The sequence below is a fragment of the Qipengyuania qiaonensis genome (assembly GCF_019711515.1).
Lineage (GTDB): Bacteria > Pseudomonadota > Alphaproteobacteria > Sphingomonadales > Sphingomonadaceae > Qipengyuania > Qipengyuania qiaonensis.
The window spans coordinates 1-57,671 of sequence record NZ_JAIGNO010000011.1 but is presented as its reverse complement, the minus strand read 5'-3'; the positions used below and the strand labels follow the sequence as shown (position 1 = coordinate 57,671).

48 protein-coding genes (1 of these 48 running past the window's edge) are annotated in these 57,671 nt (G+C 62.5%); 20 read left to right on the top strand and 28 right to left on the bottom strand.

Annotated elements, in window-relative coordinates:
- From K3174_RS13970 to K3174_RS13955, 4 genes are all read left to right on the top strand, one after another.
- Positions 1 to 542, top strand: the 3' portion of a protein-coding gene (locus K3174_RS13970; protein WP_221559649.1) for a hypothetical protein. It extends 25 nt beyond the left edge of the window; the window shows 542 of its 567 coding nt (coding positions 26-567); its start codon lies off the left edge, out of view; the stop codon is at positions 540 to 542.
- A gap of 90 nt (positions 543 to 632) precedes the next feature.
- The gene (locus K3174_RS13965; protein ID WP_221559647.1) at positions 633 to 1,094 is read left to right on the top strand and encodes a Dps family protein; all 462 of its coding nucleotides are present in this window, start codon (positions 633 to 635) and stop codon (positions 1,092 to 1,094) included.
- Between the two features lie 75 nt (positions 1,095 to 1,169).
- Positions 1,170 to 1,790 (top strand): 6-phosphogluconolactonase, encoded by a 621-nt coding sequence (locus tag K3174_RS13960; RefSeq protein WP_221559645.1) that lies wholly within the window; start codon positions 1,170 to 1,172, stop codon positions 1,788 to 1,790.
- A complete protein-coding gene (locus K3174_RS13955) occupies positions 1,778 to 2,248 on the top strand; it encodes an NUDIX domain-containing protein (RefSeq protein WP_221559642.1) in 471 nt (156 codons plus the stop codon). The genes K3174_RS13960 and K3174_RS13955 overlap by 13 nt, the downstream gene beginning before the upstream one ends.
- Positions 2,249 to 2,268: 20 nt before the next feature.
- Here the strand turns inward: K3174_RS13955 and dinB are convergent, their stop codons facing one another.
- Positions 2,269 to 3,393, bottom strand: a complete 1,125-nt coding sequence (dinB, locus tag K3174_RS13950) for a DNA polymerase IV (protein ID WP_221559641.1) — start codon at positions 3,391 to 3,393, stop codon at positions 2,269 to 2,271.
- Positions 3,394 to 3,458: 65 nt separating this feature from the next.
- Here dinB and K3174_RS13945 point away from each other — a divergent pair, with 65 nt between their 5' ends.
- On the top strand, positions 3,459 to 4,724 hold the full coding sequence (locus K3174_RS13945) for a multidrug effflux MFS transporter (protein WP_221559727.1): 1,266 nt from the start codon (positions 3,459 to 3,461) through the stop codon (positions 4,722 to 4,724).
- Positions 4,725 to 4,731: 7 nt separating this feature from the next.
- Here the strand turns inward: K3174_RS13945 and K3174_RS13940 are convergent, their stop codons facing one another.
- The 8 genes from K3174_RS13940 to K3174_RS13905 all read right to left on the bottom strand — a co-directional run bounded on the left by K3174_RS13940 (position 4,732) and on the right by K3174_RS13905 (position 15,235).
- Positions 4,732 to 6,342, bottom strand: coding sequence for an MFS transporter (locus K3174_RS13940; protein WP_221559633.1), 1,611 nt, complete (start codon positions 6,340 to 6,342; stop codon positions 4,732 to 4,734).
- Between the two features lie 18 nt (positions 6,343 to 6,360).
- The gene (locus tag K3174_RS13935; RefSeq protein ID WP_221559631.1) at positions 6,361 to 7,908 is read right to left on the bottom strand and encodes an acyl-CoA carboxylase subunit beta; all 1,548 of its coding nucleotides are present in this window, start codon (positions 7,906 to 7,908) and stop codon (positions 6,361 to 6,363) included.
- Positions 7,909 to 8,050: 142 nt separating this feature from the next.
- On the bottom strand, positions 8,051 to 9,940 hold the full coding sequence (locus tag K3174_RS13930) for an acetyl/propionyl/methylcrotonyl-CoA carboxylase subunit alpha (protein ID WP_221559629.1): 1,890 nt from the start codon (positions 9,938 to 9,940) through the stop codon (positions 8,051 to 8,053).
- A 145-nt stretch (positions 9,941 to 10,085) separates the two neighbouring features.
- On the bottom strand, positions 10,086 to 11,000 hold the full coding sequence (locus K3174_RS13925) for a phytoene/squalene synthase family protein (protein WP_345719665.1): 915 nt from the start codon (positions 10,998 to 11,000) through the stop codon (positions 10,086 to 10,088).
- Between the two features lie 101 nt (positions 11,001 to 11,101).
- On the bottom strand, positions 11,102 to 11,683 hold the full coding sequence (locus K3174_RS13920) for an LOG family protein (protein WP_221559627.1): 582 nt from the start codon (positions 11,681 to 11,683) through the stop codon (positions 11,102 to 11,104).
- The gene (locus K3174_RS13915; protein ID WP_221559625.1) at positions 11,680 to 13,230 is read right to left on the bottom strand and encodes a phytoene desaturase; all 1,551 of its coding nucleotides are present in this window, start codon (positions 13,228 to 13,230) and stop codon (positions 11,680 to 11,682) included. Before K3174_RS13915 ends, K3174_RS13920 begins: the two co-directional genes overlap by 4 nt.
- Positions 13,227 to 14,414 carry a lycopene beta-cyclase CrtY gene (crtY, locus tag K3174_RS13910; protein WP_221559623.1) on the bottom strand — a complete coding sequence of 396 codons (1,188 nt, stop codon included), beginning with the start codon at positions 14,412 to 14,414 and terminating at the stop codon, positions 13,227 to 13,229. The genes K3174_RS13915 and crtY overlap by 4 nt, the downstream gene beginning before the upstream one ends.
- Positions 14,415 to 14,461: 47 nt before the next feature.
- Positions 14,462 to 15,235 (bottom strand): hypothetical protein, encoded by a 774-nt coding sequence (locus K3174_RS13905; protein ID WP_221559621.1) that lies wholly within the window; start codon positions 15,233 to 15,235, stop codon positions 14,462 to 14,464.
- Between K3174_RS13905 and K3174_RS13900 the strand changes: the two genes are divergently transcribed.
- The 5 genes from K3174_RS13900 to K3174_RS13880 all read left to right on the top strand — a co-directional run bounded on the left by K3174_RS13900 (position 15,236) and on the right by K3174_RS13880 (position 20,836).
- A complete protein-coding gene (locus K3174_RS13900) occupies positions 15,236 to 16,087 on the top strand; it encodes a MipA/OmpV family protein (RefSeq protein WP_221559619.1) in 852 nt (283 codons plus the stop codon). It abuts the gene before it with no gap.
- Between the two features lie 64 nt (positions 16,088 to 16,151).
- The gene (locus K3174_RS13895) at positions 16,152 to 17,420 is read left to right on the top strand and encodes a metal-dependent hydrolase family protein (RefSeq protein WP_221559617.1); all 1,269 of its coding nucleotides are present in this window, start codon (positions 16,152 to 16,154) and stop codon (positions 17,418 to 17,420) included.
- Between the two features lie 134 nt (positions 17,421 to 17,554).
- Positions 17,555 to 19,378: a DUF885 domain-containing protein gene (locus K3174_RS13890; RefSeq protein WP_221559616.1), complete on the top strand. Its 1,824-nt coding sequence runs from the start codon at positions 17,555 to 17,557 to the stop codon at positions 19,376 to 19,378.
- A 100-nt stretch (positions 19,379 to 19,478) separates the two neighbouring features.
- A complete protein-coding gene (locus tag K3174_RS13885; RefSeq protein ID WP_221559613.1) occupies positions 19,479 to 20,639 on the top strand; it encodes a glycosyltransferase family 87 protein in 1,161 nt (386 codons plus the stop codon).
- Positions 20,640 to 20,686: 47 nt separating this feature from the next.
- Positions 20,687 to 20,836 (top strand): hypothetical protein, encoded by a 150-nt coding sequence (locus K3174_RS13880; protein WP_221559611.1) that lies wholly within the window; start codon positions 20,687 to 20,689, stop codon positions 20,834 to 20,836.
- Between the two features lie 74 nt (positions 20,837 to 20,910).
- Here the strand turns inward: K3174_RS13880 and K3174_RS13875 are convergent, their stop codons facing one another.
- A complete protein-coding gene (locus K3174_RS13875; RefSeq protein WP_221559610.1) occupies positions 20,911 to 22,434 on the bottom strand; it encodes an alanine/glycine:cation symporter family protein in 1,524 nt (507 codons plus the stop codon).
- Positions 22,435 to 22,686: 252 nt separating this feature from the next.
- On the opposite strand from K3174_RS13875, the gene secE reads away from it, so the two are divergent.
- Both secE and nusG read left to right on the top strand, forming a co-directional pair.
- On the top strand, positions 22,687 to 22,890 hold the full coding sequence (secE, locus tag K3174_RS13870; protein WP_221559715.1) for a preprotein translocase subunit SecE: 204 nt from the start codon (positions 22,687 to 22,689) through the stop codon (positions 22,888 to 22,890).
- Positions 22,891 to 22,920: 30 nt separating this feature from the next.
- Entirely contained in the window at positions 22,921 to 23,457 is a 537-nt protein-coding gene (gene nusG / locus K3174_RS13865) for a transcription termination/antitermination protein NusG (RefSeq protein WP_221559609.1), read from the top strand.
- 87 nt (positions 23,458 to 23,544) lie between these two features.
- On the opposite strand, the gene K3174_RS13860 is transcribed toward nusG, so the two are convergent.
- Positions 23,545 to 24,549 (bottom strand): retroviral-like aspartic protease family protein, encoded by a 1,005-nt coding sequence (locus K3174_RS13860; RefSeq protein ID WP_221559607.1) that lies wholly within the window; start codon positions 24,547 to 24,549, stop codon positions 23,545 to 23,547.
- A gap of 238 nt (positions 24,550 to 24,787) precedes the next feature.
- Here K3174_RS13860 and rplK point away from each other — a divergent pair, with 238 nt between their 5' ends.
- Entirely contained in the window at positions 24,788 to 25,219 is a 432-nt protein-coding gene (gene rplK / locus K3174_RS13855) for a 50S ribosomal protein L11 (RefSeq protein ID WP_221559604.1), read from the top strand.
- 4 nt (positions 25,220 to 25,223) lie between these two features.
- Positions 25,224 to 25,916: a 50S ribosomal protein L1 gene (gene rplA / locus K3174_RS13850; RefSeq protein WP_221559603.1), complete on the top strand. Its 693-nt coding sequence runs from the start codon at positions 25,224 to 25,226 to the stop codon at positions 25,914 to 25,916.
- Between the two features lie 102 nt (positions 25,917 to 26,018).
- Here the strand turns inward: rplA and K3174_RS13845 are convergent, their stop codons facing one another.
- The 4 genes from K3174_RS13845 to K3174_RS13830 form a co-directional block, all read right to left on the bottom strand.
- Positions 26,019 to 28,964: a DUF2339 domain-containing protein gene (locus K3174_RS13845; RefSeq protein ID WP_221559600.1), complete on the bottom strand. Its 2,946-nt coding sequence runs from the start codon at positions 28,962 to 28,964 to the stop codon at positions 26,019 to 26,021.
- A 59-nt stretch (positions 28,965 to 29,023) separates the two neighbouring features.
- On the bottom strand, positions 29,024 to 29,782 hold the full coding sequence (locus K3174_RS13840; RefSeq protein WP_221559599.1) for a competence/damage-inducible protein A: 759 nt from the start codon (positions 29,780 to 29,782) through the stop codon (positions 29,024 to 29,026).
- A gap of 33 nt (positions 29,783 to 29,815) precedes the next feature.
- Complete coding sequence (locus K3174_RS13835; RefSeq protein WP_221559598.1) at positions 29,816 to 31,324, bottom strand: flavin-containing monooxygenase; 1,509 nt, start codon at positions 31,322 to 31,324, stop codon at positions 29,816 to 29,818.
- A gap of 108 nt (positions 31,325 to 31,432) precedes the next feature.
- Positions 31,433 to 31,732 (bottom strand): hypothetical protein, encoded by a 300-nt coding sequence (locus K3174_RS13830; RefSeq protein ID WP_221559596.1) that lies wholly within the window; start codon positions 31,730 to 31,732, stop codon positions 31,433 to 31,435.
- 135 nt (positions 31,733 to 31,867) lie between these two features.
- Between K3174_RS13830 and K3174_RS13825 the strand changes: the two genes are divergently transcribed.
- Together K3174_RS13825 and K3174_RS13820 are read left to right on the top strand one after the other, a co-directional pair.
- Positions 31,868 to 32,896 (top strand): LacI family DNA-binding transcriptional regulator, encoded by a 1,029-nt coding sequence (locus tag K3174_RS13825; RefSeq protein ID WP_221559593.1) that lies wholly within the window; start codon positions 31,868 to 31,870, stop codon positions 32,894 to 32,896.
- Between the two features lie 22 nt (positions 32,897 to 32,918).
- The gene (locus K3174_RS13820) at positions 32,919 to 36,245 is read left to right on the top strand and encodes an amidohydrolase family protein (RefSeq protein ID WP_425594438.1); all 3,327 of its coding nucleotides are present in this window, start codon (positions 32,919 to 32,921) and stop codon (positions 36,243 to 36,245) included.
- Between the two features lie 62 nt (positions 36,246 to 36,307).
- On the opposite strand, the gene K3174_RS13815 is transcribed toward K3174_RS13820, so the two are convergent.
- From K3174_RS13815 to K3174_RS13775, 9 genes are all read right to left on the bottom strand, one after another.
- A complete protein-coding gene (locus tag K3174_RS13815; RefSeq protein ID WP_247712196.1) occupies positions 36,308 to 37,630 on the bottom strand; it encodes a methyl-accepting chemotaxis protein in 1,323 nt (440 codons plus the stop codon).
- A gap of 79 nt (positions 37,631 to 37,709) precedes the next feature.
- Positions 37,710 to 39,512 carry a methyl-accepting chemotaxis protein gene (locus tag K3174_RS13810; protein WP_247712195.1) on the bottom strand — a complete coding sequence of 601 codons (1,803 nt, stop codon included), beginning with the start codon at positions 39,510 to 39,512 and terminating at the stop codon, positions 37,710 to 37,712.
- Entirely contained in the window at positions 39,509 to 41,047 is a 1,539-nt protein-coding gene (locus K3174_RS13805; protein WP_221559589.1) for a putative bifunctional diguanylate cyclase/phosphodiesterase, read from the bottom strand. The genes K3174_RS13810 and K3174_RS13805 overlap by 4 nt, the downstream gene beginning before the upstream one ends.
- Before the next feature lie 108 nt (positions 41,048 to 41,155).
- Entirely contained in the window at positions 41,156 to 42,019 is an 864-nt protein-coding gene (locus K3174_RS13800) for a CheR family methyltransferase (protein WP_221559587.1), read from the bottom strand.
- Entirely contained in the window at positions 42,010 to 43,107 is a 1,098-nt protein-coding gene (gene cheB, locus K3174_RS13795) for a chemotaxis-specific protein-glutamate methyltransferase CheB (RefSeq protein ID WP_247712194.1), read from the bottom strand. Before cheB ends, K3174_RS13800 begins: the two co-directional genes overlap by 10 nt.
- Before the next feature lie 11 nt (positions 43,108 to 43,118).
- A complete protein-coding gene (locus tag K3174_RS13790; RefSeq protein WP_221559585.1) occupies positions 43,119 to 43,484 on the bottom strand; it encodes a response regulator in 366 nt (121 codons plus the stop codon).
- A gap of 56 nt (positions 43,485 to 43,540) precedes the next feature.
- Entirely contained in the window at positions 43,541 to 43,975 is a 435-nt protein-coding gene (locus K3174_RS13785) for a chemotaxis protein CheW (RefSeq protein ID WP_221559583.1), read from the bottom strand.
- Positions 43,972 to 46,359: a chemotaxis protein CheA gene (locus K3174_RS13780; protein WP_221559581.1), complete on the bottom strand. Its 2,388-nt coding sequence runs from the start codon at positions 46,357 to 46,359 to the stop codon at positions 43,972 to 43,974. Before K3174_RS13780 ends, K3174_RS13785 begins: the two co-directional genes overlap by 4 nt.
- Positions 46,360 to 46,410: 51 nt before the next feature.
- Entirely contained in the window at positions 46,411 to 47,775 is a 1,365-nt protein-coding gene (locus K3174_RS13775) for an MATE family efflux transporter (RefSeq protein WP_221559571.1), read from the bottom strand.
- A 122-nt stretch (positions 47,776 to 47,897) separates the two neighbouring features.
- On the opposite strand from K3174_RS13775, the gene K3174_RS13770 reads away from it, so the two are divergent.
- Together K3174_RS13770 and K3174_RS13765 are read left to right on the top strand one after the other, a co-directional pair.
- On the top strand, positions 47,898 to 48,665 hold the full coding sequence (locus K3174_RS13770; protein WP_221559569.1) for a class II aldolase/adducin family protein: 768 nt from the start codon (positions 47,898 to 47,900) through the stop codon (positions 48,663 to 48,665).
- 23 nt (positions 48,666 to 48,688) lie between these two features.
- Positions 48,689 to 49,234 (top strand): (2Fe-2S)-binding protein, encoded by a 546-nt coding sequence (locus K3174_RS13765; RefSeq protein ID WP_221559567.1) that lies wholly within the window; start codon positions 48,689 to 48,691, stop codon positions 49,232 to 49,234.
- Positions 49,235 to 49,389: 155 nt separating this feature from the next.
- On the opposite strand, the gene K3174_RS13760 is transcribed toward K3174_RS13765, so the two are convergent.
- The 3 genes from K3174_RS13760 to K3174_RS13750 all read right to left on the bottom strand — a co-directional run bounded on the left by K3174_RS13760 (position 49,390) and on the right by K3174_RS13750 (position 55,007).
- On the bottom strand, positions 49,390 to 51,504 hold the full coding sequence (locus K3174_RS13760; protein WP_221559565.1) for a TonB-dependent receptor: 2,115 nt from the start codon (positions 51,502 to 51,504) through the stop codon (positions 49,390 to 49,392).
- Positions 51,505 to 51,647: 143 nt separating this feature from the next.
- On the bottom strand, positions 51,648 to 52,682 hold the full coding sequence (locus tag K3174_RS13755) for a DUF6607 family protein (protein ID WP_221559563.1): 1,035 nt from the start codon (positions 52,680 to 52,682) through the stop codon (positions 51,648 to 51,650).
- 12 nt (positions 52,683 to 52,694) lie between these two features.
- A complete protein-coding gene (locus K3174_RS13750; protein WP_221559560.1) occupies positions 52,695 to 55,007 on the bottom strand; it encodes a TonB-dependent hemoglobin/transferrin/lactoferrin family receptor in 2,313 nt (770 codons plus the stop codon).
- Between the two features lie 144 nt (positions 55,008 to 55,151).
- Between K3174_RS13750 and K3174_RS13745 the strand changes: the two genes are divergently transcribed.
- Positions 55,152 to 55,496, top strand: a complete 345-nt coding sequence (locus K3174_RS13745; protein WP_221559558.1) for an arsenate reductase family protein — start codon at positions 55,152 to 55,154, stop codon at positions 55,494 to 55,496.
- On the opposite strand, the gene K3174_RS13740 is transcribed toward K3174_RS13745, so the two are convergent.
- Positions 55,493 to 56,869 (bottom strand): MFS transporter, encoded by a 1,377-nt coding sequence (locus tag K3174_RS13740; protein ID WP_221559556.1) that lies wholly within the window; start codon positions 56,867 to 56,869, stop codon positions 55,493 to 55,495. The genes K3174_RS13745 and K3174_RS13740 overlap by 4 nt on opposite strands.
- A 94-nt stretch (positions 56,870 to 56,963) precedes the next feature.
- Between K3174_RS13740 and K3174_RS13735 the strand changes: the two genes are divergently transcribed.
- Complete coding sequence (locus K3174_RS13735; protein WP_221559554.1) at positions 56,964 to 57,599, top strand: class I SAM-dependent methyltransferase; 636 nt, start codon at positions 56,964 to 56,966, stop codon at positions 57,597 to 57,599.
- Positions 57,600 to 57,671: the final 72 nt, after the last annotated feature.

Sequence of the window (57,671 nt, the reverse complement as noted above, 5' to 3'; positions counted from 1 at the left end):
TTGCCAGTTTCCTCGTCGCCACCGGCGCGCCGCGCGACCAGTTGCTCGTCGCGCGAATGGCGAGCCTGCTAGGCGCATCGAACGGATTGCTTGTCGTCGCATTGGCCAGCTCTGTGGCGACCGCCGGTATTGCCGCGTGGTTCGGAGCTTTGCTGGCGCAGACGATGTCCGAAAACGCGACGACCATGTTCGTGGCCATCGCCCTGTTGCTCGCCGCCTTCGAATGCGCGTGGCCCAACCGCGAAAAGGTACCCAAAGAGCCGACACGCTCCCTCGGCGCCATCTTCATCGTGCTTTTTGCGCGCCAGCTCACCGACGCGTCGCGTTTTCTCGTAGCCGCTTTCGCGGTCGTTTTCGCATCCTGGCCGCTGGCGGGTCTCGGGGGGGCGATCGGGGGAGGGGCGGCGGTAGCCGTGGGCTGGGGCGCGGGCGCGGCACTGGAGCGAAAGTTGCCATTGCGCGCCCTGCGGATAGCGCTCGCCCTCCTGCTTTTCGCGCTGGCGATTATGACCGGATTGACGGCGCGCGGTATCATCGCCTGAGCCGATTACCGCAACCAACCATCTCCTAGAAACCAGAAACGGTGTTCGCCGTTGGTCGGGTGAACATGCAGCACGAAAGGGGCGATTCTCATGGCAGAACTCGGCAACAATTCCAAAGCGGGCCTTGTGACCGCACTGAACGGCGCTCTCGCCGATACGGTAGCGCTCTACTTCAAGACCAAGAATTTTCACTGGCATGTCGCAGGGCCGAGGTTTCGCGATCTCCACTTGCTGTTCGACGAACAGGCTGCCCAGCTTGTGGGCACGGTCGATGCGATCGGCGAGCGTGTGCGCAAGAACGACGAGTTCACGCTGACCTCGATCGGCAGCGTTGCGAAGCAGACCAACATCGCCGATCAGGACGACGTGACTATCACGGCCGACGCGATGGTGACCGAACTGCGCGACGACAATCGCAAGCTGCATACGCGGCTCGGCGAAGTCAAAGACGCCGCCGAGGGTGTGGGTGACAACGCCACCAGCGGTATCGTCGACGACTGGATCGACCAGTGCGAGGAACGGATCTGGTTCCTCAACCAGACGAGCAAATAAGCGCATAGCTAAGCGAAAGTGCCTGCAGGTCGCCTTTCCCCTTGGGGGAAGGCGGCCTTGGTGTATCAGGGATGCATGGACAACGTAACGATCATAGAAAGTCGCAGCGACGCGGCCATTGCGGACTGGCTGTCTGCACAACTCGCCGAGGCCCTGGACGAGCGCGAAGGGCCGGTCACGATCACCGTGCCGGGAGGCTCCACCCCCTTTCCGATCATGGAAAAGCTGCTCGATCATGATCTCGATTGGACGCGACTTGTCGTCTGGCCGGGTGACGACCGCGTGGTTCCGGAGGCCCACAAAGCCTCGAATACGGGGAAGCTGCGCGATCTGTTCGAACCCGCGGGAGCCGAGGTTGTCACGTTAAGCGAAATGGAAGCCGTGCCACGATTTACCCTGGCCTGGCTCGGCATGGGCGCCGACGGCCATATCGCCTCGCTCTTCCCCAACACCGATCCAAAGCCCGACGAGCCGCGCAGCGTGGTTCGTCTCACTCCCGATCCGCTACCGCCCGAGGCGCCGTTCGATCGGATCAGCCTGACTATGCCTTCGCTGCTGGCAAGCGATCGACTGGTTTTCGTCATTCGCGGCGATGAGAAACGTACCGTTCTGGATCAGGCGATTGCCGGCGAGCACGATCTTCCGGTTGCGCGGCTGCTGGCTGCGGCTAAACAACCGGTGACATGCTTCACCTGATCCCCAAGCCGCTCTACCGGCTGGCGCTGCAGGCCGGTCATCGCGCACGTCACAACTGGCGCAAGTTTCGCGGGGTCAAGGTCGAAGGGGTCAGCGTGGTCGGTCGCGATCTCAAGGGCCAGATCCTGCTCGTGCGGCACAGCTATGGGCCGAAAGGGTGGTATTTTCCGGGCGGCGGAATCGGCAGAAAGGAGACGCCCGAGGAAGCCGCTCGGCGCGAGATGCGCGAAGAAACCGGGTGCCAGGTCGAAGGCTTGACGCTGGTCGGCGTAATCGAGGAAGAAATCTCGGGCGCGCCGCACACCGCGCATGTCTTCGATGGAATGGTGGACGCGATGCCGCGTGCCGATGGTCGCGAGGTCATCGAAGCGCGCTTCTTCCCCACCCATTCGCTGCCCGAGCCGCTTAGCCCGCTGACAACGGCAAGGCTCAAGTTATGGCAAGCGAGAAAGAGCTGACCTTTCACAGCGCGGCGATACTATAACAATGATAGTTGCGCATCGGGACGCTCTACCTCGTCCTTGCTGTCCTGTTCGAGTTTCGACAGCGTAAGCCCCATCAGCCGGATTGGCATCGGTAAGGGCAGAATGTCCTCCAGCAATGCGCGGCCGATGGCAGCGAATTCGCCTTTGGTGGCAATCGGATGGTCGACCGTTCTGGCGCGGCTGAAAATCTGGAAATCGGTATATTTCATCTTCAGGGTAACCGTCCTTCCCCGTGCCTCTGCGCGCTCGATATAACCCCAGACGATATCGATGATGTCTTCCATCGTTTCTCGCAACTCGGTGCCCGAAGAGAGGTCGCGGCTGAACGTTCGCTCTCCGCCGACCGATTTGCGGATACGGCTCGAACGCACTGGCCTCAGGTCGATCCCGCGAGCGGCGCGATAAAGATAATCGGCGAAGCTTCCGAAATGGGCGCGCAGCCATTCGATATCCTTTGTGGCTAGGTCGCCGCCAGTCTCGATGCCGAGCCTGGACATCTTCTCGGCCCCCTTCGGCCCGACACCGTGAAACCGCCTGATCGGCAGCCGGGCCACGAATTCTACGCCTTCGCCCGGTCGGATGACACACATCCCGTCGGGCTTGTTCTGGTCGCTGGCGATCTTGGCGAGGAACTTGTTGTAGCTCACCCCGGCGCTCGCGGTGAGCTTGGTCTTGGCTCTGATTTCCTGCCGGATGAGTTCGGCGATCCGCGTCGCACTGCCGATCCCCAGCTTGTCTTCCGTCACGTCGAGATAAGCTTCGTCGAGGCTCAGGGGTTCGACGAGATCGGTGTGGTGGCGGAATATCGCACGGATTTGCTGGCTGACCTCGCGGTAGACATCGAAGCGGCTCTTGCAAAAGACGAGGTCCGGACACAGCCGTTTGGCCGTCACCGACGGCATGGCACTCCGCACGCCGAACTTCCTTGCTTCGTAGCTCGCTGCCGCGACTACGCCGCGCCCGCTGGCGCCGCCGACAGCCACCGGCTTGCCGCGCAGATCCGGATTGTCGCGCTGTTCGACACTGGCGAAGAAAGCATCCATATCGACATGGATGATCTTGCGCAGGCCGTCCGCTTCGCCCTCATCGTCATCCTTGCGCTTGTCGCAATCGTTCATGCAGGAATAGATAGCGCCATGGGTTGCAAACCGGAACCTTGTCCGCCACCTGACGTCTTGTGCAGATGCGTACCGAACAACTTGCCGGCGGCGAGCGCCCGATAGCCAGCGCCGCCCAGGGCAAGCGCATCGGTGAGCGCGAGCTGATATGGATGATGGCGATGCTGATGGCGTGCAACGCTTTCGGCATCGATGCGATTCTGCCTGCTCTCGACGCGCTTGCGGGCGATCTTGGCGTGCAGGGGAACAATCGACAGTTCGTGGTCGGGGCCTACCTGCTCGCCGCGGGTATCGGCACTCTGATACCCGGCGCCTTTGCGGACAGGTTCGGTCGGCGACCGGTTCTGTTTATTGCGCTGTTCTTCTATATCGTGCTGTCGATCGCGTGCGCGCTGGCGACCAGTTACGACGTATTGGTGGCGCTGCGCGCGGCACAGGGTTTCTTTGCTGCGGGCATAATCGCCTTGCCGCCAGCCATAATCCGCGACCGTGTGGGCGGCGACAAGATGGCCCGCATGATGAGCCTGATCTTCGTGATCTTCCTGCTGGTTCCCGCCGTTGCGCCCAGTATCGGACAGGGCGTGCTGGTGCTGATGGGCGACTGGCGGTGGATCTTTGCCGCAATGGCGCTGGCGGGCGTGGCGATGACGGCCTGGGTGTATTTCCGCCTTCCAGAAACGCTTCACGAGCAGGACAAACAGGATATCCACCTGCCTACGATTACCCGCAATATGGCGAGTGCGGTGACCCTGCGCGAAACCATCGGCTACACGCTCGGCAGCGCGCTGGTATTCGGCGGCCTGTTCGGCTTCATCAATTCCAGCCAGCAGTTGATCGGGGAGGCATTCGGCGCGGGCGACATGTTCCCGATGATCTTCGCCATCTGCGCAGGATGCATGGCGCTATCGAACTGGTCGAACAGCCGCATCGTGGAGCGGTTCGGTGCACGGCGCGTGAGCCATGTCGCCCTGTTCGCATTCATTGCGGTCGCCGCGGCGCAATACTGGTTCGCCAGCCAGCCGGATGAGAGCCTGTGGACCTTCGTGCCGCTAATGGCTGCCAATATGAGCCTGCTCGGCTTCATCGGTGCCAATTTCGGGTCGATCGCCCTGCAGCCGTTCAAGCACATCGCCGGAGCCGCGAGCAGCGCGCAAGGTTTCCTGCGCATGACCAGCGGGGCTGCGCTGGGAGCCTATATCGGCTATCTTTACGATGGCACGGCGCGACCGCTCGCTATCGCGTTGCTGGGCACGGCGGTGCTGAGTCTCATCTTCGTGCTCTTTAGCGAACGCGGCACGCTGTTCGGTCCGCCAGAGCCGGAAGACGCCTGACCTTTTGCTAGTCGCGATGCCCGATGGAACGTCGGAAGGTTTCGGGCAAGAACAACAAGCCGACCACTAGGGTCAGCACGGCCACCCCGATGGGATACCACAACCCGGCATAGATATCGCCTGTCGCTGCCACCATGGCGAAGGCGATGGTCGGCAGGAACCCGCCGAACCAGCCATTGCCGATATGATAGGGCAGGCTCATCGCGGTATAGCGGATGCGCGCGGAAAACAGCTCGACCAGCAGCGCTGCGATGGGGCCGTAAACCATGGTCACCAGCAGCACGAGCGCAGTGAGGATGGCGACGACCAGCGGCTTGTTGATCCGGGTCGGGTCGGCTTTGGCTGGATAGCCCGCATCGGCCGTAGCTGCGGCCAGGTCGGTCGCGCTTCCGGGCTCGATGGGAATGCGTCGATCGCCAATCGCGATAACCGCTGCGATCCCGTAATCGCCGCTTTCATTCGTGTAGGGGACACCGGCCTTGGCCAATGCGGATTTCGCGATGTCGCAACCGGTCTTGTCGAACTGGGTCTTGCCGATGGGATCGAACTGTACGGAACAGCTGCCGGGGTCGGCAAAGACCGTTACCGGCGCACGCGCCTGCGCCTGAGCCAGCGCGGGATTGGCGGCTGTCGTGAGTGCTCCAAACAGCGGGAAATAGGTGAGTGCCGCTAGTGCAAGGCCAGCCATGATGATCGGCTTCCTGCCGATGCGGTCGCTCAGCCAACCGAAGAACAGGAAGAAGGGCGTGCCGATGGCGAGCGCGATGGCGATCAGAATGTTCGCCGTTCCGCCATCCACCTTGAGCACCTTTTCCAGATAGAACAAAGCGTAGAACTGGCCTGTGTACCAGACTACGGCCTGCCCGGCGACGGCACCCAGCAGCGCCACCAGCACCCATTTGAGATTGCTCCAGCGTCCGAAAGCTTCGGACAGCGGCGCCTTGGAAGTCTCGCCTTCCTCTTTCATCGCCTGGTAAACCGGACTTTCGGCGAGTTGCAGTCGGATCCACAAGGACACGCCGAGAAGGATCGCCGAAAGCAGGAAGGGCACACGCCAGCCCCAATCGGCGAAGGCCTCCTCGCCCATCCATGTGCGCAGGCCGATCACTACGAGCAAGGCGGCGAAGAGACCCAGCGTGGCGGTGGTCTGGATGAAGCTGGTATAGAAGCCGCGTTTGCCCTCGGGAGCATGTTCGGCGACATAGATCGCCGCGCCGCCATATTCGCCCCCGAGCGCCAGACCTTGCAGCAGGCGCAAACCGACCAGCAGCAGCGGGGCCGCCACGCCGATGCTGGCATAGCTCGGCAGCAGGCCGACTGCGAAGGTCGACAGGCCCATCAGGCCCATGGTTACGAGGAAGGTGTATTTGCGCCCCACGAGGTCGCCGACGCGGCCGAATACCAGTGCGCCGAAGGGCCGCACGGCGAAGCCCGCAGCGAACGCGCCTAGTGCGAGGATGAAGGCGGTGGTGTCGTTGACGCCGGAGAAGAACTGCGCCGAAATGATCGTGGCGAGCAGGCCGTAGAGGTAGAAATCGTACCACTCGAACACCGTGCCGAGCGACGATGCGATGATGACCTTGCGATGCGATTGCGCGGCGATTGCGGTGTCGGCCATGAATTCCCCTCTGCCGCTCTATTCGCTTGCCAGCCGTCTCCATGCAAGTCCTGCGAATTCGCACAGGAGCGGGCGGGTGTCGCGCGGGTCGATGATATCCTCGACATTGAACCGCTCGGCGCTGCGGAAAGGGCTGGTTACCTTGTCCAACCTTGCGCGTATGGCCTCCAGTTCCGCCGCGGGATCGGCGGCGGCTTCGAGGTCGGACTTGTATGCGACCTCCAGTCCGCCCGCGATGGGCAGGCTGCCCCAGTCGCCCGAGGGCCAGCAATAGCGGTACTGATACGTTTCGGCATTGCTCATCGCGCTGCCGGCGATGCCGTAGGCACGGCGCAGTACGACGCTGGCGAGTGGGACGCTGGCTTTGTAAATCGCGTTCATGGCTTGCACGCCGTAACGGATCGTGCCGGCCATTTCGGCTTCGCGCCCGATCATGAAGCCGGGATTGTCGACCAGGTGGACGATGGGCAGGCGGAACCGGTCGGCGAGCTTGACGAAGCGCTCCACCTTCTCGCTGGTCTTCGCTTCCCACGAGCCGCCGAGGTAGCTGGGGTCGCTCGCCAGCACCGCCACCGGCCAGCCGTCGAGCCGGGCGAGGGCGGTGATGCAGGCGCGGCCCCACATGCGGCCGATTTCGAAGACCGTGCCCTTATCGAAGACCATGTCGAGGCACCGGCGCATCGAATAGACCTGCTTCGGGTCGCGCGGGACGAGTGAATCTAGCGTATGATCCCGGCGCCGAACAGGGTCCGAACACTCTGCGCGTCGAGCCAACTGGCCGACATGTTCGGGCATGAATGACAGGAAGTGCCGCGCGCGGGCGAAGGCTTCGGCCTCGCTCGTTACCTCGTCGTCGACGACGCCGTTCCGGGTGTGGATGCCGCTGCCGCCAAGATCCTCCTTCGCCTGCTGGTGATCGGTGGAGCCGCGATAGCTTTCGCCCAGACCGTCGACGACTGCGGGCCCGGCGGCGAAAAGCTGGCTGAGGCCCTTGACCATGACCGAATAATGGCTGGCGACGGTGCGCGCCGCGCCGAGACCGGCGGTGGGGCCGAGCGCCAGCGCGACCACCGGCACCGTCTCGAGGTTCTTCACCACATCCGACCAGCCGGGCACGGCGGGAATATAGGTCGCGCCGATCTGCTCCAGCGTCTTGACGCTGCCGCCGCCGCCCGTGCCGTCGATCATGCGGATGATGGGGAGCTTTAGCTCGTGCGCCATCTTCTCCGCCTGCACCATCTTGCGGCTGATCCCGGCATCGGCCGCGCCGCCGCGAATGGTGAAGTCGTCCGCCGTGGCGACTACGGGACGGCCGTTGATCGTGGCCTTGCCGAAGAGGAAGGGGGCGGGGAGGACGGCTTCGAGATTGCCGTCCTCGTCATACGAGCCGCGCCCGGCGATCTTGCCGATTTCGCGGAAAGTTCCGGGATCGACCAGCGCGGCGAGCCGGGCGCGGGCATCCATCTTGCCACGACCGTGCTGGCGCGAGACTTTTTCCTCGCCGCCCATCTGCTCGGCCAGCGCCTCGCGGTGGCGCAGTTCCTCGAGTTCCTTTTCCCAGCTCACCAATCCTCCCCCGGCGGGGGAGGGGAACCATGCGCAGCATGGTGGAGGGGCACCGTCGGCGGCTTACAATCTGTATTGTCCGGATCGGCGGCGGGTGCCCCTCCACCGTCTTCGACGGTCCCCCTCCCCGTGCCGGGGAGGATCACTCACTCGGCTCCACCACCGCCAGCACCGCCTCGACCTGCACCTGCCCGCCTTTGGCGGCGTTGAGTTCGGTTACGGTCCCGTCGAAGGGCGCGGTGAGCGCGTGTTCCATTTTCATCGCCTCGAGCACCAGCAGCCGCTGGCCCGCGGTGACCGTATCGCCCTCGGCCACATCTACCGCGATGACCTTGCCCGGCATCGGCGCGAGGATCGCGCCATCGGCGGCGGAGTGAGTGCCGCCAAGTGTCCGGTCACTAAGAGTAAAACTGTGAAGCTGGCCATCGTCGTCCGAAACGAGAACATCCGAACCGTGGTGAATGATCTGCCAGAAGGTCGCTCCACGATCGCTCAAAGCAACTTGTCTGACTTGGCCGTTGACCAGCACTGCATAATCGGCCTTGGTTTGCGCGTTGAGCCGGAAGCCTTCTGGTGCGCGCTTAGTCGGAGCGAGTGAGCGTCGGCGCTGACGGGGCGCGATCAATTCCTTCAAGCCAGCAGCCAGCGTCTTCTCCTGCGGCGCTGTTCTCTCGACAAGGCGATCCTGTCGTTCGGCAATGAACGAAGTGTCTATCCTGCCCGCCTGAAAATCAGGATCGTATGCCAAACGGCTGAGGAAGTAATTGTTGGTCTTGACCGGCCAAACAGCAGCGCAAGCGCTGGCACCGCCGAGCATCTCCGCCGCTTCCTCTCGGGTATCTGCCTTGATCACGAGTTTCGCGATCATAGGATCGTAGAAAGGCGAAACGGTGTCGTCAGCTTCGTAACCTGTTTCGACACGACAGTCGTAATCCGTCAGCTGAAAAACTTCGAGCTTCCCGATGCTCGGCAAGAACCCAGTCGCCGGATCCTCCGCGTAAAGCCGCGCTTCCATCGCCCAGCCGTTTATGCTCAGCTCCTCCTGCTTCAGCGGGATCGGCTCGCCGCTCGCCACGCGCAGTTGCCACTCCACGAGGTCTACCCCAGTGATTTCCTCGGTCACAGGATGTTCGACCTGCAGGCGGGTGTTCATCTCCATAAAGAAAATGCGATCCGCCCGCAGGCCTGCGCTGGCGTCGGCGATGAATTCGATCGTGCCTGCTCCCTCGTAATCGACCGCCTTGGCGGCGCGCACGGCGGCGGCGCAGATGTCTTCGCGGGTTGCCTCGTCCATGCCGGGGGCGGGGGCTTCCTCGATCACCTTCTGGTGGCGGCGCTGCAATGAGCAGTCGCGTTCGAACAGGTGGACGACATTGCCGTGGCTGTCGCCGAACACCTGCACCTCGATGTGGCGGGGCGAAGTGATCCACTTTTCCAGCAGCACCTCGTCATTGGAGAAGCTGGCCTTGGCCTCGCGCCGGCAGCTTTCCAGCGCGGCCTCGAAATCCGCCGCCGCATCGACCTTGCGCATCCCCTTGCCGCCGCCGCCCGCGACCGCCTTGATCAGCACGGGATAGCCGATGGCGTCGGCCTCCTTTTTCAGCCGCTCGACCGACTGGTCCTCGCCCTCGTAGCCGGGCGTCACCGGCACGCCCGCCGCGCGCATCAACTTCTTGGCCGCGTCCTTCAGGCCCATCGCCTCGATGCTGCTCGGCTTGGGCCCGACCCAGATAAGGCCCGCGTCGATCACCGCTTGGGCAAACCCGGCATTCTCCGACAGGAAGCCGTAACCCGGATGAATCGCCTCGGCCCCGGTCTGCTTGGCTGCGGCGATGATCTTCTCGCCGACGAGGTAGCTCTCGGCCGCAGGCGAGGGTCCGATATGCACCGCCTCGTCAGCCTGCCGCACATGCAGCGCCTTGGCATCGGCATCCGAATAGACCGCCACGGTGGCGATACCCATTTCGCGGGCGGTGCGGATGATGCGGCAGGCGATCTCGCCGCGATTGGCGATAAGGAGCTTCTGGATCATGGGCGGGGCGCTAACCCATTTTCCCGGTCATTGCGAGCCGCAGGCGCAGCAATCCATTTTCGAGCCTTGCGGCACGGAGCGAGGGCGCGCCATGGATGGCCGCGTCGGCCCCCGATGGCCTCCTCGCGATGACAGGAACGGGTAGCTACCACCCCGCCACGGGGCGGAAATCGTGGCGGGTCCACAGGATCGGTTCGGCAGGTTGCGCTGGACGGTTCCACAGTGCCTCGAACAGGGCCGCGATAACATGCCACAGCTTTTCCGGCCCGCCGACCCGCACGCGCGCGTCCCATGCAAGCTGGCCGCGCGACAGGACCTTGCGGCCGATCGCGCCATAGATGCGCGCAGCCGCCAGGACCGCCCAGCGCTGCCGGAACCGCAGCCGCGCTGCGCCGAGTTTCGATGCCTCTTCGTGTTTTTCCATCAGCGCAATCAGCCGCGGCATCATGCTCGCGAGCCGGAAGCGATTGTCGGGATGCGCATGCTCGCCCGCTGTCCAGCCCATTTCGTCGAGCCAGTTCGTCGGCAGGTAACAGCGCCCGGCCTCGGCATCCTCCACGATGTCGCGCGCGATATTGGCGATCTGGAAGGCCAGGCCGAGATCACAGGCCCGGTCGAGCGTTTCGCCATCGTCCTTGCTCACGCCCATCACTACCGCCATCATCACGCCGACCGATCCGGCGACGTGATAGCAATAGCGCATCATGTCGCGTTCCGTCTTCGGCTGCCACCGCGTGGCGTCGAGCGCAAAGCCGCCGATCATGTCCTTCGCCATGTCCCAGTCCAGCCCGGTCTCGTCCGCGACCAGCCCGAAGGCGTCGAACGCGAAATCCGCCGTCGGCTGTTCGTCGAGCGCGCGCTTGGTCAGCACGCGGATCGCTTGCACCCGGTCTTCGGCGCTCTTGAGATCGCCCTGATCGCCGAGCGGGCCGCCCTTGTCCTGATTGTCGGCAATATCGTCGCAGCGGCGGCACCAGGCATAGAGCAGCCAAGCGCGTTCGCGGGTATCGCGATCGAACAGTTTGGAGGCAGCGGCGAAGCTGTGCGAGCCTTCCGCAATGGCTTCGCGGGCTTTCTGGACGAGGAAGCGCCGTTCGCGCCCCCCGCCGGCCCGCGCCGGGGTTGCCCGGATCTTGCTGGTCGTCAGGGGGCGGGGTGTGCTCAGAGGTCGTCGGCCTTCATCCGGAAGATCGGCGTATGCGGCCGATAGGCTTCCATTTTGCTTAACAGGCCACCGAGATCGTCGTCCGCGATCAGTATGTTCCGGTGGGCGGGCCGCACGAAGCCGACTTCGGCCATGCGGCGGTTGAAGGCGATGAGATCGTCGTAGAAGCCGAAGGCATTGAGCAGGCCGACAGGCTTCTGGTGATAGCCGAGCTGCGCCCAACTCATCGCTTCCCACAATTCGTCCATCGTGCCGACCCCGCCGGGGATGGTCACGAACCCGTCCGACAGGTCGGTGAAGCGCTGCTTGCGTTCGTGCATGCCGGACACGGTGTAGAGTTCGGTGCAATCGTGGTTCGCGACTTCGCTGTTCGCCAGCGCATCGGGGATCACGCCGATAACTTCGCCGCCCGCGTCCAGCGCGCCGCGCGCGGTGGCGCCCATCAGCCCCAGCCGCCCGCCGCCATAGACGACGCCGATTCCGCGCCCGGCCAGCGCTTGGCCGACATCGTAGGCAAGCTGGATATAGCGAGGGTCTTCGGGCGAGGCGGACCCGCAATAGACGGCGAGGCGATTCATGCGGCCAGATCCTCGAGCATCAGCCCGGCGGTCGCCTTGGCGCTGCCGACGACGCCGGGGATGCCCGCGCCGGGATGCGTGCCTGCGCCGACGAGGTAGAAATTGTCCAGCACGTCGTCGCGGTTGTGACCGCGGAAATAGGCGCTCTGCGTCAGTACCGGCTCGAGGCTGAAGGCGCTGCCCATATGGGCGTTGAGATCCATCGCGAAATCGCGCGGGGCGTAGTGGAACTTGGTGACGATCCGTTCGCGCAGGCCGGGGATCAGCCGCCGTTCGAGCTCGTCGAGAATGCGCTCCTCCAGCAAGGGGCCCATTTCTTCCCAATCGACCGCCAGCTTGCCCATATGGGCGACCGGCACGAGCGCGTAGAACGTGCTCATCCCCGCCGGCGCCATCGACGGATCGGTCACGGTGGGATGGTGCAGGTAGATCGAGAAATCCTGCGGTAGCACGCCGTGATCGTAAATGTCTTCCAGCAGGCCCTTGTAGCGCGGCCCGAACAGGATCATGTGATGCGGGACGCCCGGCCAGCTGCCCTCGATCCCGAAATGGACCACGAACAGGCTCGGGCTGAAGGTCTTGCGCGACAGGCTGCGGGCGTAATCCGCCCCGCGCTTCGCCCCGGCGAGCAGATCCTTGTAGCTGTGCATGATATCGGCATTGCTGGCCACGGCATCGAAACGCTGCTTCCAGCCGGACTGCGTTTCGATTTCGGTCACCTGCTTGCCGAGGGTGTGGATATGCACCACCGGATCGTGCAGCCGGACGGTTCCGCCCAGCCGTTCGAAATGTTTGACCATGCCGGCGATGAGGCGGTTGGTGCCGCCTTTCGCCCACCACACGCCGCCATCGATCTCGAGCTTGTGGATCAGCGCGTAGATGCTGCTCGTCTTCATCGGATTGCCGCCGACCAGCAGCGTGTGGAAGCTCAGCGCCTCGCGCAGTTTCTCGTTGTCGACATAGCTCGAAACCATCGAATAGACGCTGCGCCAGGCCTGCTGTTTGGCCAGCGCCGGCGCGGCCTTGAGCATCGACTTGAAGTCGAGAAAGGGGACGTGGCCGAGCTTGACGTAACCTTCTTGGTAGACCGCTTCGGAATATTCGAGAAAGCGCTGGTAGCCTGCGACGTCGGCCGGGTTGAGCTGCGCGATCTCGCGGAACAGCTGCTCCTCGTCGTTCGAATAGTCGAACTGCGTGCCGTCGGGCCAGGCCAGCCGGTAGAACGGCATCACCGGCATCAGCTCGACATCCTCGGCGATGTCGTGGCCCGAGAGCGCCCACAGCTCTTTCAGGCAATCGGGATCGGTGATGACGGTCGGCCCGGCATCGAAGGTGAAGCCGTCCTTTTCCCAGTAATAGGCGCGGCCGCCGGGCTTGTCGCGCCCCTCGATCACGGTAGTGGCGATACCCGCCGATTGCAGCCGGATGGCGAGGGCGAGGCCGCCGAAACCGGCGCCGATGACGCAGGCGGCCTTGCCGCGGGCGACGGCATCGGCGGGCGCGGCAGCGAAGCCCGGAGCGGGGGGGGGACTGGTTTCGGCGTTCATCGGGCCTTCTCATGGACGAGCGGGCTGCCCTTGCCAAGCAGCGCCCGCACGGCGGCCGGTATCGGTATTGGCGGCTTGCCCGTCAGAACGCGCAGCCGGTCCAGGCGCGTGGGACGGCCGGCATAGAAGCGCTCGATCAGCGGCTCGTTCAGGCGGTAGAACCGCTGGAATATGCGATAGCGTTGCTCGGGCCGCGCACCGTCGAACAGCATGCGGCCCAGTTGGCGATAGAACCGCATCGCACGCCAGTGATCGTGCGCCCGCTTTTCGAACAGGGCCGCGAGCTGTTCGCCGGGCAGCGTCGCCTCGCGCGCCAGTTGAAGCGCATTGGCGACCGAGAAGGGCAGGGTGTAGCTGGTGAGCGGATGGGCAAAGCCGCCCCTCGCTCCGATCCGTACCACGCCGGGCTCGCCAAGGCCGCGGCGATAGGCGCTGAAATCGCCCCCGGTGATGACCGGCAGGACGCCGGTTTCCCCGCCGAGGATGTCGCCGTGCCAGCCCATCGCATCGCAATATCGGTCGATCCGGCCCGACAGGGCGCTCCGATCGAGCACCGGGGCGTCGGCGTAATAGGTGTCTTCGACGAACAGTTCCTCGGCACCCAGCGGCAATGTGTAGACGAAGCGATAGGCGTCATGCTGGTCGACGCGCGCATCCATCACGATCGGCCGCTTCTGGCCGTGCGGTGAGCCGGTGCGCAGATGCCGGCCCATAAAGACCTGCCATCCGCCATTGAGGTGCGGCGAAGGCTCGAAATCGCGGCAGTCGACGACCGCGCGGGCCGGGATTCGTTCGCCATGGTCCAGCGTGATCCCGTCGGGCGCCAGCTCGGCCACGCGGCTTCGCGTGCGGATCGCCTCCTGCGGTAGCTCCCGACGCAGCGCGGCATCGAAATCGCGGCTGGCGAGCGAACAATAGGTCGAGCCCAAAGTGCGTGCATGGCCGGGGAAGAACACCTCGTAGCCCGTGGCCCACTCGGTCTTGCGGAACGGGGTCAGAAGCTCAGAACCTGCGCCGCCGATATCGCTGGTAAACCAGCTCCATCGGTGATTGCCGCCGAAGCTCTCACCGGCCTCGAACAGGCCAAGGCGGAGTTGCGGTTGGGCACGGTGCACGGCGAGCGCTGCCAGCCCTCCCGCCAGCCCACCCCCAACGATGGCAAGGTCGATGACGCGTCTACTCATTGATGCAGAGGCTTAGGTGCGAAGGGCGCGTCCGGCAATTGCTCAGTTCAGTCTGTTGCGGAATAACATTCTTCGGTTAGCGTCGCGTCGATAGCATCGTACATTTCAGCGTTCTCCTCCGCCGAGAATGCGCCGTTCAACAGTTCCAGTTCGAGCCGTTCCATGTCTGGCTTAAGCGCAATGAAACGCTGGAACCAGTCGCTTGCAGCCAGTTCCATGTCGGCGGCAATGGCCTCTTCCGAAGCTGACATATTCTCCGAGAAGCGTACATCCTTTTGGGTATTCGCCACACTGGCACTATCCCCGGTAAGCTTGACTATTGCCTGACCGTTTTCCGAGGCATAGAAGTCCGCTGCTAGTCCGGCATCCGCCGGATCGAGCCTGTTGCGAAATAGGTCAAGCAGACCCGTTCGGTATTCGCGCACGCCGCGCAGTTGCCAGCGCGAAAGAGCGGGCATCAATGCCTCGGTCATCGCCGCTATTATCCCAGGACATTCCAGCTCGGATTCGACTATCTCCGGTGAAACTTCATACGCAATATCAAGTTTCACCGCCGCGTCGGCCTCGAAGTCTTCCATCAGCCATTTCTCGGACGCGAAGGCGTCGACAAGACGTTGGTAATCGTCAACTTCCGCATGGAGCGGTGAAATGGCCGAGGACAGCAGGATCGCTGGCAGAACAAGGAATATTTTCACGCCTGCTGCATATCGCTGAGGCGTATAGGCCGCAATGCCCGGCAGGCAGTCATTATCGTCGGCGCTCCGGGAACGTCGCAAAGCGATAAGTGTTGGAAGACAAACACCGAAATCGAGGGAATTCACATGAGAGCTGTTCTTGCCGCCGCGGGCGCTGCCGCAATTCTGTGCGGATCGTCCGCTGCCGCTCAGGAAACCGGTGAAAGCGACGCGAGGGCCGACGCTATGGAGGACTCGGTGTTCGACGGCGACTGGCTGAGCGTCGGCGCCGGCGCGGTCTACGGGCCCAGCTATAAAGGGTCGGACGATTACGTCTTTTCCCCCATCCCCATCGTGCAGGGCAGCCTCGGCGGTGTGAGAATCAATCCGCGTCCGGGCGGTCTGGCGCTCGATTTCATCCCTGACGTGGACGGTGAAGTGGCGTTTTTGGCCGGCGTCGCGGCAAAGCTCAACCGCAACCGGGCGTCGCAGATCGAAGATCCCGTGGTCAAGAGCTATGGCGAACTCGATACCGCCGTCGAAGTGGGGCCGACCGTCGGGGTCAGCCTCCCGGGACTGCTCAACCCGTTCGACAGTCTGAGCTTCAATGTCGACGCCCTGTGGGATGTCGCAGGTGCGCATAGCGGGATGACCTTGAGTCCGACAGTCACCTATTTCACGCCCCTCAGCCGCGGCACGGCCGTTTCCCTTTCCGTGAGCGCCACCCATGTCGATGACGATTATGCCGATTACTACTATTCGGTCCCGGCCGGCGGTGCGCTGCCCGCCTTTCAGGCCGAAAGCGGCTTCGACAGCGTGGGGGCAGCCCTTTTCGGTGCGGTGGATCTGGACGGCGACGTGACCAATGGCGGGCTGGCGATCATCGCTCTGGGTGGATATTCGCGCATGCTCGGCGATGCCAAGCGCTCGCCCTTCACCTCGATCCGCGGCGATGCGGACCAATGGACGGCCGCGCTGGGGATCGGGTATACGTTCTGACGCAGCTTAAGCTTGCCCTTGACCGCTTTGGCGGGCATCGCCTGACGACAATAGGGGAGAGAACATGAAAGTTGCTGCACTGCTTGCGCTTGGCGCGGCGTTCGTTTGCACACCGGCACTGGCCGACACGACCGTCATTCACGCCGGCGCGTTGATCGTCGATGCGGACAGTCCGCCGCGCGGGCAATCCACCGTCACCGTGACCGATGGCCGGATCACTTCCGTAGAAGACGGTTTCTCCGATGTTCCGGCCGGTGCCACCGTCGTCGATCTGAAGGGCAAGACGCTGTCCCCCGGACTGGTCGACCTGCATGTTCATCTGACCGGCGATCCGGGCGGCGACTTCTGGAAAGAAGCGGTCGAACCCGACGAATGGGGCGTTGTCGTCGGCGCGAAGAATGCCCGGCTGACTGCACTGGCGGGCTTCACCACCGTACGCGAAGCGGGCAGTGGTACCGAATCCGCTTTCGCCCTGCGGCGGGGCACCGAAGAAGGCCTGATTTCCGGCCCGCGCATCGTCGCCGCAGGCCCGGCGCTCGCAATCGTCGGCGGGCATGGCGACGTCAGCGGCTTCCGGCCCGAGGTCAACGAAGTGCTCGACGGCGGCTTTACCTGCACGGGCGCGGTGGAATGCGCCGAAAAGGTCCGTCTCGCCAGCCAGAACGGGTCCGATGTCATCAAGATTACCGCCACCGGCGGCGTGCTGAGTCAGCAGGGGCGGGGGCTCGAAGCCCATTTCAACGACGCCGAGATGAAGAGCATAGCGGACACCGCCCATTCGCTCGGCCTCGAGGTGATGGCGCATGCGCATGGCGCCCGTGGGATCGAGGCGGCAAGCCGTGCGGGCATCGATACGATCGAGCACGGGACCTATATCGACGAAGCCGCCGCCCGGGAAATGAAGAAGAACGGCACCGTACTGGTGCCGACCCTGATGGCCTTTCAAGGGATCGCGGAGCGGCTCGGCAAGGGGGTTTACACCCCGGTGGTCGAGGCGAAAGTCCGCGAGGTTGCCGACACCGCCCGTGTGTTCATGGGCAAGGCATTGCAGTGGGGCGTGCCGATCGCCTTCGGGACCGATGCCGGCGTATTCGGCCATGGCCGTAATGCGGGCGAATTCGCTCTCATGGTCGAACAGGGCATGAGCCACCGCCAGGCTTTCGCCGCGGCGACCACCAGTGCCGCTAAGGTACTGGGGATGGAAAGCGAGATCGGGCGCATCGCGCCCGGCTATTCCGCCGATCTTATTGCGGTGGATGGCAATCCGATCGAAAATACGGCCACGCTCGAAAATGTCGGCTGGGTCATGGTCCGTGGGCGAGTGATCGAATAGCCATCTGACGATCGCTGCCGCATCGCCTTTCAAGGCGCCGGTCGAACGCTGTCCGGCATTTGTCGGACGCGGCGCTTGCGCGCGGATGCGGCACCGTGTTCTACCGCGACAACACAGGTATCAGGGGAATCGCCATGAATTTCGTCCGCCACGCCCTCGCCTCGGGTGTCGCTCTCACGCTCGTTCTCGCAGCCGGCCCGACACTCGCGCGCGATCAACAGGATGATGCGGCGGCCTCGGCTACGAAGAGCGAGCACGACAAGCTTTTCGCGCTCTTTGCCGATGCGGACGAACGCGAACTCGAACTGAACCCCATCGGTGCCCTGTTCCGCGGCGACATGCGCTATGCCGATCGGCTGGGCGACTACATGACCGACGAATATCTTGCCGCCAGCAAGGCCGACAATGCCAAGAACATCGCCATGCTGGGCGAGATCGATCGCAGCAAGCTGTCGGCTACCGATCAGCTGGCCTACGACGTCTTTTCCTACAACCAGCAGCGTACGCTGGCAGGCTTCGCGCCGGAAATCATGGCCGCCACGGAGGTGCGCCCGGTCAACCACATGGCGGGCTTCCACACATTCTATCCGAACTTCGCCAGCGGACAGAGTGCAGCGCCGTTCAAGACGGTGGAGGATTACGAAAACAACCTCAAACGCCACCAGGACTATATCGCCATCACCGATCGCTCCATCGGCAAGTTTCGCGAAGGGCTGGAAAGCGGCGTTTACGAAACGAAGTTGACCATCGGCAATGTGGTGAGCCAGCTCGACACCCAACTGGCCATGCCGGTCGAGGACTCGCCCTTTTTCATGCCGGTCAAGGACTTCCCCGAGGCGTTTTCCGATGCAGATAAAGCGCGGCTGACGGTGGAATACCGGGCCGCTACCGATGAGTTGTATGCAGCCCACACCCGCCTGCGCGATTTCCTGCGCGACGAATACATGGCGGCTGCCCGCGATACCGTTGGCCTGTCGCAGATGAAGGGTGGGGCCGAACTCTACAAATTCCTGATCGAGGATTCGACCACGCTGCCGCTCGAACCCGACTACCTGCACGAACTGGGCCTGTCCGAAGTCGCGCGGATCAAGAACGGGCTGGAGGAAATCCGGAAGGAGGTCGGCTTCGACGGCACGCTCAACGAGTTTTTCGATTACGTCCGGACGGACGAACAGTTCAAGCCGGCAAGCCGCGAGGCGCTGACGCAGGCCTATTACGATATCGGCAAGCAGGTGGACACGAAGATCGGCGATTATTTCTCGCTGGTTCCCAAGACCCCGCTGGAGATCAAGCCCTACGAAGAGTATCGCGAAAAATTCGAGGCGGGCGGTTCGTACAGTCCGGGTGCGCCCGACGGATCGCGCCCGGGTACCTTCTATTTCAACGCCTACGATCTGCCGAGCCGCCTCACGACCGGCAATGTCACGCTCTATCTGCACGAAGGTGCGCCGGGGCATCACTTCCAGATCAGCCTTGCGCAGGAAAACACCGATCTGCCTGCTTTCATGCGCTTCGGCGGCAATACCGCCTATGTCGAGGGCTGGGCGCTGTATGCCGAGACGCTGGGCTATGAGATGGGCTTCTTCGACGACCCATGGAACCGCTATGGCACGCTGCAGGACGAACAGCTTCGCGCGATGCGACTGGTGGTCGATACGGGACTTCACGCCAAGGGCTGGACCCGCCAGCAGGCGATCGATTTCATGCTGGAAAACAGTGGTATGACCGAGACCGAAGTGGTGGCCGAGGTCGAACGCTATATCGCCATCCCCAGCCAGGCGCTGGCCTACAAGGTCGGGGCACTCAAGATCCAGGAATTGCGCAAGAAGGCGGAAGAGCAACTGGGCGACCGGTTCGACATTCGCGAATTTCATGCGCAACTGCTCGATACCGGCAGCCTGCCGATGCCGGTGCTGGAAGCCAAGATCGACGGCTGGATCGCGGCCAAGGCAGGCTGATGGCGCCCGGGCGGGGATTGCGGCTCGGCGCAACTGGCTAGACGTCTGTCTGCACGCTAACTCCATGGCGGGCTTTATCGCGATGGAGTGACAGACGCCGATGGATTGGCTGCGCAAGGCGGACTGGCTGACGCGCGAACGCGTGCGCGGCTACGCCATACTGCTCGCGATTGCAGGTGCCGGTGTGCTGGTCGATGCCTACATCAAGGCGATGGGTTCCCATGGGACCGATTTCCTCGCCTTCTGGGGGGCCGGTCATGTGACGGTGGCGGGGGATCCGGGGGCCGCCTACGATCTTGCCGTGCAGGAGCGGGTGCAGACCGGCACCGGTAGCGAAGGGTGGTTCGCCTTCGTAAATCCGCCGCCGTTCCTGTTCGTTGCGGCGCCATTCGGCGCTATGCCGTTCCCGCTCGCCTGGATCGCATGGGTCGCAGCGGGCTGGAGCCTGTGGGCGTGGATGAGCATACGCGCTTTCCCGCGACTATGGCCGCTGGTCATCGCCTATCCGGGAGCTGTCATAGCGGCCACGCACGCGCAGACAGGCTTGTTGACCGGCGCCCTGCTCGTCCTGGCGGCGCACGAGTTCGGCCGGCGACCGGCTTTGTCGGGCGCGGCGATAGGCGCGCTGGTCATCAAGCCCCATCTCGCTGTGCTGGCACCGTTCTGGTTCGCGACGGGGGGCAAGTGGCGGGCATTTCTGGCGGCGAGTATTGCGTCGATAGCGCTCCTTGCGGCCTCCATGATCGCTTTCGGGGGCGGTATCCTCGCGGAATACGCCACCAGCTGGCGGGCGAGCCGAGCACTCCTGGAGGGCATAAATCCGGACTTCCTGCTGCGGATGAGCACCTTCTTTTCGCAGACGCGCTTGCTGGCGGGAGATACGGCAGCCACGATAGCCGGTGGACTGTCGGCACTGGCGGCGCTGGCTACGGCGGTTCTCGCGTGGCGCCGGTTCGACGGCGACGTCCAGGCTACCGGCGCGAGTGTTCTGGCGGCCACGGCGCTCGCCTCTCCCTATCTGTTCAATTACGATCTGGCGTTCCTGGTCTTCCCGACTTTGTGGCTGGTTGTGCAAGGCCTCGAACGGGGTTTCAGGCCGTTCGAGAAACTGGGTCTCGTTATTTTGTACCTCGCGCCCTACGCGACCCGTGCGCTGGCATTTCCTTTGGGGATCAATCTGATGCCGTTCGCGGCGCTGGCCTTGCTCGCACTCGTATGGAGCCGCGGCACTCGTCCGTCGGGAACCGCGCCGGACCAATAGAGTTTAATTCGGTAAGACAAAGAAACACATTTTCATGGAGATGCGCCATGTCCGGCTTGTCGTTTCGCAGTAGCAGTCCCGATCGCTGGGTGAAGCCCAAACCGTATAGCGACGGTTCGTTGCGCTATCAGGCGCATGGGAAGATTTTGCCCATGGAAGAGCCCGGCTTTCTGGCCCGTCTGTTCGGCCTTCGCTGAGATTTCGGTCATGTACAAACAAAGGGCCGGGGGTCGAAAGACACCCGGCCCTTTGTTTGTGTGCCCCGCGGCGATCAGTATTCCTCGGGCTCCTCGGGAGTGTCCGCCGTATGCGTCGGGCCGGCATCGCGCTGACCCCGGGCCAGTTTGAACACGACGCCGCTTAGCAGGGCCAGAGCCAAGAGGTTGGGCAGGGCCATGGCCGCGTTTGAAATATCGCCGAGACGCCAGACCAGTTCGCTCGGTTGTGCCGCACCGATGAAGATCACGACGCACCACAACACGCGCCAGGCCATGTGCAGCTTCTTTTCGCCCGTGCGGCCCGAACCCTTCACCCGGTCGTAGAGGAACGTGATCGCGCGCTCGCCGTAATAGCTCCAGGTCAGCAGTGTGGTGAAGACGAACAGGATCAATGCGATCGAGGCGATCAGCGTTCCCACCGGAACAGCCGCGATCTCGTAGGGGAAGGCTGCGGCAAAGGCCCCGCTGGTCATTTCGAACCCGACTCTATCGGACTGCCAGGCGTGGAGGACCGGTTCGCCCGCGGCCGTGAACTCGCCGCGCACGGTCAGGATCACCAGTGCTGTCATGGTGCAGATGACGATCGTATCGATGAATGTGCCCAGCATGGCCATGCGGCCTTGCTGTTCCGGATCGTTGGTTTGCGCGACCGCGTGGGCAATCGGGGTCGAGCCCTGACCTGCCTCGTTCGAGAACAGGCCACGCGCGACGCCCGCCCGAATTGCCATGATGATCGCTGCTCCGGTGAAGCCGCCGACCGCGCTTTGTGGATTGAACGCGCCATGGAAGATCAGCCCGAACGTCTCGCCAAGGTCGCCGAAATTGAGGATCAGTGCAATGACGGCCATTACGATGTAGGTTGCAGCCATAAAGGGCACGACCTTTTCAGCGACATTGCCGATCGACTTGATGCCGCCGATGATGACGATGAAGACAAGCCCTGCCGTCAGCAGGCCGCCGAGCCATTCGGGCAAGCCGAACAACTCGTTCATCCCATCGGCCATGGCATTTGCCTGGATCGAATTGCCAGTCACCAGTGCCGAGAACAGCGTGCCAAGACAGAAAATGACCGCGAGCCAAGTGAATTTGGGACCGAGGCCCATCATGATGTAGCTCATCGGACCTCCGCGATAGACGCCGTCCGAAGTCTTTTCGCGGTAGCGGATGGCAAGCGATCCTTCTGCAAACGCCAGAGCCATGCCGAATAGCGCCGTGATCCACATCCAGAAGATCGCGCCGGGTCCGCCGAGGGCGATCGCGGTTGCGACACCGGCCAGATTGCCCGTGCCGACCTGTCCGGAAAGCGCGGTCGAGAGGGCGGCGAAGGGGGAGATTTCACCCGCACCTTCGCTTTTGCGACCGGCGAACAGGCCGGTAATTGCCGACCATAGCTTGACGATGGGATAGAAGCGAAGGCCGACCATGAACCACAGGCCTACACCCAGGAGGATGATGGCGAGTGGCGGGAAGGGGATCACCGCCTCGCCATTCCATGTCCCGCCCCAAATGAAATCGGAAATGTTGGTGACCGGCTCGATCAGCCGCTCGCCTAGACCAGGTGTCTGGCTTGTCGCCATTACGAAAATCCCCCTCATGCGTCCCGTTTACTGGAAAGCTTGCAGGCTAGTCGCGCCGATGGCGCTTGCAAAGGGGGCTTTCACGCCAGTCCCCGGCTTGCCTTTTGACGCGCGCGGGACTAGATGCAGCGCCGTCTTCCGACATTGGGATCGATAAAAGCCCCTCCCGGTCTTGAACCGGGGCGGCGAGAGACCCTACCTCAACGGGACGTGGCGGAAGACGGCACGATTTTTTGCGCGAGAGACGTGAGCATGGCAGAAGAGAAGAAAACCAGCCCGGCGGAATTCCTCCGGCAGGTGCAGGCCGAAGGTCGCAAGGTCGTGTGGCCGACGCGCGAAGAAACGGTACGCACGGCGATCTTCGTGTTCATCATGATGGTCATCCTCTCGCTCTTCTTCCTCGGCGTTGATTCGCTGTTCAGCGCCGTGGTGCGCTGGCTGCTGACGCTCGCCTGAGCCGCAATTCGACAGGGTAGTTAAGAACACATGGCACGCTGGTACATCATCCACGCCTATTCCGGATTCGAAAACAAGGTTCGCGATTCGATCATCGCGGAGGCCGATCGCCTGGGGCTGTCCGAAGGCGTCGAGGAGGTCGAGGTTCCGACCGAGACGATTACCGAGGTCAAGCGCGGGAAAAAAGTGCAGGTCGAACGCAAGTTCATGCCCGGCTATGTGCTGGCCAAGCTGAACATGACCGACGATATCTACCACCTCGTCAAGAACACGCCCAAGGTGACCGGCTTCCTCGGCAACAACAACAAGCCGCAGCCGATCTCCGAAAAGGAAGCGGCGCGCTATTTCGGCGGGGTGGAAGAAGCCAAGTCGGCGCCCAAGAAGGACGTCCATGTCGATTACGAAATCGGCGATCAGGTCAAGGTGCTCGACGGGCCCTTCGCCAGCTTCAACGGTCTCGTCGAGGAACTGGATTTCGACAAGCAGAAGGTCAAGGTTTCGGTTTCGATCTTCGGTCGAGCGACGCCGGTCGAACTGGATTTCGAACAGGTCGAACTGGTCAAGTAGTCTGGCGCTTGCGACGGTATGGGAGAGGCCCCTGCCGGTCGTCCCGAATTCCGTTCGCGATCGTCCGGGTGCGATCCTGATTGCGACTTAGCTGCAAGCAGACGAGCGGTCTGCGCCGAGACGCGAAGCGTATTCCGAGGTTCGAATCTTCACGGCGGAGTTGGCGCATTTCTTGAGCTGGAAGCGTGCCTTTCGATCCTTGAAATCGAGCGAAACGCGACGGAAGTTTTCCATGAGGTCGGTGCCCAACAGCAGCGATGGCTCATCCTGCATGCCCAGCACTTCGAACGGCGGGATATCGGCGAAAGCGATGGGGACGTTGTACAGCTGTATCGGGCCCAGCTTCAGCTTCTTCACCACCGCAAAATCGACCTCCATCATGGCCCCCGTTACCCCGTAGACCTTGATTTTCCGGAGCCGGTCTGCGCGCCGCAACTTCAGCCGGTCGCGCAGCGCTGTGTTGCCGATAGTAATCTCGGAGCCGGTATCGACGACCGCTTCGACGTCTAGCCTGTCGACTTCCACTTCCGCCAGAATAAGCTGACCCCGATCAAGCCGTCCCTTAACAACGATCATGCGATCGTTGAACGGTGCGGGCGTAAAGGCATCGTCGACCGTAATTATGCGCTCGTCGAAATCCATCATCAGCCGCTGTTCAACCAGCGCGTCCAGGCCAATCATGCCGTCCCCGCCGAGATCTCTCTCGTCAAGAACCGGAAGTTCGAGATCGGTCGTTGTTGTCGGTCCCAGCCTCAGAGATTCCACTATGACGCTGTCCACGACACGGCTTTCGGTGACGCCGTGGAGCAGCACCGCATCGCCCGACGGCAAGCTGAGGCGCCCTGCCAGCCTTTCTCCGACGACAGATGTATCGGCTCCGCTATCGACGACAAAGCGGAATGGCCCCTCGCCATTCACGTAGGTTTCTACAGTCAATCGGCTGGCAAATTTTCGTGCTTCGATTTCTTCGCCGCCTATGGCGAGCGTTTCGTCAAGAATGGCAGTTGGGGGCTTGGGCAGGTTGCCGGGTATTCCGGCCGCGTCTTGCGCATGCCCAGCGCCGGCGCATAACAGCGCCGCCAAGGCGAGCATCCTTCCAAGTCCTCTCATCTGGTCAACACTATAGCTTAAAAAGGCCGCTTACGACCAGCCATCGACAAAAATACCACACGAAACGACCGCTTGCATTTCGAGCGAGAGCCGCTATGTGCGCGCTTCCCAAATCATATTCGGGAACCGTGCGGGAGGTTCGCCCAGGCGAACCGTTGTACCGCTTACCATGAGCCCCGGTTCGAAAGTGCCGCGGCAACAGTGAGAAAGGAGGCCATTCATGGCCAAGAAGATCGACGGCTATATCAAGCTGCAGGTGCCTGCTGGCATCGCCAATCCCTCCCCGCCTATCGGCCCTGCACTGGGTCAGCGCGGTGTGAACATCATGGAATTCTGCAAGGCGTTCAACGCCGCGACCGACAGCCTCGAAAAGGGCATGCCGATCCCGACGACGATCACCGTCTATGCCGACCGTTCGTTCACCTTCGTCACCAAGAGCCCGCCGGCCAGCTTCCTCATCAAGAAGGCTGCCAAGCTCAAGTCGGGCTCGAAGGAGCCGGGCAAGGTTTCGGCAGGATCCATCAAACGTTCGGCGCTCGCGGAGATCGCTCAGACCAAGATGGCCGACCTGAACGCGAACGATATCGAACAGGCCACCAAGATCATCGAAGGCAGCGCGCGTTCGATGGGCCTCGACGTGGTGGAGGGCTAAGATCATGGCAAAGCAGACGAAGAAGCAGCAGACCGTCGCCAAGCTCGACGGCGAAAAGCTCTACAGCGTTGACGAGGCTCTGGCCACGCTGCGCGAACACAAGGCGAAGTTCGACGAGACCGTCGAAGTCGCCATGAACCTCGGCGTCGATCCGCGCCACGCGGATCAGATGGTCCGCGGCATGGTGTCGCTTCCGAGCGGCACTGGCAAGGAAGTCAAGGTTGCGGTCTTCGCCAAGGGCGACAACGCCGAGAAGGCTCTTGCTGCAGGTGCGGACAAGGTCGGCGCCGAAGACCTCATGGAAGACATGCAGGCCGGTAACCTCGATTACGACCGCGTGATCGCCACGCCGGACATGATGGGCGTCGTCGGTCGCCTCGGTAAGGTGCTCGGCCCCAAGGGCCTGATGCCGAACCCGAAGCTCGGCACGGTCACCCCGAACGTGGAGCAGGCCGTCAAGGACGCCAAAGGCGGCCAGGTCGAATTCCGCGTCGAGAAGCAGGGCATCATCCATAGCGGCATCGGCAAGCTGTCCTTCAAGGATGAAGACCTGAAGAAGAACTTCAAGGCTTTGACCGACGCCATCGTCAAGGCGAAGCCGTCGGGCGCCAAGGGCAAGTATGTCCGCAAGGTCACGTTGACCTCGTCGATGGGTCCGGGCCTGAAGGTCAGCCTCGAGGAAGTCGAAGGGGCTTAGCTTGTGCCCTATCGCTTCGCTACTTGAGGGCGGTTCGCGCTCAAATAGCCGAAGGCGGTAGTGCAGAAAGAGACGGGCCGGGGGGAAACCTCCGGCCCTTTCTCATTGTGACGCTCTTGCGGGCGCGGGCGTGCTCCGCAATTGCCGCGAATAGACCCAGCCGATGCCGATCAGGCTGAAGCCCAGCGCCATGAAGCTCGCGATGCGCAGCAGGCCTTCGAGACCGGCGGCATCGACGATGAACACCTTGGCCACCGCCACCAGCATGAGGACCAGCGAGCCGACCCGCCAGCTCCGCTCGCCGAGGCGGCTGCCGAGGAAAAGGTAGAACAGCGCAAGCAGGATGCCCGCAAGGCTCCGCATCAAATCTTCGGTCTGCGACATTGGCACGCCCGCCGGCACCGATCCTGCAAACGCCTGTCGCAAGAGGGTGAGCACCATGAGGGCAGACAGGGCTATCGCGGCGCCTTCGAGGGCGATGCGCATCCGCCCGCCCATCCAGCGCCGCAGCAGGATCGCGGCGGCAATGGCGACGCCGTAAGCGGCCAGCGCAAGGTTCGCGACCGGCAAGTGGCCGAGCGCTTGGCGATCCCATAGCGGATTGTGCAGCAAGCCGGTGTAGATGGCGAAGTGGAGCAGCGCGGCACTTGCGAGCGCCACGGCCAGCCCGCGCTGTGGCCGGAAGCGGGCGAGGCCGGCAGAGGCAAGCCAGCCAAGGCCGAGCAGCAGTGCTTCCCAGATCGTCCGCTCGGCGAGGCCCAGCGAAACGAAGCGCGTCTCGATGTCTATGGCAAGCACTTGCTTGAACATCACGTGCGCCGCGACGAGCAGGAAGGGCGCTGCAAGCCATGCCGGCTGCAGGTCCGCGAAAGCCCGGATACCGCGCAGCGACGGCAGGATTGCCAGCGCCGCTGCAAGCGGGAGGATGCGCGTCACCACCGATCTGGGCGAGGGCAGGTCGGTCACGAAAACCGGATCGGCTGCCAGCGAAGCAAGTCCTGCGCCGAGCCAGGCGAACAAAGGGACCAACGCCCAGCAGAAGGCAATAAAGGTAAGCATACCCTGCGCCGCGTGCCTCGTGGTTGCGAAGCGCCAGATCGCGAAGACGCCAAGAGCAGCAGCCCATGGCAGTATATCGGCGGGCAGGACTTGCGCTATGGCACCATAAGCGAGCGCCGCGGCGAACACCTCGCCGCTATGACGTATCGCCGGTTCGCGAGCGAGGATGGCCAGCGCAGCGAACGGTGCGGCCGCGGCGACCCACCGCAGCATCGCCTGCCAGACCACCGTTGCACCGGCATCTCCGCCAAGCAGCGCTGCCTCTTCGACAAATGCTCCGGTCGAGAGCAGCGCGCCTAGCGCGACAACGGCACCGATCGAGCATAGCCGGGCGATGGCGGTGTCGCCGACGCGATGAAGCAGGGCAAAGGCCGGGGTCAATGCCAGCGCGGCCATCAGCGGTGCACTCCAGCCCGGCGTAACCATGAGGAGCGCCGCGAAACCGAGCGCGGTTGCGGAGCCGGTAAGACCCGCGAACCAGCGCCGGTCCTCGCGCTTGCGGATCAGCCACGCACCTGCGGCGGGGAACAGCGACAGCGCACCGCTCGCGATGGCCAGAGACCATTCGGCGGCGTCGGCTTCGAAATCGCCGAAGGTCCCGTAGGCGACGGCGGCCAGCGCAGGCGGAACGAGCGCGACTTGCAAGCGGTCGACGATCCGGTCCGAGCCATTGCGCAGGAAAGCGAGGGGCACGCCCGCGAAGAGGGCAGCCAGCGCGGTTCCGACCCAGACGAAATCGCTCGGCAGGACTAGGTCCCATTGCGCATAGAGCAACGTGCCGACCAGTGCTGCGATCCCATTGGCCTCGCGCATCTCGGGGCGCTTCCAGCCGAAGAAGGCGAGTGTCGCGCCGAGCAGCAGGTATAGCCCCCAAGCGAGCGGCGAATAGCCGCCCTGGTCGACGAGCATCGCCAGTTGTACGCTCGCCACGAGTGCCGCGACAAGGCGCAAGGGTGTTTCGAACCGACCGGCATCGGCCAGCGCCGGCATGACCGCGCCGAGAACGACGAAATAGAGGCCCAGCGCAAGCACTTCGGTGAAGCCCGGATCGCCGGCCAGCAGGAGCACGGCGCCCCAGCCGAGGCCGCCGACCAGCGCGGCGATCCCCATCCACTCGCGCTGTTGCTGGCGACCGGCATAGACCAACCCGCCCGTTACGAGGCCGAGGTAGAGCGCCAGCAATGGGAGGTTGGCTTCCTCACCGCCAACAAGGGCCGGGGCAGCGAACCCTCCGACCAGTCCCAATACTGCGCTCGGCAGTCCGAAGCGGAAGGACAAGGCGATTGCCCCGGCGGTCACCGCCGCAAGCCCAAGGAAAGCGAGCGTCTGCCCGATCAGCCCGTATTGCGTGCCCGCGAGGTAGAACCCGGCATACAGCGTTGCGAGCCCGGCACCCGCCAGCGCCTGCGCCACGCGCGGGTCCGCCACCTTCTCGCGGAAACGGTAGGCGACTTCGGCGCCTGCGATCAGCGCCCCGCCGAACAGGAAGGCCATGATGACGCGGAACAGCGGAGTGATAAGGCCGCGCTCGATCGAATATCGGACAAGGAAGACACCTGCGACGGCGAGCGTGACCCCTCCCAACCAGATCGGCAGGCGACGGCCGAAGACGTCCTCCAGGTCGAAACCGAAGCCGCGGAGGAGCGGCTGGTCGGGTGCTTCCTCGATGCTCGCCGGCTCCGGCTCCGGTTTAGCTGCGGGCGCAGGTTGCTCCTCATCCTGCACAGGCTGGGACACGGTCTCATCCTCGCCACGACGCAGGGCGACGGTCGGGACGGAGATCGGCCGGCTATCGGCCTCCTGCTCGGGTTCGACGGTTTGAGCACGATCCGCGGCTTGCTCTACCGGCCGGCGCTGCATGATGTGCATCATGTCGAGCATGCGATCCTGCAGGTCGTCGAGCCTTGCAAGGCGCTCTTCGGCGCGGTCGAGCCGGTTCCAAAGGAAGGCCACCATTCCTGCGAGGCCGAAGATGAAGAGCCATTCCATGCGTCGCTAACGCCTCCGCCCCTGTCCTATCGGGGTGTTATACAACGGGAAAGGCTTGCTCAGATTCCGCCGGGGGTAAAATCGAACCCCGCGGTCGCAAGCCCGTCGCAGAGGCTGTCGACGCAGCTCTTGAGTTCGGCCTGATCGGTTGAGCGGATGACAAAGTTTGCGCCCACCCTGCCCTCCCGGAAGAAGGGGTAGCTGCCGATCTGGCAGTCCACATGCGCCTTTTCCACCTGCCGCAGAATATCGGCGACTTCGCTCTCGGGCGTCCAGCAACCGATCGTCTCGCTCAGCAGCGGTGCACCGCCTTCCAGCGTCCCGGTCAGCGCGTCGAGCATTCCCGCCGTGATGTGAGGTACGCCCGCCATCAGATGAATGTTGCCGATCCTGATACCCGGCGCGCCCGACATGCGGTTGGGGATGAGCTCCGCCCCCTCGGGCGCGCGCGCCATGCGCAATCGCGCCTCGGTCAGTTCGAGATCGCGGCTGGTATAATACTTCTCGAGAATTGCGCGCGCCTCGGGATGCACGATCACCGAAACGCCAAGCGCTTCGGCTACCGCGTCGACCGTGATGTCATCATGCGTCGGACCGATCCCGCCCGTGGTGAAGAGGTAGTCATAGGCTTCGCGCAGCGCATTCACCGCCTCGACGATGCGCTCCACTACATCCGGGACCACGCGCACTTCGGACAGGCGAATACCTTGCACCTGGAGCCAGCTTGCGACCTGCGCAATGTTCTTGTCGTGGGTGCGGCCGGACAGGATCTCGTCGCCGATGACGACGAGTCCGGCGGTGTAGATGCGTTCGGTCATGGACGGTGGCGTAACGCGGCATGCGCGCGATTGCTACTCCGCAGCTTCGAGCTGCTCGTCGGCTCCGCGTGCATTGGCCCCATGACGACGAAATTCCAGCAGTCCATCGTCAACCGGATCTTCTTTCATACGCTTGCGGTCGAGGACATATTCCTGATTGAGCCGCCAGGGATAGGCCACGGCGTTGCGCGGCATGATATGCTTGCCGCGCTGGATGTAGCCGGAAGAGAAGTCGAAAATGTCGTCCTCTTCGATTGCCGCCGCGGCCTGCGGGGACAGCACCGGTTCGGCAACGTCTGCGTCCCTGGCCCTGCTTTCGGTGAGGACGCGGCAGATAAAATCGGAATTGATGTCGGCTCGCAGAGTCCAACTCGCGTTGAGATAGCCGAACACCACCGCCAGGTTCGGCACGTTCGAGAACATGCACCCCTTGTAGTAGAAATGCTGCGCCAGATCGATCGGCCGGCCGTTCTTCGACAGGGCGATCTTGCCTGCCACAGCAAGCTTCAGGCCAGTGGCGGTGATCACGATGTCGGCCGGCAGGAAGCTGTCGTCGTTCAGGCGCACACCCCCTTTCTCGAAAGCCTTGATCCGGCCGGTGACCACATCGGCCTTGCCGCGTTTCATCGCTTCGAACAGATCATCGTCGGGTACGAGGCACAGGCGCTGTTCCCAAGGATTGTAGGGCGGGGTGAAGGGAGCCAGGTCGCAATCCTGCCCCATCGATTTTCTGATGCGCTTGTGCAGACCGTCCTTCACCTTCTGGGGCTTGTTGCGCGCCATCTTGAAGCTGTAGTCCTGCAAGGTGATATTCTTCCACCGCGTCATCCGATAGGCGATTTTTTCGGGCAGGATCTTGCGCAGGAAATTGGCCAGCGCATCCTTCGCCGGGCGGCTGAACATCCAGGTGGGCGTGCGCTGAAGCATGGTGACCCTGGCCGCTTTGTCGGCCATCGAGGGGACGATGGTGACGGCGGTTGCACCCGAGCCGATGACGACGACGTGCTTGTCTGCATAGTCGAGATCCTCGGGCCAGAACTGTGGGTGGATTACCTGCCCTTCGAATTCGCCGATGTCGAAGCCGGGATCGTAGGGCTCGTCATAGTCGTAGTATCCTGAGCCGAGATACAGCCAGTTGGCGGTAAGATGCTTCTTTTCGCCATCGGAAGTTTCCAGCGTGACGTGCCAGCGCGCCTCGTTTTCCTGCCAGTCGGCAGCGAGGACCTTGTGGCCGAAACGGATATGTTTGCGGATATCGCGTTCGTCGACGATGCGATCGAGATATTCGAGGATAGAGGGGCCATCGGCTATCGATTTTTCATGCTTCCACGGCTCGAAATCGAAGCCCAGCGTGTGCATGTCGCTGTCCGACCGGATGCCGGGATAGCGGAAGAGATCCCAGGTTCCGCCAAGGTTTTCGCGTCGTTCGACGATAACGAAGCCGTGGTTCGGAGCCTTCTCTTTCATATGGGCCGCCATGCCGATGCCGGAAATCCCCGCACCCACGATCATCACGTCGAAATCGGTGGCCATGTTTTTCATTTTTGCTCTCCCAAGTGAGGAGAACGTAACCCAGACTTCGCCTAAGCGCCAGTCTCGGTTGCAGTGCGCAACCTAAGTGTTCTTCAGGTTCACGGCAGACACCCTCGCCTATCTTTCGCTTTGGTCCATCTCGCGGATGATATGGTCCAGCACGCTAGGGTGCAGAGGCTGCTCGAACTCGGCCCCGACGATGTGCTGTTTTCGCCATTTCACGTCGGCAGGGATTGGTCCGACATTGCCGACTTTCACGAGAATCGCCGAATTGGTCTGGAGTACAGAGAACCGGTCGAAGAACTTGCAGCCATATTCCGAAATGTCCTTTATCCAGACATCGCGTGCACCACCCTGTCGCGGGCGATAGCGACCCGCAACCGTGACTACATGGCGCGCTTCCCTGCGATGATCCACGGACATTCCCGGCCCTCGTTCTACCCCTTGACGTGCATTGGCGATCACGAAGGTCTTCGCACAAGAAAAGCTTCGCTCTCGCTTTCGCCAAACGCCTGCGTTAGGGCGACAATCATAGGGGAGAGCCTGTAAAAAATGACTAACAGCGATAAGCCCGGGATGCGTAGGGTAACCTCTATCGATGTCGCCGAACGGGCCGGAGTAAGTCAGTCGACCGTTAGTCGAGCGCTGTCGGGAAGCGAAACGATCACCGAGGCGACCCGCCGCCGGGTACAACTGGCCGCCGACGAACTTGGATACCATGTCAATGCTCGCGCGGCTGGCCTGCGACGGGGAGAGACCGGGACGATTGCAATCGTCGTCATCGGTCGTGAAAGCCAGGGGCCGGCAGCGATCAATCCTTTTTACTACAGTCTGTTGGGCAGCACCTGCGCCGCCGCGGCAGAGCGCGGATACGAGGCGCTGGTATCCTTTCAGGCCAAGCCCGAAGAGTTCTTCGGGCATTACGTCGCGCGGCGGCAGGCAGACGGCGTGGTGATCATCGGCACGGCGACCAACGAGGCCGCGTGGACCTATTTTCGAACCTGTGCCGACAAATCGGGCAAAATGGCCTTCTGGGGCTCGCCCTTCGACGACAGCCTGTGGGTGCGGTCCGACAATCGCGACGGCGGACGGCTTGCCGTAGAGAGGCTTGTCCGAAGTGGGGCCAAACAGGTTGTCTTCGTCGGCGACACGGCATCGTCCCAGCGCCAGTTTCGCGAGCGTTACGAGGGGTACCGCAGTGCCATGGAAGCCGCAGGACTGGCCCCCGCGGACGCTGTAGTCAGCGAGGGCGAGGACCGCGTTTCGCAAGGCCGCAACGCCATCGTCCAGCTCGTCGAGGGTGGCGCGGGGTTCGACGGCTTGTTCTTCGCCTGCGATGCGATGGCGCTGGGCGCGCTGGAGGAACTCGCTTCGCGCGGCATTTCCGTACCCAAAGATGTCGGGGTCATCGGTTTCGATGGTTTAGGTTCGGGGGAATTCAGCGCCCCGCCATTGACCACTGTGGAACCCGATTTCGCCCAGGCCGGCATGCTGCTGATCGATACAGCGCTTGCCGCCGAACACGACCGTCCCGAACGACGGGTCGCAGTCCATCTCGTCGAACGCGCCAGCGTGCGCTGACTTTCGCCTTCAGGAGACCGCCGTGAAGACCAGTATCGCCTCCGTCCTTGCCGTACTTTTTGCGAGCCAGGCCGCTTTTGCGCAGCAGCCCGAACCTAGCCCGAACCCGGTCGAAGAGCAGGAGGTCGAGGCGTCTGCCGAGGACGGCCCGGCGGAAGGCAGCGGTCAGGCGGTGCAGGCAGCTCCGGCAACCGCCAACCCTGCTGCCGCCGACATGGACGAGGAAAAGTGGGATGTCATGGCCCCACGCGGAGCAAACATCCGGCAGGTTTCGATCCGTACCGATGAAGGCACATGGATGGACGTCGACGTCTCGCCCGACGGACGCATGCTCGCCTTTTCTCTGCTCGGCGATATCTATACCATGCCGATTTCGGGTGGCTCGCCCACGCGCGTTGCGGAGGGACTGGCATGGGAAGTGCAGCCGCGCTTTTCGCCCGACGGGCGCCGTATTGCCTTCACCTCGGACCGGGGCGGCGGCGACAATATCTGGATCATGAACGCCGATGGCGCGGACAAGCGCCAGCTGACCAAGGAGGATTTTCGCCTCATAAACCAGGCGAGCTGGTCGCCCGACGGCAATTATATCGTGGCCAAGAAGCATTTCACGACCGAGCGCTCGCTCGGCACAGGCGAGATCTGGATCTACCACGTTTCCGGCGGGGGCGGGGTCCAGCTGGTAAAGCGGGCGAGCGAAACCCTGCAGAAAGAATTGGGCGAGCCCGTCTATTCGCCGGACGGCCAGGCGGTGTATTATTCGCGCAACGTGACCCCCGGTCCGATCTTCGAATATGCCCAGGATTCCACTCAGGGTACGTTTGCCATCGAGCGCTACGAACTGGCGACGGGCGATGTGACCACGGCGGTCAGCGGCTATGGCGGCGCGGTGCGTCCGCAACCTTCGCCCGACGGCAGGAGTATCGCCTTCATCCGCCGCGACAAGGACCGGACCGAACTCTGGGTCAAGGATCTGACCAGTGGCGAGCAGCGCATGGTCTATGGCGATCTCGACATGGACATGCAGGAAACCTGGGCCGTCCACGGCTTCTATCCGCTGATGGACTGGACGCCGGACGGCAATTCCATCGTGTTGTGGGCCGGTGGTAAATTGCAGCGGGTGGCTGCCGATGGCAGCGGAGCCAGCGTCATTCCGTTCAGCATCGACGACACGCGCGGCGTGGCCGATGCACCGCATCCGGCCATACCCGTTTCGCCCGACAGTTTCGCGGCCAGGATCCCGCGCTTCGCCAGTGTGTCGCCCGACGGGCGCACGGTGGTGTTCGAAAGCCTTGGCAAGCTCTATGCGAAACCCGTTGCCGGCGGCACTGCCAGGCGGCTGACCTCCGCTGACGACGACGCGCTCGAATTGTGGCCGTCATGGTCGCGCGACGGACGGCGGCTGACCTATGTTCGCTGGACCGATAGCGGCCTTGGCCAGATCATGACAGCGAATGCCAATGGTTCCAACAGCCGTGCTGTTACCCGCATGCAAGGTCACTACGCGCATCCCCGCTTCTCGCCCGACGGCAATGCGATCGTGTTCGAGAAACGCTCGGGCGGCTATCTGACCTCCCCCGAATTCTCCGAGAACGAGGGCGTATATCGCGTCAGTGCTTCGGGAGGCACACCGGTTCTCATCGCACGGGATACAACAAGACCGCAGTTCGGAGCGGACAATGATCGCGTCTTCATGCTCGGTCGCAACGAAAACAAGCTGCAACTGCTTTCCGCCGATCTCGATGGCGAGGCGCGGCAGGTTCATGCCGAAGGCGAACTAGCGACCGAATATCATGTCAGCCCGCGCGGCGATTTCGTCGCTTTCCGCGAGAATTACGAGGCCTTCGCCATGCCCCTGCTGCCCGGTGGGCAGGCAGTGACGGTAGGCGAGGAAGCCAGCTCTCTGCCGGTCGTCCGCGCTTCGAAAGGCGGAGCCGACTATATCGGTTGGACCGAAGACGGCGGTATGCTCACCTGGTCGATGGGCCCGGTCCTCTATCGCGCCAGCGTGGCCTCGATGTTTGCGAGCGCGCCGAAGGACAAGGATGCGCCGAAATTCGCCGCACCCGCCAGCGGCACATCGCTCGAGCGCACTGTTGCTGCCGACAAGCCGCGCGGAACCGTGGCTATTACCGGCGGAAAAATTCTCACCATGGCCGGCGACGGCGCGGGGGAAATCGCCAATGGTACCATAGTCATCACCGGTGATCGGATTTCCGCCATCGGCCCGGCTTCGTCGATTGAGGTGCCCCAGGGTGCCACGGTCATCGATGCGAGCGGCAAGACGATCATGCCCGGCCTCGTCGATGCACACGCGCACGGGCCGCAGGGTGAGGGCGACCTCGTGCCGCAGCAGAACTGGTCGCTGGTCCAGAACCTGGCCATGGGCACCACGACTATCCACGATCCTTCGTCCAGCGCCAGCATGATCTTTTCGGCTGCGGAGCGTCAGCAGGCTGGAACATTGCTCGCCCCGCGGATCTTCTCGACCGCGGAGATCGTGTACGGGGCCAAGGCACCGAGTGTATATGCCCGGATCGACAGCTACGAGGATGCGCTGGCGCATATCCGGCGGATCAAGGCGCAAGGCGGGATCTCGATCAAGAACTACAACCAGCCCCGGCGCGAACAGCGCCAGCAGGTCGTCGCGGCCGCACGCGCCGAGAACATGCTGGTCGTGGCCGAGGGCGGATCGCTGTTCGGCATGGATATGAACCTCATTGCGGACGGCAATTCGACCATCGAGCACAATGTTCCGGGCGAGGTCTTCTACGAGGACGTGTTGCAATTCTGGGAAGGCTCGCAGTCGAACTACACGCCTACTCTGGTGGTGACCTATGGCGGTCTTGCCGGCGATCCCTACTGGCGGCAGGCGACCGACGTCTTCGACAATCCGCTTATGGTCCACACCCCGCCGCGTCAGCTGATTGCGGAAACCGCGCGCAGGATCACCGCTCCCGATTGGGCCTTCGTCGACGACGAAGCAGCGCGCGAGGCCAAGAAGCTTGCCGATCGCGGTGTCAAGGTGAGCATCGGAGCACACGGCCAGCAGGCCGGGGTTGCCGCGCACTGGGAGCTGTGGAGTTTCGCCCGCGGCGGGATGAGGGCTGTAGAGGCTCTGCGGGCCGGCACTATCGAGCCGGCAAAATCGCTGGGCATGGACCAGGATATCGGCAGCCTGGAGGTTGGCAAGCTCGCCGACCTGCTTGTGCTTTCCGCCGATCCGAGCGAGAATATCCGCAACTCGGACAAGATCGATCGCGTCATGCTCGGTGGGCGGCTTTACGATGCGCGCACCATGAACGAGGTTGAGACGGGTACTGCGCGCCGAAGACCCTATTGGTGGGAGTAACCGGTAGAGACAGAGCCGGCCCAGCTACGCACCGTCATCTGCGGTTTGCCCCTGCAACCGAATCAGGCTGCCCGAATCTGCCCGAGGAATGCGTCCACTCGGCTCTTGAGGGCGCTTGCCTGACCTTCCAGTTCGCTAGCTGAATTGAGAACCTGACTGGCTGCGCTGCCGGTAGCGAGACTCGTCTCGCGCACCTCGTCGATATGTGCCGACACTTCGTCGGTGGAACGTGCGGCAAGGTCTATGCTCCGTGCCAGATCCTGTCCGGCGACCGATTGCTGATCGACCGCGCTCGCGATCGAGATGGCGGTCGTTTCCAGTTCCTTGATCTGTTCCGCGATCGACCGCAAAGCGCCCACGCTCGCCCCTGTCGAATGCTGCATGGTGCGGATCTGCTCGGCAACCTCTTCGGTCGCGCGACTGGTCTGCGCTGCGAGCTCTTTCACTTCGCTCGCGACGACGGCAAAGCCGCGTCCGGCTTCTCCACCACGCGCAGCCTCGATCGAGGCATTGAGCGCAAGCAGGTTAGTGCGCTGGGCGATCGACTGGATGAGTTCGACGATCTGACCGACCTGCTCTGCCGAGGAGGCAAGGGTGGAAATCGTCTCGTCCGCTCCGTTCGCCGCGTCGGTGGCTCGACGGGCGAGGTCTGCCGAGTGCGAGGCCTGACGGCTGATCTCGCCGATCGACATGGCGAATTCATCCGATGCCGCGGCTGCGGCGGTTGCTCCACTATTGGCCTGCTCCATCAAGGATGTGACGAGCTGCGACTGACTAGATGCTTGCTCCGCAGTCGCAGCCATGCCCGATGCCGTAGCATTGAGCTGGCTGGCAGCGGCGGCGACACCGCCAACGACATCGCCTATCCCGCTTTCGAATTCATTGGCCATCCGCATCAACTCAGCTTTGCGCGCTTCCGCGTTCGCTTTGCGAGCAGCAAAGAGTTCGTCGAGCTTGTGGCCTGACCTGAGAAAAACCTCGAAGGAACGCGCAAGTTCACCGATCTCGTCGATCCGATCGGTATTGGCCACCTCGAAGTCGCGTTCTCCCCTGGCCAGACGCGCCATGTCGTCGCTCACTTTCAGATAGGGTTCGATAACGTGTTTCAGCACGAAGCGCAGGCTGGCAATTCCGCCGACCAGTGCGAGCGAGAGGATCGATATAATCAGTATCTGCGCCGTTGCCGCAAAGGACGGAAAAAACAATCCGAACTGTGCAAGGATCGCAATCGCGGTCATTCCGCCAAGTGAAAAGAACGAGGCAATCCTGGCCTTTGTCGCCAACGACTTAGCCATGAACCACTGGTTCAGTCCGGTCAATTGACGAGCGTTCGGCGCGTTCGCGACTTCGACATCGGCGATCTCACGGATGAGGTCGTCGGCCATGATTGAACTATGTGCATTCATCCTCGGGATCCCCCCTTAAGATCGCATAAACCTTAGGGGGGAATTGCTTGAAATGGGGTTAAGCCGCCCGGACGTGCTGCAGGAAGCTCGCAACCTGGGATTTCAGAGTGTTCGCCTGTGCCTCGAGCTCGGTCGATGAATTCAACACCTGATTGGCAGCGGTGCCCGTAGCCAGACTGGCTTCGCGGACATGGACGATATTCGACGACACTTCATCGGTAGAGCGGGCTGCGAGGCCGATGCTGCGCGCAAGATCCTGCCCGGCCAGCGATTGCTGATCCACCGCACTGGCGATGGAAATGGCCGTAGCTTCCAATTCCTTGATCTGACCGACAATCGAGCGCAGCGCACTTACGCTGGCACCGGTCGAATCCTGCATTGCGCGGATCTGCCGCGCGACATCCTCCGTGGCGCGGCTGGTCTGGGCGGCCAGTTCCTTGACTTCGCTGGCGACAACCGCGAATCCTCGACCCGCTTCTCCTCCACGCGCTGCTTCGATCGAGGCATTGAGCGCGAGGAGATTGGTCCGTTTCGCGATCGACTGGATCAGTTCGACGATCTGGCCGACCTGACCGGCGGAGACGGCAAGAGCCGAGATTTTTTCGTCGGCGCCGCCGGCTGTATCCGTTGCCTTGCGGGCAAGTTCGGCGGAATGCGCCGCTTGGCGGCTGATCTCGCCGATCGACATGGCGAATTCGTCCGATGCCGCTGCCGCCGCCGTCACACCGTGCGATGCATGTGTCATCGACGACGAAACGATAGATGCCTGGGTCGTCGCCTGCTCGGCAGTGTCGGCCATCGAACCAGCGGTGGTCTGCAACTGGGTGGACGCCGAAGCTACCCCATTGACGACGTCGCCGACCGTGGCTTCAAACTTTTTCGCGAAAACGACCAGTTCCCTGCCTCGTTCGCGCTGAAGCGTTTCGCGTTCCTGAGCAAGCAGTTCGATCTGTCGGGCCGCCTGAAGGAATATCTCGAGTGCCCGAGCGAGGTCGCCAATCTCATCGTGCCGGTGCGTAGCGGGAATATGGATGTTCTTTTCGCCATGGGCGAGGCGTGTTGCGACATCGGTCATCCGGCTCAGCGTACCTGAGACATCGCGACCGAGCACTCTGGAGCTTATCCAGGCAACGGATAGCCCGGTGATGGCTATGCCGAAGAAGCCGACGAACAACCAAAGAACCATCGTTTGTGTCGCCGTGTCCGATGCTTCGCCGATACGTTCGATATCTTCGCGCGCCTGGATCGCCTGATCGACGAACGCCTGACCTTCGACATATATGCTATCCGAGAACTCCTGCCATTGGGCTTGGGTGCCGCGCGACTTCTGCGCATCCGTTACGCGCATGCGAATTCGCGAAAGCATGTTGTCGAGTTCCGCCAGGCGCGGAAGAACCGATGATGCCGAGTTTGCGGCATGGCCTTTCAGAACCGTGAGATCGCGATCGGTTTCGGTGAAGGATTCGAGCGCGTCGATCAGATCGCTCCGATCGCCCGATACCGCATAGCGCTGGACGAAGAGGCGCCCTTCATTGGTGTCGGCCACCATCCGTTCGGCGGCCAAGGCGGCGGAGGAGATCGCCATACGTTCGGTGCGCGCATCCAGCGCCAGATATCCGCCTACGAATGTTCCGAACAGGCTGAGAAACACTATCGCGATGGTGGCGAGAGAAATGGCACGCAACTTTTCGCCGACCGACTTACGATTGAGCCAGCCTCTGAATCCTTGCTGGGCTGCAGGCTCTGAGCTTCCGACGATGTCCGCGAAGCGCATTGTCGCAGCAATTTCGGGCAGATGCTTGCCGGGCGACGCCTCTTGCTCGGCAACGAGGCCGTTTACCATGTCGTGAAGCGAACTCATGCAACTATGCTATTTCTACTGCTGGCCGCATTGGGCAAGCTTATCGGCTTGCCGAGGTGTTGGGCGATTTCCTCGGCAGGCATAGCCTTGAAATACAGCCAGCCCTGGATCTGGTCGCAACCGGCAGCGCGGACCATGTCGGCCTGTTCCTCAGTCTCGACGCCTTCGGCGGTAACACCCATCTTCATGGCGCGAGCGACCGTGATACTGGAGAGCATCATGGCTCGGCTGCCGTCATCCTGGCTCGCCTGAACCACCAGGCTTCGGTCGATCTTCAGCTTTTCGAAGCGGAACTGGCGCAGGAAGCCGAAGGATGCATAGCCAGTGCCAAAATCGTCCAGAGCAACACGCACGCCGAAGCCGCGAATGACTGCAAGACTGCGTTCGGCAACCACGGGGTCGAGGACAAGGCAGGTTTCGGTAATCTCGAGTTCCAGCCTTTCGGGGGGGAAGCCGGTCTCCTCGAGAATGTGTCCCAACTGGACGGGGAATTCCGGATTGCGCAGCTGAGCGGCGGAAATGTTGACCGACAGCGCAATATCGCTCCAGTCGAGCGCATCGCAGCACGCCTTGCGCAACACCCACAATCCGATCGGATTGATCAGACCGCTTTCCTCGGCAACAGGAATGAAAATGTTCGGGCCGACGCGTTTGCCGTCGGGACGATCCCAGCGCATCAGGCATTCTACAGACACCACCATGCGTGTCCTGCTGTCGACCAGCGGCTGGTAGTTGAGGCGGAATTCGTTGTTGGCGAGCGCGCTTCTCAGCTCGTCATCCATTTCCCGCAATTGTTCACGGCTCTGATCGAATGCCGGATTGAACCAGGTACAACGCATCTTGCCGCCGCGTTTGGAGGCATACATCGCAACATCGGCGCGACGGAGCAGTTCCGACGACGTGACGTCGTCTTGCGGGACACGGCGTGCAAGACCGATGCTTGCACCGAGCGTAAGCCGTCGATCCTCGACATGGATCGGTTTGGAAAGACGTTCGATGATGCGGCGACTCAATCCTTCGAGCAGAGTGCCGGAGACTGGCCCACCGATCATCATCGCATACTCGTCTCCGCCCAGCCGATAAATCCTCGCCTCTCCATCGCTGGTCTGCCTGAAGATATTCGCACATTCGCGGATCGCGGCGTCGCCGACAAAATGCCCGTAGTGATCGTTGGTCAGCTTGAAGCCGTCCAGATCGATCATCGCCAGGGCAACTTCGTGGCCTTGGCGAAATTCCTCTTGGATATCGCTGTGCAGCGCCCGTCGGTTGGGCAGTAGGGTAAGGCTGTCGCTGCGGGATAGCAGATCGACTTTGCGCAGATGCCGCATACCGAAATAGGTGCTGATTGCGGCCGTCGTACCGAACAGAGCCATTCCGACGCCAAGCACGGTGTACGGAGACGTAAAGCCATACAGGCGATTGGCGAGCGCCACGACCCATGTCAGGACGAAAATGCCCGCAAGCGCGGCGATCGGACCAAAGATGATCGTTCGCGAACCGGCGCTTTCATACGAGGTGTGGGACCCCACTGTCATTTTTGCCCATGCGCCTCTATGTTTGCGACCTGTCGCGAAGGCCTAGGGTGCATTCGCTAAGGAACGGTAAAATCACGATTTACCGTATTGTGTAGGGCAGGCGGTTGCTCACGAAACGGCGGCTCTCAACTGTGGCTGCACAGCCGAAATGTCCCGCTGAACCGGTCGATACAGGGACGAACCGCAGGTGGCCGGTTTGAACCGATCGGTCTGGCCGACGACGGTTTCGCCCGCGCCGAGCATCAGCCAGCCATCATGCGTAATCCCGCTGGCCACCCGGTCGAATGCGGTCGCCCGCGTGGCCGGATCGAAATAAAGCAGTACGTTGCGGCACATGACCAGATCGAACCGGCCGGGCGAGGGCGGATAGTCGAGGATATTGTGCTGTTGAAAGCGCGTCATCGATCGGATTTTGTCCGATGCCTGCCAATTGCCCCTGCATTCGGCAAAGAAGTTCAGCATCTGTGCAACGCTTATCCCGCGCTGGATTTCGAACTGTGTGTAAAGCCCGCTGCGTGCCGTTTCGACAGCCTTGCCCGAAACATCCGTACCGAGAATCTCGATCGTCCAACCTTTCCAGCGGCTGGGCTGTTCGGCGAAAATCATCGCCAGGCTGAGCGCTTCCTGGCCGGTCGAACACCCTGCCGACCAGATCGACAGCCGCTTGGTCGGCTCGCGATTGCGCGCAAGATCGGGCAGCACATGGTTCGACAGCTGAGAGAAATATGCGTGATCGCGGAAGAAATAGGTCTCGTTGTTGAGCAGCGATTCCACCACTTTGGTTGCAAGGCGTTGTTCGCCCGGCCGTTCGAGCATGCAGGCTAGCTGGTCGACATTCTCGATACCCAGTTCGCGGAACAGCCCGGACAGGGCGCTTGACACACGCCAGCGGCGACCTTCGGTGAGTTGCTGTCCAGTCCGTTGCGCAAGGAGGTCGCCGATGATCCGGTGCGAAGCATCGTCTATTTCCATGCGCTTGCTCCTGCGCTTGCAATGAGTTTGTCGGCGAGTTCTGCGGGCGGCAGTACGGCTGCAGCCAGTCCCAGTTCGGTCACTGCGCGTGGCATACCCCAAACTGCGCAGGTTTCGGCATTCTGCGCGAACACCGTGCCGCCAGCGGCGACGATCGACTGGGCACCTTCTGTACCGTCGCGGCCCATCCCCGAGAGCAGCACGCCCGCCACATGGCCATCGAACGCTTCGGCAAGCGTTTCGAACATGGGATCCACCGAAGGCGTGCACCCGCTCTTCACCGGATGATATGCGAGGCCGAGAACGTGACGGCCGGCAGACTTGCGGACGACCATGTGGCCATGGCCGGGCGCGATGTAGATTCTGCCACGCTGGATCTCGACACCTTCGTCCGCCAGAACTGTCTGTCTATCGGCTGCCATTTCCATCTGATTGGCAAATACCGGAATGAAGCTCGCGGGAAGATGCTGGGTGATCAGTATCGGCAGATCGAAGTTCTTCGGTACCTGGCGCAGGAACAGGTTGAGCGCGTGAATACCGCCGGTCGACGCGCCGATCGCGACGACCTGGGGTGCCTTGGTCGCCGATCTGGTCAGCGGCGCAGTCGCAACCACCCTCGCGGCCTCTTCCGGCTTGATGCCTTTCAGCGCACGGATCTTGCCGAGCAGGTTCGATCTGTAGTCATCGTTGAAACCGCCCGGTCGCGGCTTGAGCATCGTGTCCGCAGCACCCAGGGAAAGGGCCTTTACGGTTGCCTCAGCGCCATCGGCGGTGAGCGATGAGATTACGAGCACCTTGGTTTCGGGTGCGGCTTCCAGGATTTTCGGTAGTGCCTCGATCCCGCCCATACCGGGCATTTCGAGATCGAGGAGCATCACGTGCGGGTTGGCTGCAGCCAGTTCCGCGATACCGCTTTCCGCTGTGCTCGCGGTCGCAACGACGCTCATGTCGTGTTCTAGCTTGATCATGCGCGAGAATACCGTGCGCACCGTCAGCGAATCGTCGACGATCATTACCCGCACCGGGTCGGCGCAGAGCTTGCGGGGTGTGTCCGCTACAGAGGAGTCGGAACGGAGAAGCGCGCCCATGTCACGCCACCTCAGGCCATACCGACAAGCTGCAGCTTGATCTGTAGCGTCTCGTGATCGAACGGCTTCATGACATACTCGTCGGCACCGGCGCTGATCGCTTCGCGGATGTGGGCGACATCGTTCTCGGTCGTGCAGAAAACGACTTTGGGCTTGTCTCCGCCGTCGCGCTGGCGGAGCTGCGTAATGAACTCGATGCCGGTCATGACGGGCATGTTCCAGTCGAGCAAAACGACGTCGGGCATGGCTTCGTCGCAACGATCGAGGGCTTCCTGGCCGTTCTCCGCTTCCTCGACACTGAAGCCGAGCGTTTCGAGGATGTGCCTCGAAACCTTGCGGATGACGCGCGAATCATCGACGATAAGGCAGGTTTTCATTTCAATGACCTCTGGTGCTTTCCGACGTTTCCTAACCCCGGTGGGTAACTATTCGCTTAAGCCGCTTCTGCGATTGACCCTGCCACGATGGTCTGGACATCGATAAGAAGAGTCGGGCCGCCGTCGGTTTCGACCATCCCGCGCGCCGCAGCCTGCCAGCCGGGTCCGAAACCACCTGGAACATCCATCGGTTCGCTGCGCGCTTCACCGACGTCGTAGGCCGCATCGACCATCAGCGCGTAGAGATGGCCATCGACGTCCACCACCGCAGCGCGCTGGTCGGCAATCTCGGCCTGGCCCTCGAAGCCCAGCGCAATGGAGCAATCGATCACCGTCAGCGCCTGACTGCGCAGAGCGGTCAGGCCACGGATGAAGGCGGGCACGCCAGGGATGGGTGTTATTTCGCCGATCTCGATCACGGACTGGACTTGGATTGCCGGAATTGCGGCGCGCCGCCCGGCGATCAGGCACATCAGCAGCAGTTCGTTCATGCCGTCTTCCCCATGCGGAATTGCTTGAGCGCGGCCAGCAGTGCCTCGCGATCGTAGCGATAGATGCTGTCGGATGTGTCTTCAACGGCGACTTCGGGTTCGGGGCGCAGATGGATCACGCGGCGTGCGGGACAGGAAATCTCCGCAGTGCTTTCCGCCAACCGAATCTCCACATCGGCTTCTTCGCTGTCTTCGGTCGAAACGCGGTAGCCCGCAGCTTCGACCAGCGGTCCAAGAATGGTGCGAGCCCAGTCGCTGTCGGCAGGCAGGCGGCAGGACATCGGATGGTCGACGCGGCGCGGAGCGCGATGGCTGGCGAACAGGGTGTGACCATCGATGACGGGCACCGGTTGATTGCCTATCAGCGTAACACCTTCAATCGCGGGATCGACCGTTGAAGGGACGATTTCGCCTTCCATATTGGCGGCATCGAGAACCTCTCGCACGGCGTAGGCGATTTCGCATTCGCCGTCCGACAGGCGCAGCAGGCGGCACTTTTCTTCCGGCAGATCCCCATATTCGTGGCCGACAAGCGAGAAGATTGCACCGTCGATGACGGCTTGTGCCCGGGAGCCTTCGATGTCGATGGCATCGCGCGAAATCGTGTCGATGCGGCGGACGAGTTCGAGCCGCGCAGCGCGCTGCCGTCCGTCGAGGCCCGTGAACAGCATTATCGGCGTGGTTTTTCGATCCTCGACCTTCTCTTCCTCGTCTACGCGGGAGCTGCTGCGCATCTCGGTCACCAGGCCTCGAAGCTGCGCAATGCTCGGCAAATCGATCAACATCATCGGTTTACCGTCATCCAGCAGCGTAGTGCCGGCATAGAGGCGAGTTTCCATGATCGCGGGAGCGATCGGTTTCACCACCACGTCCTCGTGGTCGTAGACCCGGTCAACGGCGAGCGCGAACACATCGTCGGTAGCAAGTCGAATGAGCACAAGCGTCCGACTTTCCCAATCCACGTGCTCGTTGGCTTCGATACCGAGAATTTCGCCGAGCGAAAGGCAGGGCACGCGCTGGCCGCGGAAAGTAACCAGTCGGCGTTCGCCGGCCTCGGCGAAATCGACATGGTCGCTCGATCCGAAGACGATCTCTTCGACATAGCTGCGCGGGATCGCGTAGCGCTGACCGCCGCTGCCCACGGTCAGCGCCGCAATGATGCTGAGGGTGAGCGGCAGCTTCAGATAGAAGCTGGTGCCTTCGCCGGGCTTGCTGGTAACATCGATCGAACCGCCGACACGTTCTATATTGGAACGCACCACATCCATGCCGACACCCCGGCCAGAAACCGAGCTGACCTTTTCGGCGGTCGAAAGACCTGGCTCGAAAATAAGATAAAGCTTGCGGCGTTCGGACATCCTGTCGATTTCGGACTGGCTGTAGATGCCTGCCGCAACAGCTTTCGCCGCAAGGCGGTCGGTGTCGATGCCGCGCCCGTCATCCGTGATGGCGAGGGTGATCTGATTGCCCGACTGGCGGGCGGCGAATTTCAGCAAGCCGATCTCGCGCTTGCCCGTCTTGATGCGTTCGCCGGGGCCTTCGAGGCCATGATCGATGGCGTTGCGGATGATGTGGGTCAGCGGATCGCGGACCATCTCCACCATCTCGCGATCCAGCTCGACTTCGCCTCCTTCCAAATCGACCATGACCTGTTTGCCGAGTTCGGTGGACAGATCTCGCACGAGGCGGGGGAACGAGGTGAAGAGGTGCTCGAGCCGCTGCATGCGCATGCGGGTGATCGATGTGCGGACATCGGCAAGTATGGTGCTGAGGCGGTCGAACGGTCCGTCGATCGTCGGCTGTTCGCCCGCTTCGCGCAGACGACGGGCCAGATCGTTTCGGGCGAGGACCATATCCGAAACGCCCTTCATGACCTCGTCGAGCAGATCGGTAGGAAGGCGGATCGTGCGTTGGACGGCATTGCGAGCCGCTTTCGGAGCCGCATCCTTGTCTACGCCGCCCACAGCCGGCTGTTCCGGTGCAATCGACGGGGCTTCGCCCACGACGCCGGGAGTTTCGTCCGATTGAAGCGCTGCGATCAGAGCGTCATCGCCGCCTGCGGGAAATTCCTCGCCGGCGCCGATGGCATCGGTCATCTCGCTGATGCGATCCACAATGGCCAGCACCGCCGACACGAGCGTGCTGTCGGGTTCGCGGCGACCGGCACGACATTCGGCCAGCGCATCTTCCGCCGCGTGGCTCAGCTTTTCCAGTCGCGGAAAGTCGAAAAAGCCGCAATTGCCCTTGACCGTATGGACGAAGCGGAAAATCGTATCCAGCCGCGCCCTGTCCGAAGGATCGGCTTCCCACGCGACGATCTCGCCACCGCTTGCTTCCAGCATTTCGCTGGTTTCTGCTACGAAATCCGCCAGCAGGTCGTCCATGATTCAAAGCCCTTCGTACGATCAGAAGAGGCTATGGACGATGATGGTTAACTATTGGTTTTGAAGCGAACGGACCTTTTCTGGACCGACACGAAGGACGCGCCAGACGACAAACGCGGCAAGCGCGCCACCAAGCAGGTTCGCGACGAGTTCGGCTGCGTAGATTGCGTCGGACCCGTAGTTGGCGCGAAGCACCCAGCCGAAAGGAAGCATGACGAGGAAAACCCGCGCCGCGCTCTGGGCTAGGGCGAGACCGGCTTTGTCGACGGCGTTCAACGCACCATTGGCGACAATCAGCAGGCCGAAACCCGCATATCCCCAAACCGAGATCGCGAGGTAATGCGAGAATTCGTCGATAACGGCAGGATTGTCGGTGAAGAAATCGGCAAACCAGTCGCCCGTAAGGAACAGCAAGAGCGCGATAGCCAAGCCGTATCCGAGGCAGAACAGGGCGGACCACCACATGGCTCGGCGTGAACGGTCCGGTCGGTTGGCACCCCAGTTCTGTCCGACAATCGCACCGATCGATCCCGAAAGCGCCAGCAAGGGCACGACGGCGAAGCTCTGCAGTCGGCCTGCCGCACCGAAGCCCGCAACGGCCGCTTCCCCCTGACTGGCGAGGAGCGCGGTGAGAACCGATAATCCGATGGGATTGATGGCGTTGGAAAAAGCGGCCGGCCCGGCCACCGAGATGATCGCCCTGCTCGATGCGCCGATGTCGCAGTCGCGGATCGCCGCAGGATGAATCTGTAATTGGGCGCCCTTGATGAGCCACAGCGCCGCCAGGATCGCAATGGCGAACCCGGCAATCGTGGCATACGCCGCCCCGGCTATGCCGAAGCCTTCGAAGCCGAAGGCTCCGGTGATGAGGATCGGGTCGAGAATCCAGTTGGCGAGCGAATAGGTCAGCGAGACATAGCTTGTCTTGCGCGCTTCTCCCTGCCCGCGCAGCACGCCGTTCAGCCCCATCTGAAGCAGCAGCACGGGCAAGCCCAGCGCATAGGGCCGCATATACTGCTGAATCAGCGGCAAGAGCGCGTCCGATGCCTGCATGAGCCGGAATAATGGGTCGAGCACAAGGTACAGCAGCAGGCCCAGGACGATCCCGGCGACCAGCGCGAATACCGCGCCGAAATTCGCCCGCCGCTCGGCGCGCGCGACATTGCCTTCGCCAAGGGCCCGGGCGATCACGGAATTGATGCCGACCATAACGCCCACACCGAGGCTCGAAAGCGCAATGGTGATCGGGAAGATGAAGCTGACCGCGGCCAGTTCCTGCGCGCCGAGCTGACCGATGAAATAGGCGTCGATCAGTCCGACCGACATGATCGCCGCGACCCCGAAAACCATCGGCAGCGTCTGCTCGACGAGATGGCCGCGAATACTCCCGCGGGTGAGTTTGGCCATCTCGCTCATCGGCTGGGGCGTTAGCGGGGTGCGGCGGGCTTGCCTAGCGCGAAGTCCAGCTTGCTTGCGGACTCGGGCCGGCTCGTGCGATACAAGTCCTGAAACAAAACCTCTTACGGAGAGAGAACGCCATGGCGACCCAGATGAAGACCCGCGATTTCGAGTGCACCGATGCCGAATGGCAGGCGCGGCAGGATCTCGCGGCCTGCTATCGCATCTTCGACCATCTCGGCTGGGGCGAAAGCATCTACAACCACATCTCGGTTGCCGTACCAGGTGAGGAGGATGTCTTCCTGATCAACCCGTTCGGGCTGCTCTACGACGAGGTAACCGCTTCGAATCTGGTCAAGATCGATGTCGAGGGCAACAATGTCGGTCCGTCGCAATACATGGTCAACAAGGCCGGCTTCACCCAGCATGCCTATTTTCACAAGAACCTCGGCAGCCGCGCAAACGCCATCTGCCATGTGCACACCACCGCCACCATGGCAGTATGCAGCCACAAGGACGGGCTGGTCCCGACCAATTTCTACGCCTGCAATTTCCAGGATCAGATCGGCTATCACGATTTCGAAGGCGTGACGGTCCGCCCCGACGAGGGGGAACGGCTGGTCGAAAACCTTGGCGACCATTCGATCCTGATGCTGCGCAATCACGGGCCGGTGGTGATGGACAAGACCATTCCCGGCATGTTCGTGAAGATGTGGGCCTTGCAGCGTGCCTGCGAGATCCAGGTCGCGACGCTGAGCCAGGGCGAGGCCAATGTGATTTCGCGGGAAGTGGTCGACGTCCACCAGCGCGACATAGCGGTGATGACCTCGCAGGGCGGGGCGGGCGTGTTCGATTTCGAGGCGTGGAAGCGCCGCGTGTCGAAGATAGACGATAGCTGGAAGTACTGACCGCGGCCTGAGACGCGCCGCGCATGACCAGCATGACTGTCAACGGGAAGCCGATGCGCTTCCTGATGGACCCCGATACCCCGTTGCTGTGGGCCCTGCGCGACGCGGCCAATCTTACCGGCACCAAATATGGCTGCGGCGAGGGCGATTGCGGCGCGTGTATGGTTCATGTCGATGGCGAGGCGCTGCGATCCTGCCTCATCACTATCGCCGAATCCGAAGGCCGGTTCATCACAACGATCGAAGGCCTGAGCCGCGACCGCTCGCATCCCGTCCAGCAGGCGATGGTTGCCGAACAGGCAATCCAGTGCGGCTATTGCACCCCGGGGATTGTCATGGCGGCGAGCGCCCTGCTGGCAAAAAATGCCGCTCCGTCGGAAGCGGAGATCAAGGAAGCCATACCCAATCTGTGCCGCTGCGGCGTCTATCCACGCCTGGTTCGATCGATCCAGCGTGCCGGGCGAGTGGCGCGGCGGCAGGAAATCATCAGCGCAGCGCCGGCTCCTGGGATCAGCGCAGAGGATGCTGCGCGCGAGATCCCTGCCTTGTCGGCGCCCGAAGAGGAATGAAGACCAGCCAAAGTTCGCTCAGGGTGTACGCTGAAATAGGCGCTACGCCGGTTGACCAACTTTTCCGATACTTGCATCGTGGGGCTGGCAGGACGGGCTGTCATTCCGTTAGAGGAGCGGCGATCACGCCATTTGATCGCCGCTCCGGTGTGAAGTTACATTTCCACCCGCACACCGATCCGTGCGCTGAACGGCTCGGCAGGCTGGATATTGTCGTCACCATGGGCGCTGGGATAGTAGGTTTCGTCGAATAGATTTTCGATATTGAGCTGAACGCTCAGGCGCTCGTTCACGGTATAATAGGCTGCCGCATCGACGCGCCAGTAGCTGGGTAGTTCGACCGTGTTCGAGAAGCTGGCATACTGGTCCGACTGGTGGATGACTCCAAGTCCGAAGCCCAATGCCTGGGTCACGTCGAACCGGTTCCATGCGGCAACCTGGTGTTTGGGGGTCTGCTGCAGGCGCTGGCCGGCGGGGCCGAAGCTGCTGGCGGTGCGCAGTTCGCCGTCGAGATAGGTATAACCGAGATTGGCTTTCCAGAAATCGGTAATCTCGCCGACCGCGCCGATCTCGAACCCGTCGACACGGCTCTTGCCGGTCAAGGTCGTCACGCCCATGCTGTCGGTAAAGGGGGTCTTGCTCCGCTCGAGCCGGAAGGCGGCGGCGGTCACCAGTACCTTGGCCAGGGGCGCCCATTTCAGGCCAAGCTCGTAATTGGTGAACTTCTCCGGCTCGAACTGGGTCGAGGTGGGGCTGAGCAGCAGGAACTGGTCGCCGGCCTGGGGCAGGAAGCTTTCCGCGTAAGAGGCATAGATCGAGAGATCGCGGTTGGGCTTCACGATCAGGCCGAGGCGGGGGCTGACTTTCTCATCGACCCGGTCGCCCGACACGCCTCCTGTGACGTCGAGCGTCTGGAGGTCGAAGCGATCCCAGCGCAGCCCGCCGACGAGTTCGATGTGATTGCCGATCTGGAGCTGCTCCTGAACATAGAAGCTGAGCGTATCGAGCTGGGAATCGCGCAGGCGCGCACCCACATTGAGCGCGTAGGGCGGGATGAAGATCGTATCCGCAAGCGGTGTTTCGTTCGGCGCGAGTCCGTCCGTGCCTGGCGCGCGGGTAAAGCTGACCGTATCGCGTCCGTTGGTGGTGTCCTGGCGGCTCGCTTCGAAGCCGAGCAGCAGGGTGGACTCGATTGTATCTCCGCCCGTCTGCCAGACGAGATTGCCTTGGCCGATCCAGTTCTCGCGGTTCGTGTAGTCGCGATAACCGCCGAGGAAGACGGTATTGGCGGCCGTATCGAAGCCGGAGGGCAGGATGTTGGCATAGACCTTGTCGTAATCGGCATACTGGATCGTGCCGTTGGCAGTCAGGCCGCTGCCGAAATCGTGTTCGATGCGCGCACGGCCGATATGAACCTGTGCCTCTGCCTCGTTGAAATCGGGATCGCCGAAGAAGGTATCGTCGTAGCCGCGCAATGGGCCGATGTCGTCCACCGAGGGGACGCCGCGGTCGGTGATGCGCTTGTCGTCGTCATAGGTGTAGCTGGCGACCAGGGTGGTTTGCGGGCCGAGTTGCGCAGTAATGGTGGGCGAGACACCGAAGAACCGGCCTTCATAGAAGTCGCGATGGCTATCGAACTCTTCATAGGTGCCGTTCACGCGCAGCGCGACGCCATCGGAAAGCGGCTGGTTGACGTCCGCGAGCAGGGCGAAAGCACCGAAACTGTCGACCGAGGCCTCTCCAGAGATCGCCTGTCCGGCAAGATCGGCGCGCTTGGCCACGCGGTTGATGGCGCCACCGCCCGCGCCGCGTCCGAAGATCAGTGCATTGGCGCCCTTGAGCACTTCGACCCGCTCGATATTGTAGAGCGAGCGATAATACTGCGCATCGTCGCGCAGGCCGTCGATATAGAAATCGGCGGTCGTTTCCTGGCCGCGGATGAACACTTCGTCGCGGTGGCCTTCACCGGTTTCCATGCTGATGCCGGGTACGTACCGCAAGGCTTCGCCAAGCTGGTGGATCGCCTGGTCTTCCAGCTGATCCTCGGTGATGAAGCTGACGCCCTGCGGCACGTCGATCAACGGAGTCGGAGTCTTGGTGGCAGTGGAGCCGTCCCGATTGTCGTAGCCGGTATCGCGTTCGCCGGTAACTACGATATCGCTCGGCAGATAGTCGCGTTCGGGCTGTGCGTTATCGGCATGCGCGGCGCTGGCGGAGAAAACGAAGGCGGCACCGGCAAACAGCGCGGCGCGCGAGTAACGATTGGTCATGAATATCCCTCAGGCGAAAATGATTCTCGATCGCCGTGGCCAGCTATTGAGAAGTATTCGCAATTGCAAGAATTATCCTATGACGCGCGTCTCTCTTCTGCGCCGCACTGTGGGCGGAGGTGCCGCAAGCGTTTGCTTGACCATCAATACTCGTCCTCCGCACGTGCGACCTGTGCCTTGGCTGCGGCTCCCGGAGCAGTCGCCTCGCCGATCAGGGCTTGCGCTTCGGCAATGCCGTCGGCCTCGCTCAGCTCGCCGGACTTGATTTCGTTCGCGATGGTCAGCAGGCGGCCGCTGACGACTGTGCCGGTCTGCGCTTCTTCTTCGATGGCGATGCCATCGTTGGCCTGGGCGACCTCGTCCCACTTGGCGCGGACTGCGCCCCAGTAGCTTTCGGTCGCCTTCCAGTAATCATCGGCCGCAGCGACATTGTAGCCGTCGAACTTGTCATAGGTGTTGAGGACATATTCCTGCACCACCGACTTAAGCCCGTCCTCGCCCGCGGCATCGGGCATCATCTTTGTATTGTCCTGCCAGTGAATCCAGCCCGTCGGGGTCAACTGGTGGCGGTTGATCGCGGCATAACGGTCGTAGACCGGATTGCGCACCGCATCGCGGCGGGCGAGCGGGCGCCAGGTCCAGTTCGAACGCCAGCGGCGGATGCCCTGGCTGTCGTGCCATTCGCCCCAGCCGGCATAGCGCGGACTGTCGTCGACCTGATAGACCGTCTGCGACCAGCGTCCGTTGCGCAGACGTTCGGGCACTTCCATCCACTCCCAGGTGTTCGGACCGGAATAGGCGAGGATTTTCTCCGGCTCGTATTCCCAATCCTGCCGCCAGTGTTTGATCACCATCTCGCTGCCTTCCTCGCCGACGACGAGCAGGTGCTGGAGTACGATCCTGGTGCCTGTATCCTCGATCACGCGGACCGATTCATGACCGCCGGAAATCTTGCGCTCAAGCGGCTCGTAGCCCTTCATCCAGGCTGTCGATTCCTGCATGTCGAAGCGGACCTTGTAATCGCCCGCCATCGATAGGATGGTTTCGCGGTCACGTTCGAAGTGCGCGCGCTCGACCGCCTCACCGCGGTCGGCGATGGGGCCATCGGCAAGTACCGGTGCGGCGATGAGAGCGGTGGCGAGTAGCGCCGAGCGGTAAAGTGTCGTGATTGTATTCATGGGTGTCCTCCCTCAGAACTGGAAGCTGAGCGAAACGCTCGCATTGCGGCCGGGCCGCGTATAGGCATCGGCCAGTGCGCCGCCGGTAGCCGGATCGGTGGTCGAGGCCGTTGACGACAGGCCCCTGACGTCCTGCCAATAGGAATAGGTCTCGTTCGAAATATTGAATATGCCCGCGCGCAGCTTGAGCATGTCGGTGATGGAAAAGAACGCCGTGGCATCGAGGATCATGAAAGCATTGGGCCGGTAATTGTCCGCACCGGTTCGTTCGGCGCCCTTTCGGGCGTGATGCGTCATGATGAGCTCGCCGCCGAAACGGCCACCGGGATCGCGATAGCCAACGCCCGCCACAAGATTGAGCGGGTCGACCGATTCGAGCGGTACCTTTCCGCCTCCCGGCAGGATTTCATCGCCATCGGCATAGGCGATGGCAAAACGCCCGGTGAAACCGCTGTCGAACCGCAACTCGGCCCGACCCTCGAGCCCTTCGATCTCGACCCGGCCGATATTCACGTACTGGAAGATCGATGGATCGGCTGGCGTACCTGCACCACCGACCACGGCCTGATCGATGAAATCCTTGTAATCGGCTTTGAACGCTACGGCCGACAACGACAGCCCATCGTTATTGTAGCGGATGCCGCCTTCCCAGCTCTCGCTCCGTTCGGGTCCGAGGTCGGGATTGGGGCGCGATGTGTATCCGAAGGCAGGGTTGCTGAAGAAGTTGTTGATCTGGAAAGGCGTGGGCGCGCGGAAGCCTTGCGCGTAATTGGCAAAGAGACGGATATCTTCACCGAGTTTCACGACTGCGCCCACTTTCGGCGAGAGCCGGGAATCGTCCTGCGCCCCCAGATTGGGATCGGGATAGAGCGGGTCGGTCTGCGGATCGAGGCTGTAGAAATCGAACCGCAAGGCTGGATACAGCGTCAGCGCGCCATCGAAGAAGCCGATCTCGTTGCCGAGGAATATGCCTCCGAGCATAAAGTCGGTTTCGGGAAAGGCGCTGGTCGGAAAAGTCTCTCCACTCGGCGGGACGGTGCCGTCGCGAAGACCCTTCTGGTTCGTCCAGCTGATATCGCCGCCAAGAATGGCACGGTAATCGACCGATCCCGTGGCGAACTGAGTCCGAACCTCGGCGCTCGCACCCCAGACGCGGTTCTCGAAAGTGTTCATGCGGGTGCGATCGGGGGCGGGGAGCGCGACGCCGGTACGATCTTCCTCGGTATACTGAATGTCTTCGCCGTCCTGTCCGTAAACGGCTAGATTGGCGTATTCGACCGTTTCTTCGCCCTCCCAGGTCCAGTCGAGCGAAACCCGTTTGCGTTCGGTCTCGTCGTCGGCAACCAGCCGATCGACGATCCATGCGGGCGGAGCAGGCGGCGGGCCGAACAGATAGGTCGGCTCGAGGCCGGATTGAACATCGGAATATATCCTGCTGTCGAGATACTCGCCGGTCAGGCGAATGCGATGTCCGCCAGCATGCCAAACCAGCTTGCCGAGAAGGGCATTGGATTTGCCGTCCTGTGGGTTTGGCCGAGTGCGTCCAGATCCAGTGCCGCCGACATCGCCCTGATTGTCGAGTTCCTCGAAATCGCGGCGGGTGTAGGCGAGCATGGCCGAGAAATTGCCGAACCGGCCGGCAAGGGCCGCGGTTTCCGCGAACTCGCTGTCCTCGCTGGCATAGGATGCTCGGACGAACCCGCCGACTGTTTCCCCTGCGCCGATCAAATCAACCGGATCGCTGGTGGTAAAACTGATGGCGCCTGCAAGACCGTCGCTGCCGTATAATGCCGAAGCAGGGCCGCGCAGGATTTCGACGGATTTGACCAGCGAGACGTCGGTATAGCCGCCACGTCCAGCGTCCTGCGCGCCGAATGTGAAGCCTTGCGGGCTGCGAATGCCGTCAACCTGGATCAGGACGCGGTTGCCACCGATCCCGCGAATGACGAAGTCTTCGTTGCGCGCCCGCCCGGCGGTGCCGAGTGCCGCACCGAACCGGGCGGGTGCGCGGCGGACCGACACACCGGGTTCGTAACGAACCAGGTCCTTGATGTCGGTCGCCAGTTCGTCGGCGATCTGCTCATCGTCGATATCGGTGACAGTTGCCGGCGCATCCTCGATCTCGAGCGGGGTGCGCGTCGCGGTGACCACGATCCTGCCGGTCGTTTCCTCTGCGTCAGCCACGGCTTCCGCATTGGCCGAGACCATGGCTGGACTGGCGGCGGCGGCAAGAGCCAGCAGAGTTGCGCCCGTCCGCAGTTGAGCCCGATTGCTGCATGGCGCGCCAACCGAAGCCGGTCGCGCGATCTCGCGTCGTGATCTCATGAATTTCCCTGTTCGCCTTCCTGGATGCGTGCTTGATATTGCGAGGCAGTCGCATTTGCAACAGGATTATGGGAAATCGATGTTTGCGTTTCGTCGGCCACGGCGGCAGGGCCTTACCCGAGATTCGAAATGGAGAAGCGGGCCATGAAGGCGACCATCTGGCACAATCCGAAATGCGGCACTTCCCGCAAGACGCTCGCGATCCTCGAAAACCTTTCCAGGGTCGATGTCGAAGTCATCGAGTATCTGCAGAACCCGCCGAGCGCGGAGAAGCTTGCCCAGTTGTACGGCGATGCTGGGATACCGCCGAGGGAAGGGTTGCGCCTGCGCGGGACCGATGCCGAAGAACGCGGCCTGCCCGATGCATCGCCGGGTGAGATCCTGGCGGCGATGGCTGCAGATCCTATCCTGATCGAACGACCGCTCGTGGAAACAGAGAGAGGTGTCCGTCTCTGCCGTCCGCAGGATGTGGTTCTCGAAATTCTCTAGGTGCGGTCCCGCGTCAGCGTGCTGTCGGCCTGCAAGCTCGCCCAGCCATAGGCGAAAACTATTCCGCACAGCGCTACGATCAACCCGAAACCGAGCCAGTCGGAATGGTTGTAAAGCCAGACGCCTAGCGCGGGCGCATAGATGAAGCTTGCTCCCGCGACCGAAGCGGTGACACCTCCGGCCCGGCCCTGTTCGGCGCGCGTCAGGGCGAGCGACGTTCCGGACGTATTGCCCGGGCGGAACAGGCCGAAACCGAGCGATGCGATGGCATATCCCAGGGCGATCGTGTGCAGGTTCTGACCGACCGCAAGCACGATCGTGCCCACACCGGAAATCGCGATACCCAAAAGCGACGCGGCGCGTGGGCCGAGGTTCAGCCGGGGGATCAGACCCCATTGGGCAAGAAGTGTCGCGATCGCGCCTGCCATCAGCACCAGACCGACCGGCCCTGCGCCCGCAGTTGGGTCGGCCCGCAGACCCATCCGGTCCAGAACGAGAAAACCCGCGATTCCGAGCACCATCGCCTGTGCATGACCACCGAGCAGCCCGCAAATCACCCAGGGACGGAGGCGTGGTTCGAACCAGCGCAGCTTGCGCGGCTCATCCAGTTCTTCCCCATCATCGTTGTCGTTTTCGCTGCCGCCGCCGGCGTTCTTGGCAACTTCGGAGCTCGGGCTGCCGGAATAGGGAGATTCGTATGTGCTGCCACGCGCCGGAAACTGCGGTTCATCGTCGGGCAGGCGCAGCCTGAGAGCGATCAGGGTGACACCTCCGATCAGCGCAAAAACGAGGAAAGGGCCGGCCAGCCCGATAACGGGTAGCACCATCAATGGCGCGAGAGCCGGACCGATCACGGTGCCGAGGCCGAAGCTCGATGCGATCAGCGACAGCGCCTGCGTCCGTTCGGATCGGGGCGTCCGGCTGGCGACATAGGCTTGGACGGCAGGCGGCGCGGCGCTGCCGAACCCGCCATAGAGACTGCGCGCAGCCGCGAACAGCAGCAGCGCCCAGAATGCCGGCAGAATCCCGGCAAGACCCAACCATAGCATCAGGCCGCACAACAAGAAGCTGGCGATGAAGCCGAGCATGCCCAGCGCCATCATCGCCTTGCGGCCGCGCCGATCCGAGCGTTCCGCCCACATCGGCGCGCAGATCACCCAGAGCAGGGCAGACCAGCTATAGGCCAGGCTGATCCAGACATCGTCCACCCCCAGCGAGGTGCCGATCGACGGCATGACCGATTGCATCGCCGTGTTGCCCGCCGCCGTGGTCAGCATGACCGTAAACAGGAGCGCCATGCGTGCGCGCGGGATGGCGGACGGGCGCGCCGATGGCAGCGGCGCTCTTGTCTCGGCGGGTTCGAAATCGGCCATCGATTGCGCGGTAGGCCCGCGCCGGCGACCTTGCAATGGCGCAGAGAGGCTGGCAGATGCGAGGTTTAACGAAACTGTCACAGGGTACGCGATTTTGACCGGACATCAGGGCGTTGGCGCCATCGCACGGCCGAGCTTGCGAAAGCGGGCTGCGCGGTTCTTCGGCCAGTGGGGCGTATTCTTTCGCGGCTTCATAGAGGAACCGCGCATGGTCGGGTCGATCATTCCATCGTCGCGCTTCACCATCGAGAAGATGCTGGCGCCGGTCGATTGGCAGCGCTGCAAAGTGTTCGTCGAATACGGCCCGGGAGTGGGCACGTTCTGCCAGCCGGTGCTCGACCGTCTGCGGCGCGACGGCACGCTGATCGTGATCGACACCAATCCGCTTTATGTCGATTATCTGCGGAAACATTTCCGCGACAGCCGCTTTCATGCGGTCCACGGCTCGGCCGCCGATGTGGTCGAAATCGTCAAGGCGCATGGCTGTGACGGGGCGGATTATGTTCTTTCGGGCCTGCCGTTCTCAACCCTGCCCGAAGGCGTGGGCCCGGCCATCGCCCAGGCAACCCACGAAGTCCTGCGCCCGGGTGGCGCCTTCCTCGTCTACCAATTCTCGGCGAGGGCACGCGATTTCATGGCACGGCACTTCCGCAGGATCGATCGCGGGTTCGAGTTCTGGAACGTGCTGCCCTGCCAGCTCTTCTGGGGCTGGAAGGATCGCGACACCTAGGGTCTGTGGGGATTTAGGATTCCCATTTGCGTGGATTTGTGATTCACGCTTTGGATGGAACGCTTTGTACTG

Bases quoted from the DNA above. Each gene is read 5' to 3' on its own strand.
- K3174_RS13810 (WP_247712195.1), bottom strand. From the start codon at position 39,512: ATGAGTTCGCTTCACGACATGGTAAACGGCCTCGTTGCCGAGCAAGAG.
- K3174_RS13790 (WP_221559585.1), bottom strand. From the start codon at position 43,484: ATGAAAACCTGCCTTATCGTCGATGATTCGCGCGTCATCCGCAAGGTT.
- K3174_RS13765 (WP_221559567.1), top strand. From the start codon at position 48,689: ATGACCAGCATGACTGTCAACGGGAAGCCGATGCGCTTCCTGATGGAC.
- K3174_RS13920 (WP_221559627.1), bottom strand. From the start codon at position 11,683: ATGAATCGCCTCGCCGTCTATTGCGGGTCCGCCTCGCCCGAAGACCCT.
- K3174_RS13800 (WP_221559587.1), bottom strand. From the start codon at position 42,019: ATGGAAATAGACGATGCTTCGCACCGGATCATCGGCGACCTCCTTGCG.
- K3174_RS13755 (WP_221559563.1), bottom strand. From the start codon at position 52,682: ATGAATACAATCACGACACTTTACCGCTCGGCGCTACTCGCCACCGCT.
- K3174_RS13860 (WP_221559607.1), bottom strand. From the start codon at position 24,549: ATGCTCGCCTTGGCGGCGCTGTTATGCGCCGGCGCTGGGCATGCGCAA.
- K3174_RS13770 (WP_221559569.1), top strand. From the start codon at position 47,898: ATGGCGACCCAGATGAAGACCCGCGATTTCGAGTGCACCGATGCCGAA.
- K3174_RS13835 (WP_221559598.1), bottom strand. From the start codon at position 31,324: ATGAAAAACATGGCCACCGATTTCGACGTGATGATCGTGGGTGCGGGG.
- K3174_RS13805 (WP_221559589.1), bottom strand. From the start codon at position 41,047: ATGACAGTGGGGTCCCACACCTCGTATGAAAGCGCCGGTTCGCGAACG.
- K3174_RS13940 (WP_221559633.1), bottom strand. From the start codon at position 6,342: ATGGCCGACACCGCAATCGCCGCGCAATCGCATCGCAAGGTCATCATC.
- K3174_RS13825 (WP_221559593.1), top strand. From the start codon at position 31,868: ATGACTAACAGCGATAAGCCCGGGATGCGTAGGGTAACCTCTATCGAT.
- rplK (WP_221559604.1), top strand. From the start codon at position 24,788: ATGGCCAAGAAGATCGACGGCTATATCAAGCTGCAGGTGCCTGCTGGC.
- secE (WP_221559715.1), top strand. From the start codon at position 22,687: ATGGCAGAAGAGAAGAAAACCAGCCCGGCGGAATTCCTCCGGCAGGTG.
- K3174_RS13900 (WP_221559619.1), top strand. From the start codon at position 15,236: ATGAGAGCTGTTCTTGCCGCCGCGGGCGCTGCCGCAATTCTGTGCGGA.
- dinB (WP_221559641.1), bottom strand. From the start codon at position 3,393: ATGAACGATTGCGACAAGCGCAAGGATGACGATGAGGGCGAAGCGGAC.
- K3174_RS13750 (WP_221559560.1), bottom strand. From the start codon at position 55,007: ATGAGATCACGACGCGAGATCGCGCGACCGGCTTCGGTTGGCGCGCCA.
- K3174_RS13840 (WP_221559599.1), bottom strand. From the start codon at position 29,782: ATGACCGAACGCATCTACACCGCCGGACTCGTCGTCATCGGCGACGAG.
- K3174_RS13945 (WP_221559727.1), top strand. From the start codon at position 3,459: ATGCGTACCGAACAACTTGCCGGCGGCGAGCGCCCGATAGCCAGCGCC.
- crtY (WP_221559623.1), bottom strand. From the start codon at position 14,414: ATGAGTAGACGCGTCATCGACCTTGCCATCGTTGGGGGTGGGCTGGCG.
- K3174_RS13875 (WP_221559610.1), bottom strand. From the start codon at position 22,434: ATGGCGACAAGCCAGACACCTGGTCTAGGCGAGCGGCTGATCGAGCCG.
- K3174_RS13775 (WP_221559571.1), bottom strand. From the start codon at position 47,775: ATGAGCGAGATGGCCAAACTCACCCGCGGGAGTATTCGCGGCCATCTC.
- K3174_RS13955 (WP_221559642.1), top strand. From the start codon at position 1,778: ATGCTTCACCTGATCCCCAAGCCGCTCTACCGGCTGGCGCTGCAGGCC.
- K3174_RS13780 (WP_221559581.1), bottom strand. From the start codon at position 46,359: ATGGACGACCTGCTGGCGGATTTCGTAGCAGAAACCAGCGAAATGCTG.
- K3174_RS13845 (WP_221559600.1), bottom strand. From the start codon at position 28,964: ATGGAATGGCTCTTCATCTTCGGCCTCGCAGGAATGGTGGCCTTCCTT.
- K3174_RS13890 (WP_221559616.1), top strand. From the start codon at position 17,555: ATGAATTTCGTCCGCCACGCCCTCGCCTCGGGTGTCGCTCTCACGCTC.
- K3174_RS13815 (WP_247712196.1), bottom strand. From the start codon at position 37,630: ATGGCCGACGACCTCATCCGTGAGATCGCCGATGTCGAAGTCGCGAAC.
- K3174_RS13885 (WP_221559613.1), top strand. From the start codon at position 19,479: ATGGATTGGCTGCGCAAGGCGGACTGGCTGACGCGCGAACGCGTGCGC.
- K3174_RS13960 (WP_221559645.1), top strand. From the start codon at position 1,170: ATGGACAACGTAACGATCATAGAAAGTCGCAGCGACGCGGCCATTGCG.
- K3174_RS13740 (WP_221559556.1), bottom strand. From the start codon at position 56,869: ATGGCCGATTTCGAACCCGCCGAGACAAGAGCGCCGCTGCCATCGGCG.
- K3174_RS13895 (WP_221559617.1), top strand. From the start codon at position 16,152: ATGAAAGTTGCTGCACTGCTTGCGCTTGGCGCGGCGTTCGTTTGCACA.
- K3174_RS13930 (WP_221559629.1), bottom strand. From the start codon at position 9,940: ATGATCCAGAAGCTCCTTATCGCCAATCGCGGCGAGATCGCCTGCCGC.
- cheB (WP_247712194.1), bottom strand. From the start codon at position 43,107: ATGGGCGCGCTTCTCCGTTCCGACTCCTCTGTAGCGGACACACCCCGC.
- nusG (WP_221559609.1), top strand. From the start codon at position 22,921: ATGGCACGCTGGTACATCATCCACGCCTATTCCGGATTCGAAAACAAG.
- K3174_RS13785 (WP_221559583.1), bottom strand. From the start codon at position 43,975: ATGAACGAACTGCTGCTGATGTGCCTGATCGCCGGGCGGCGCGCCGCA.
- K3174_RS13760 (WP_221559565.1), bottom strand. From the start codon at position 51,504: ATGACCAATCGTTACTCGCGCGCCGCGCTGTTTGCCGGTGCCGCCTTC.
- K3174_RS13965 (WP_221559647.1), top strand. From the start codon at position 633: ATGGCAGAACTCGGCAACAATTCCAAAGCGGGCCTTGTGACCGCACTG.
- rplA (WP_221559603.1), top strand. From the start codon at position 25,224: ATGGCAAAGCAGACGAAGAAGCAGCAGACCGTCGCCAAGCTCGACGGC.
- K3174_RS13880 (WP_221559611.1), top strand. From the start codon at position 20,687: ATGTCCGGCTTGTCGTTTCGCAGTAGCAGTCCCGATCGCTGGGTGAAG.
- K3174_RS13745 (WP_221559558.1), top strand. From the start codon at position 55,152: ATGAAGGCGACCATCTGGCACAATCCGAAATGCGGCACTTCCCGCAAG.
- K3174_RS13915 (WP_221559625.1), bottom strand. From the start codon at position 13,230: ATGAACGCCGAAACCAGTCCCCCCCCCGCTCCGGGCTTCGCTGCCGCG.